This is a genomic window from Bradyrhizobium sp. CCH5-F6, from assembly GCF_001556045.1.
Taxonomy (GTDB): domain Bacteria; phylum Pseudomonadota; class Alphaproteobacteria; order Rhizobiales; family Xanthobacteraceae; genus Bradyrhizobium.
In genome coordinates this window covers 112,401-163,184 of sequence record NZ_LSIC01000047.1, presented here as the reverse complement: position 1 = coordinate 163,184, position 50,784 = coordinate 112,401, and the positions used below count along the sequence as shown (strand labels likewise).

Sequence of the window (50,784 nt, the reverse complement as noted above, 5' to 3'; positions counted from 1 at the left end):
TGAGCCTCATCCTGAGGAGACCGCTGAAAGCGGTCGTCTCGAAGGACGAGGCGCTTGCTCGAACCGATCCCAGCCGTGCCACTGCGTCGCCTCACGCGCCGCCTTCACCGTCCAGCAGCGCAAGCGCCCGCGGCGCCTGTTCGCGATCCGCAACGAGTTCATATAGGGACGGAACCGCGATCTCGCTGCCTGCGCGAGGCGATGCACGGCGGATCAGCGTTTGCGCGGCCCTACTCCCGCGCCCGGCTTAGCGCCCGCTCCAGCTTCATCCGCTGCTTGTCCCAGCGGTCCTGCTCGGCCTCGGCGCGCGCGTCCAGCGCAGCCCGCTCAGCCTCGATCTCCTCGCTGCGCGCTTCGTGCTCACGCCTCGCTTTGTCCAGCGCCGCCTGCGCGGTCGCGACCGCCTTGTCCCGGCGCGCGCGCTCTCTGGCGCGGGCGGCCTCCTCTTTCCTTCGCTCGGCTTCGCGCCGCCGCTCCTCCTTCTCGAACGCCGCCGCGGCCTTGCGCGCGGCCTGATCGTCGATCTTGCGGGACGGCTTCGTTGTGGATATGGCCGAACGCTTCGCGGATTTGGTCTTGGGCTTACGTTCCGACCTGCGTTGGGGCCTGGCCTCCTCTTCGCCGAGATCGGTCGGCAGCTCCGCGCTCTCGCTGAACGGACCGTCCGAGCCGACCGGACGCCTGAGCACGATGCCGGGCTTCGCCATGGTCGCCGCGACGATATCAGGGTCGTCGGTCTCCTTCGCGACGCCCTGATGGAAGAGATTGGAGCTGGCGCCCCAGGCCTCGAGCGCCGCCTTCATCGAAGGCGCGGCGATCGCCTGGTCGTAGAAGCCGAGCGAGGTCTGGTAGGTCTTCAGCTTCCTCGTCGATTTGCTCGTTTGCTTTTTTGCCATGTCGCCCCAATGTCCGCTCGCGATCCCAGCAAGCGTAGCCCGGATGAGCGAAGCGATATCCGGGATTGATCCTGCCGAGGTGTTTCCCGGATGTCGCTTCGCTCATCCGGGCTACGAACCCGGTCGCGAACTACGAACTCCCCAACAACGCGTCATACCCTTTCTCGCTGAACGCCAGCAGGCAGAACCCGTGCCCGAACGGATCGGCCAGCATCGCGATCCGGCCATAGGGCGCATCGCGCGCGGGCGCCTCCAGGATCGCACCGGCACGGAGCGCACGCGCGAGGGCGGCGTCGACGTCGTCAACGACGACGTCGATATGCACGGGCGTCCAGTGCCGCTCGTAACGGCGGCGGTCGCCGCCCGCGCCGACCGTGCCGGCCGGCTTGGTCAAGAGATACACCGGCGCCGGCCAGCCGTTGAGCTCGACGAAGTCGGCGCCGAAGCGGCGGCCGACCGTCAGGCCGAAGGCTTCGGTGTAGAAGGTCGTGGCCTTTGCGACATCGGGGACGTCGATGTTGAGGAGAAAGGTCATGGCGGGCTCGTCGTGCGTTACGTGCGGAGGCTACGCATCGAGCGCCTGGACGTCGAGAGGGCTCCACCGTGACATCATGCGCCTGTTTTGCCCGACGACGCAAAGGAAATTCGGTATCGCCGAAGTCAAATAAAATCCCCAGCGATTCCAGAGAGATGCCTACTGTGCATGGGGTTGTTTTCGCCAAATGTCGTTTGGCCGGGCCCTCATCTGCTCTTCAGGCTCAGGATATAGGCCGAAAGCGCATCCGCCTGCTCCGGCGAGATCACCAGGTTCGGCATGTTCCGGTGGCTGGTCCGCCAGAACACCTTGAGCGACAGCGCGGTGGTGCCGCTGCGATCGGCGATGGCCTGAAAGCTCGGGGCCTCGTCGAAGAAATCGGTGATGGTCCGCTCGACCGCGTGACACGACTGGCACCACGCCTGCGCCAAGCGCTGTCCTTCGGCGATGGTGCGCGAGGCGGGCCTCGGGGCCCCCGCGGCGGTGTGGACGACGCTGAAGAGGAACAGCACCGACAGGATGATCAGGATGACGATGCCGATGGAGACTCGAACACTGTGCGACATCGCCAAACCTCACCGCGATTGACTCATCGCGCCAGCCTAGATTTGCACCGCGAGGCCAGGTTGATCTGCGTCAAGGAAGGCGCGGATGATCGCCCTCGTCTTCGCAGCCCGCCGCCCGCGTCCTCAGCGTTGCAATGCCGTTGACGCAGCTCAACTCGCGCGGGACGACATGGCCTCATTGATCACGCCGCTCGCCAGGATCACGGCGACCGCATAGGCTCGCGCTCATTCGAGGTCAGGAGGCATCACCATGAACGAAAACCGCTATTACGGCGTCCGGGTCGAGGGCGCGAAATACGGCGTGGGATTCGGCTCGGCGCTCGCCATCGCGATCTCCTACACCAACAACCATTCGATCCTGTGGGCGATCATCCACGGCATCCTGGGCTGGCTCTACGTGATCTTCGTCGCGCTGTTTCGGTGACATCGCACCGGCAGGCCGGGCGCGGCCCAAGCCGTTCGCAGCTTTTCCTTGCTTTCCCGGTTCCCGCCCCTACGGTCGCGCCGCGAACGAACCGGTGAGACGAGACAGACAATGACCGACACGATGAAATGCCCGGCCTGCAATTCCGAGCACGCCTATCAGGACCGCGATCTCTGGGTCTGCCCGGAATGCGGCCATGAATGGAGCGGCGCGGCGGATGCGGCCGCGGACACGGCGCAGGATGCCGCCGTGCGCGATGCCAACGGCAATGTGCTCGCCGACGGCGACAGCGTCATCGTGATCAAGGATCTCAAGATCAAGGGCTCCTCCTCGGTCGTCAAGGGCGGCACAAAGGTGCGCAACATCCGCCTGCAGGACGCCAGCGACGGCCACGACATCGCCTGCAAGATCGACGGCATCGGCGCGATGAACCTGAAATCGGAGTTCGTGCGGAAGGCGTGAGGTCCGCTAGCTCTGCCGCTGCGCCAGATAGAACCCGCATAGCACCGTCACGAGCCCCGCCGTCTGCAACATCGTCGGCGGCTCGCCCAGCAGAAGCCAGCCTGTGAGCACCGTCAGCGCCGGCACGCAGGCCGGAAACACCGCGGCGCGGGCAACGCCGAGGCGCTGGACCGAGACGGCGTAGAGATAGAGCGCGGCGGGTCCGGCGAGCACGCCCTGCACCAGCGCCTGGATGGCGTTCTCGGTCACGCCGATCGCCGCGATATGGGCGAGGCCGACGGTCGCGATGTAGACCGGCACCAGCAGCAGCGACAGCACGTTGATCACCAGCGCCGCCGACACGGCCGAGACGCGCCAGCGGCGCAGGGCGGCACCGAAGCCGGCGAACATGAATCCGGCGAGCACGAAGATCAGATCGCCTTGCACGCCCTCGGCCCCGATATGGCCGATCGATTCGGCGCCGATCACGCCGAGGCCGCCGACGATGACGATCGCGCCGGCAAAGCGCGAGGCGGAAATCCGCTCCTTCAGCACGACCGCGGCGAGCAGCAGGCCGCCCAGTGTCGCGCAGGAGGGCTGGATCACGCTGCCATGGCCGAGCGGCACGAACAGGAAACCGGTGTAGGAGATCAGCGACATCACGGGACCGCCGAGCACCATCAGCACGAGGCCCCTGCTCCAGCCGATGCCGCAGAGATCGGAGATGCCCGCGCGCGCCACCAGCGGAAGGAACACGATCCCCGACCAGACATAGCGATGCACGAGGAGATCGACCGGCGTGAAGCCGACCTTGAGGCCATGCCGCGTGCCGGCGAAGCCGAGCGCCCAGAACAGCGCCGCGGCAAGGCCGCAGACCACGCCGAGCAATGCCGGCGCTGCATCGTTCTTCTGAGTGAGAGCGTCAGCGCCGCTCGCCCGCTGATCCATGGATCAAGCGATACGTCGGCGCATGTGGCGGCTCAACCCTCGCGGCTGCAGGGCTGGCACGCAGGCATCGCGACGAAGCGGATACCCCGCCGCGATGGCCGCGTGCGCAATGCACATGCGGCGTGATGTCGTTCAATGGCCAGGGGCGGTGAATGTCGCGCTTTAGGCGAGGCTCCACCTGCCCCCGGTCGAACTCAGCCTCAGCGGGCTGCGCCGGTGGTGACGTCCGCGGTCGTCACCTTGCGGGGGCCGAGCACCTTGGCTTGGTGGACCGAGGCGACCGTGGTGGGCGCCGAAACCTGCTGCTCGACATGCGCAGCGCCGAGCACGCGCACCTGCAGCGCAGAAACCGGGAAACCGTTGGCCGCATAGGTCGGCAGTTCGGCGGCGACGGCCGCAGTACCGCCCACAATGGTCAGGAAGGCGGCGGCGATCGACAAAGTCTTCTTGTTCACTGGTCATGCTCCAAAGATACGAGTCGGAGCATATATTTAGGCGCGCTTTGCTGCATTGCGACGTGCTTTGTTGCATTGCAACATCGCGCACGGTGCATGGCGATATGCCTAATACGTACAAGGCCTTGGGCGAATCACGCCGTCTGCGACGTGCCGCTTCCTAGGCGGTACGAGCTCGTTTCCCCAGCCATCGGTTCCGTCCCCGCCGGATCGGCTGGTACGCCGGTAGCGATGCACGCGTCCTATTTCAATGCGGTTGCCAGCGATTGCAGCTTTGCGACCAGATCGGTGCCGAGGGCGTAGATGATCTCGATGATGGCGAGCGCGATTCCGGCTGCGATCAGGCCGTATTCGATCGCGGTGGCGCCGGATTCATCGGAGGCGAATTCGGCCAAGATGCATTTCAATTTCACAGGCAACGCCCTTCAAAATCCATCGGAGATTGATTCTACCGAAGATTGCGTGAGCGGGAGAAATGCACGACGACAATCCAAGATTGCGTCAATGCGATCGCTGCAAATTGACAAAAAAATGCAGCTGTCGCCGTCATTTGCGCGCCGGGTGGCTCTGGCACCGCAGTGGAACCCGCGTTGCACCTCGGCAACACTCGCCTCGAAAAGGTTGTTCTCGCCCATTTGCGCCATTGCGCCGCCACACCCTGCCCCGAACAATCGACGCGCTGCGTGCCTTTCCCGTGCAAGACTGTTTTCGTCACGTCTGTTTGCATCATGATGTTCGGACAAGATGGTTCGAACAGAACCGTTTGGAGGCAGGGCCCATGAACGATCGGCGGTCTCTTCTGGTGGCGGTGTCGTGTCCCTCGGCTGTTCTGGCCGGCTGGCTGGCTTTGTCTCTCTCCGCCTATGCACCTGCCCTCATCGAGAACAGCGGTGCCAATGTGGCGGCTGCCTCGCGCGCCAAGGATCTCAGCCGCCTCGAGCTCGCCGACGTGCCACGCGCCGCGACCCTCGAGGATGGCCTCGCGCTGACCGCCGATATCGCCGCTACGGTCGCTGCTGCGACTGCCCCGGCAGCAACGGCGCAGGAAATGCCCGAAGAGGCGGCTCCCACAATCAAGCTCGCTTCGGCCGATCCGGTGCTGATCCTGCCGACGGAGCCTGCGCCCGCGCCGCAGATCTCACCTGAACCGGAGCCCATATTCAGCGAGGCTGCGCCCGCTCCCGCCCCAGAGCCTGTCATGCTTGCGTCCGCCGATCCCACCGAGATCGTGACGACGGACGCATTGTCCCCCGCGACGATCGCGAGCGGGCCCGTCACGCCCGCGAGCAAGCCATCTCCGCCGGCCGACACCGTCGCAGTGCTCGACGAATGCTTCGTCATCGAGGCCTGCATCGACCGCTACCTCTGGGCCCTCTATCAACGCACCGCGAAGGAGGACACGATCAAGGTCCAGGAGCGGCGCGCCGTCACCGTCAAGCGCAAGGGCAAGACCGTCACGGTGATGCGCAGCTTCACCAAGCTGGTCGATCAGGACTTCGGCTGGAAGGATCCGAAGGCGGCCGAGCGCGCGGGCATGTCGATGATGGACTACGTCATCGGCGGCATGGACAAGAGTTTCAAGCAGAAGCTGTTCCGCACGCTGCTCGCGGCCGAAGCCGCCGGCCTGTCGCCGGGCATCACCAGCGCGTTCCGTGACGACTACCGCCAGTCGATCGCGAGCGGCCTGAAAGCCGCCTCCGACCGTTCCTATCATGGCGGCAGCACGCGCGGCGGCTATGGCCACGGCATGGCGGCCGACATCGTCAGCACCCAGGGCATCAACCGCGCCCAGCGCTGGGTCTCGACCGAGATCCTGTGGAAGTGGGTCGACGCCAACGGCAAGGCGTTCGGCATCGGCCGCCCCTATCTCGGCCGCGATCCGCCGCATGTCGGCCCGATCGACGGGAAGGAATACATCTCGCGCCGCGGCGTCGCGACCGACCGCAAGGAAGCCGCCAACGTCAAGCCAAAGAAGACGCGGGCCGTCGCCAGCGCCAAGCCGCCCAAGGCGCAGGCCGCGCGCGAGCAGAAGAGCCAGACCAAGCCGCAGAAATCGGCGCAATCGGCCGTGAAGCCCGCGACCTGAACCGTCAGGCGTCGCGTCCGGGTGCCGGCAGTGGCACGAGCCGCATCTCGGCGGTGCCGGCTTGCTGCGTGCGCACCAGCACCGCAAAGATCGTGTCGACCGCGAGCCGTACTGCCGACTCCATCGCTTCGCCCTTGGCGAGATGCGCCGCGATCAGCCCGGCGAGGAGATCGCCGGTGCCATAGGGGCGGATGGGCAGGCGCAGTGTCGCAAAGCGCGACAATCGCCCGTCGGCACACAGGATCGTCTCCACCTGCCCCTCCGCTGTATCCGCAAGGGTGCAGCCAGTGGCGACGACGTCGGTGCGGCCTGCCCCTGTCAGCACGGCGCAAGCCGCGCTCAGACCCTGGGCATCGGCAACAGCGAGACCGGAGAGCAATTCGAGCTCGAACTGGTTCGGCGTCGTGAGATTCGCCGCCGGCAGCAGCCGGTGCCGGACCACGTCCAATATGCCGTCCGCGACATAGACGCGGCCGTCATCGCCGATCACGGGATCGCAGAGATACACGAGCTTCGCATTCCGCGTGCACGCCCGCTCCACGAAGTCGGCGATCACGGCGGCATTGCCGGGCGAGCCGACATAGCCGGTCACGAGCACCGCGGCTTCGTCAACCAGGCCGCGTTCCTCGACGCCCTTCAGGAGGTCGGCGACGAGTTCGGTCTCCAGCACCCGCCCCCGCAGGCTGGGATAGCGCGGATGGTTCGAGAGCAGCGTCGTCGGCACCGCCGCAACGTTCACGCCCTCCGCCTGCATGGCGTAGACGGCCGCGCTGTTGCCGACATGGCCGTGGACCACCTGGCTCTGAATGGAGATGACGAGCATGAGAGGTCCGTAAGGTCAAACGTCGGACGAGGCAAGCGTTACGGCATCTCGTATTCAAGCCCCGGCCGCAGCGCCTGCATCTTGCGGGCCAGCCGCCGGTGACCCGTCTCCTCCGACCGCGTCAATCGGTTCGCGACCGCGACGTGGTCCGCGTCGCTCTTGTGCTGGTTGAGCTTGGCTTGCCCCTCGATCTGATCGACCACGAGATCGACGACGCGGATCGCAGCCAGCATGCTCTCGCGCTTGCCCGGCTCCATCTGCACGAGATCCCAGGGCTGCTTGGGCAGTCGCGCCTCGGAGACTGCGAGCAACGCATCGCCATGTCGGCGGTTCTCGTCGAGCCCGCGCAGATGGGCTACGCCCGACAGGTGCACCGCTTCATAGAGCCAGGTCGAGACATTGTCGCGCGAGGCGTACCAGTCGTTGGAGACGTAGGCATCGTCGCCGGCAACGATCAGCAGGAATCGCCTGCTGCCGTCGGCCAGCGACACAAGCGGATTCTTCGCCGTGAAGTGAACCTGCACGATGGTGCGGTCGCCGCGCTCGGCCAGCACGAACGGCACGTGCGAGGCCCGCGGCCCGCGCTCGTCCGCTGCCACGATCACGCCGAAACCGCGAGATGCGGCAAATTCCAGCGCGCGCTGCTCCTCGATGTGGAACTGGGGGCGGAGGACGTGCATGGCATGGCTCGACGATTGGATGGTGAATGAGGCGAGGCTAACCCATCATGGAACGAAACCTGAAGGATATTCGGCCTGCAAACGCTGATGCCAGCAATGCCTCAGCGCCGCGCTAGCCTCGTCAGATAGGCGCAGAACATGTCGGCCATGGCATCGGCATAGCCCGCGATCTCTGTCCTGCCGCTGGCGTCCGCCTGCAGAAATCTCGGCGTCGAGTTCAGAGGCTGTCGCAGGGTCGTCACTGATACGTGATACCCGCGTTCCAGAGACTATGTCCCGCGTGCTAAACATACCTATCGCGCGACAACTTTTTTGCGCGGCGCCATGCCCGAGTTCGTCATGACACCCGCCTTCAATGCCTACGCGGCGCTCGCACTGGCCATCGTGCTCGAAGTCACGGCGTCCGCCTGCCTGCAGCAGTCCGCGCAGTTCACGCGGCCCTGGCCGCCGCTGGCGATGGTGCTGTTCTATGTCGCCTCGTTCTATGCGCTGTCGGTGGCGATCCGCGTCATTCCCCTCAGCATCGCCTATGCGATCTGGGGCGGCGTCGGCATCATCCTGACTGCCACGGTATCGTTCGTGCTGTTCCGCCAGATGCTGGACGCCGCGGCCTTCGTCGGCATCGCGCTGATCGTGTCAGGCGTCGTGGTGATCAACTTGTTCTCGGAGACGACAATGCATTGACGCCGGGCACTGCCAGCCCCGCGCGACCGGTTATGCACCGGCTTCGGCGGAGCCGGAGTTGCTGGCGTAGTGGTCCTTCAGGAACCAGGGACAGGATCGTCCCCTCGCCGCACCCTGCGCTCAGGCTGCCGACAGCTGATCGAATTCGGGCGGCGCGTAGGCATTGCCGTCCTGGTCGGTGACGACGACCCGCCACCCCTCGCTTGCCCATACCTTGGCCTTCGCAACGATGAGCAGCCGGCTCTCGCGGTCGAAGCTATACTTTTCGTTGTCGCGTTCTGCGACCATCTTATAAGCCAATGCACGTCCCCTTGCGTCGCCCTGCACCCGATCTCGTCGTGGCAGCGGGCTTTGGCGGCAATTCGCCGGGAGCGTGGCAATTTGGTGCCATCCGCAGGTATGGCCGGCCCCGTGCCATCCGGCTACGGAGCCGATCCTCACATGTCCGAGTTGCGATAGAACACGATCCGGGAAAGCGTGAAACGGTTTTCCGAAAAGATCATGCTCGCGCAGAGACCTGCGCGCGATGACGATTCATCCGGATCTCATCGCGCTTCAGTGCACGCGGATAATGTGGGGTCGGCCGAGATTGATCAGGCCCTGCACCGCAGAGAGGCGATCATCGAGCGCTGCAATGGTGAGCAGCAGGTTGTTGCGCCGCTCGTCGAGCAAGCCCATCTCGGCACCGGTGAGCTTTGAGTTCGCCCGTTCCTTGCTGATCGCTTCGAGGGACTTGCGCAGGCCGGCAATCAGGGCGGCCAGCTGTTTGGCCTCCTTGGTCATCGACCGCTTCGCGACATCGTGCTGACGGCGCGTCTCTGCTTGACTCTGTCTCATCGTCATCCTCCCGTGCCCCGCTGCCCCGAGTGGATGCTTACAGCTTTGAGTACACATATTACGATCGATGAAATCTGTCCGCGAAGAACTTTCTTAAATTGTACGCGCACGGAACCGGCCCACCGAAGAAAGCCCGGCGGATTCACCATTCACCGCTCGTGTATCGCAGCAAGTGCGGCCAGCGTCAGTTCACTTTCAGCATGAAGCCGTCGAAATACGACGCGAGCCCGGCATGATCGTCGAGCGGCAGCACATGCCCGACATACTGGTCTGGCCGCACCACCACCATGCAGCCGCTCCTTCGATCGATCCCTCGCATTCTAAAAACGTCGTGGCCACCCTTGAGGTCCGGACAAAACATCTTCTCGTAATCGATCAGACCATAGCGGCCCTTGCGCGGAAGCAGCAGCGGCGGCATCGCCGCGATGGCAAGCTCGCGGTGATCCTGCTGGAAGACGGCGCGCAGGTCGATCACGCTGTCGATGTCGGCGCCCGCTGGCGTATAGCGTCTGATCGGCGACTCCCCGGCTTCAGTGAGGAAGTTGCACAGCGCGCGAATGGCCGAGCCGGCTGCGGCCGGATTTTCAGCGGGCGAGAACGCGTAGATGCGGAAACGGCCGTCGGCCTGCGCGGCGTGACCGAGATGCACCGGCTTGGCGTCCGCCAGCCGGATCGCCGGCGCGGAATGGAAGCGCTTGCCGATGACGAGGCCCTGCGCCAGATGCTGATGCGAAGTCGCACCGGTGAGCACCGATGACCTGTAATGCGTTGCAGTGCCTGCGGTGTAGCGGCCGTGCCTGACGAAATAGTCCTGCGTTTTGGCGGCATCGGCGCCGCCGGCCTTGGCGGCGGAGGCGAGAATCCCCGCCCATTCGCGGTCGAAATCGATCAGCTCTTTCGCGACCGCCTGGCGCTCCGCCGAATAGGAATGCAGCAGGCCTGGGGCGCACTGCCTCCGCAAGGCGGCGGCGAGCTTCCAGCCGAGATTGAAGGCATCCTGCATTGATACGTTCATGCCCTGCCCGGCCTTCGGACTGTGGGTATGGCAGGCATCGCCGGCGATGAAGATGCGCGGCAGGCGCGTCGCGATCTCGGTCTCCGGCACGTCGTCGAACTTGTCAGTAAGGCGCTGGCCGATCTCGTAGACCGACCACCAGGCGATCTCCTTCACGTCCAGTGTGTGCGGCTTCAGGATGCGCTGCGCCTTGGCGATCACGTCGTCGGAGGTGATGTTGCGGTTCGCAACGCGCTCGCCGACATCGAGCTTTGCGAGCTCGACATAGATACGGACCATGTAGCCGCCTTCACGCGGAATGATCAGCAGGCTGCCGTCCTTGGCCGACTGGATCAGCGACTTGAATCGGATGTCCGGGAAATCCGTCACCGCCAGCACGTCCATCACGCCCCAGGCGTGGTTGGCGGAATCTCCATGCAACTCGCGCCCGATCGACTTGCGCACCGTGCTGCGTGCGCCGTCGCAGCCGACGACGTAGCGCGCCCTGATGGTCTCGACCTTGCCCTCGTTCGCGGCATCGACGCGCTCGAGGCGCACGGTCACGGCATGATCGGCGGCACCGCCGGCCGGATCGACATGGAGGTCAAGCATGCGTCGGCTGTAATACGGCTCGAGCTTCGCCGGCGATCTGCGCATGAGGTCGAGAAAACAGTCATGAATGCGGGCCTGGTTGAGGATCACATGCGGGAATTCCGACAGCCCGTCCTCCACGTCCTGCACCCGGCCGCTGCGGGTGATCGTTTCCGGCATCCCCTCATCCGGCTTCCAGAACGTCGTTTCGTTGACCCAATAGGCCTCCTTCAGCACACGCTCGCTGAAGCCGTAGGCGTGAAACATCTCCATGGTACGGCAGGCAATGCCATCGGCTTGCCCGACCAGCAGGCGGCCCGGCTTCTGCTCCACGATGCAGGTCTTGATGTCGGGGAATTGCGCAAGCTGGGCGGCGAGCGTCAGGCCGGCAGGCCCGCAGCCCACGATGAGAACATCGACCTCGCCAGGCACGGCGCCTGTCGCGCCCGGCGCCTGAACGCGCTCGGCGGGATCGGCAATTTCGGGATCGCCCGGCTGGAATCCATTCAGATGGAATTGCATGAGCACCTCTCCCGGCGATGTTCAATTTGGATATTGCTCAGTATGCTGACTATCAGTATACTTGTCAACGACCCGCATCTCGCTGCGAGCTCCGGAGGATTCGGTGAAAGACAACAACGACATGCCGGGACATCTGGCGCGCCGCTTCCAGCAGATCGCGGTCGCGGTGTTCCTGGCCGAAGTCGAAGGCGCCGGCTTCGATCTCACACCGGTGCAGTACGCCGCGCTCGCGACCATCAAGGCCAATCCGGGACTCGACCAGGTGACGCTCGCGGGATTGATCGCCTACGACCGCACCACCATCACCGGCGTGATCGATCGCCTCGTCCAGAAGGGGCTCGCGGAACGCCGCCCATCGAGCCGCGACCGCCGCGCGCGGGAGCTTGAGATCACCGACGAAGGCCGGCGCACGCTGCGCAAGATCACGCCGGCCGTCGAATCCGCGCAGCGCATCATGCTGCGTGGCCTGAGCGCCAAAGAGGGCGAGGAACTGATGCGGCTGTTGCGCAAGGCCATCGCCGCCGGCAACGAGCTCAGCCGCGCCCCGCAACGCGATGCGCAAGTCTAGTCCCAAGCCCATGTCCGAATTTGTCGCAGCGCACGAAACCAGGAACTAACCTTCGCCTGCTAACCTCGGCCACATTGGGCGCTTAACGCGCGATTAACTTTGCGGGACGGAGTTCGGAATGTTCAGGTTCCTCGTTATGGCAGCAGCCATGACACTCTCGACCAGTCATGCGGTCGCAGGCGGCCATGGCGGCGGCGACCCTCCTCCGCCGAAGGTCGAGGCGCCGACGGCTCCAGCGAAGGTGATCCTGACCAAACAGGGCCCCAAGCTCGTCGATCTCAACGGCATGACGCTCTATACTTACGAGCGCGATACCACCGGAAAGACCTCGAATTGCAACGGCAAGTGCACCGAGAGCTGGGTTCCGCTGACGGCGACGGCCGACGCCAGGGCCGTCGGCGACTTCACCGTGATCAGCCGCGACGACGGCAGCAAGATGTGGGCGTACCGCTACCGTCCGCTCTACACCTCTCCCGCCGACAAGGCGCCGGGCGAGGCCAACGGCATCGCCACGACGCTGCAATGGCGAATCGCGCGGCCTGAGAACTAAGCTGTATACGACTCAAGTACGGCTGGGCTGGCGGAAATCGAACCGGCGCAAGGCGCGGTCCTCACCCGCGCCAGCGCGTACCCCTCTCCGCCTGCGCGTTCTGCCCGGGGGGCAGCACCACCACCATCGAATTGAGCTTCACCCGGTCGTAGAGATCGATGATGTCCTCGTTGCGCATCCGGATGCAGCCCGACGAGATCGCCTGCCCGATATATTCCGGCTGGTTGGTGCCGTGGATGCGGTAGAGCGTGTCCTTGTTCCCCACATAGAGGTAGATGCCACGCGCTCCCAGCGGATTGGCGGGACCGCCGGCAACACGCGGTGGATACGGCCCGAGCCGTGCCTGGATGTCCGCCGTGGGAACCCAGTCCGGCCATTCCGCCAGCCGGCCGACACGCGCGACACCCGAGAACGCCATGGCTTCCTCGCCGACCGCGACGCCGTAGCGCATAGCCTTGCCGTCGGGCAGCACGAAGTAGAGGTAGCGCGCATCGGTATCGACCAGGATCGTGCCCGGCTGCTCCTTGCGGTGGTAATCGACGATATGACGCAGATACTGCTCAGGTACTTTCGCCTGCGCGTAAGGCGCATGCGCGAGCAATTGACGGTCGCGCGGCGTCATGCTCGCATCCGTCGATGGCGAAAGCGTCGTCTGCATGCAGCCGCCCAGCGGCAGCAAGGCTGCAACGAACAAAACGAGTAGAGATCTTGGCACCGCCGGCCCCCGCTGAAGAATAGGCATAACCCCCGATTCCCCCACTTGCTGCCAAAATCGTGCAGAAAACAAGGCGGGACGGAACACGTGCGCGTGTTCGATGGGCGGGTTCCATGACCACAAACGGCAGAAGACTGTCGCATCATCTCCATCCCCACGCCTTGCTTTGGTCAAACCCGGCTGGACTCGTGCGTCATGGGGCTCGGGGTGGGTTCACCTCGACAGATCGGCCTCCGCGCCGATGCGGACAATATTTCAAACACTGGGCTTCAAAGGAGCTGCAATGCTCGCGACGCTGAACGCCAAGCAAATCGTCGATGAGATCGTGAAGGACACGGTCAAGGACAACGATCCGCACGACGCGGTTCAGATCTCTCCCGAGATCGTGCTTGCCTCGCGGCCCACCAGCGTGTCGCCTGCGCTGGCGCCGGAGATCGCGCCGCGTCCGGAGCCGAAGTTCGCGCCCGAGCCGGCGCGCGCGCCCGAGCCCACCATCAACGTCGTCTTCGGAAAACCCGCCGCGGCACCGTCGGTCGACACGGCTGTCCGCGTCGCGGCCAGCGACGATCCGGTCAGGCAGAAGCGATCCTCGGTCGGCAAGTGGCTGCGCGGTGCGTTCGTCGCGTTCCTGTTTGCGGGCGCCAGCGCGGCCGCCACCATCGCCTGGGACCAGCACGGCGACACGGCAAAGCAGATGCTCGCCGAATGGACGCCGGTGCTGACGTCGTTGCTGCCTGCGACCTCGTTGCTACCTGCGACGTCGCAGAGCGCTCCGGTCGCTGCCGTGCAGGCCGCAACGCCCCCGGTGGACGCCACTGCGGATCAGGCGGCCGACCAATCCGCAACGCCGCCCGCGGCTCAGGTCGCCGCAGCCGCGCCTGCAGCGGCACAGCCCGTCGATGCCGCGCAGTCCGTGCAATCGATGACCCGCGATCTCGCCGCGATGGCGCAGCAGATCGAACAGCTCAAGGCCAATATCGCCGAGCTGAAGGCCGGACAGGAGCAGATGGCGCGCGAGATGGCAAAGCCGCCCGCACCGAAGCCGCTGGCCGAGGCGAAACCGCCGGTCGATCCCCGTGCCCGCGTGTCGGCGCTTCCACCACGGCCTCAGGCGCCGCCGGTTCGCAAACCGAAGCCGGCCGTGTCGCAGACCTACATGCCGGCTTATGCGCCGACGCCGCTCGCACCTCCGCCGTCGCAGTCTGCCGCGGCCTCGCCACCCGCTGCGCCGGTCACGACGACACAAGCCGTTGCCGATGACGATGGACCCGTCGTGCGCCCGCCGATGCCGCTGCGGTAGAGTCGTGAAGTCGCGCAGGCTGTCCGAGTCGATGTGATGCGTTGAGTCCGGGCGATTACGGGAGCGATGTCTCGCTCGTTTTCCGTTCAAGAGAAAAGGCCGTCGGGATCTATGCCGCCGGCCTTCTCTTGCAGCTGCCGGTTCCCGGAGCCCGGTTCTGCTGCAATTCCATGCCTTATGATCCGGCAAGCATGTTTAATAAATTCTTAACGAGCCTGCGCGCTGCACATCATTTCTCCGTCATACGCACAGAGATTGCGCGTCCTGTTCATTCGGCAGATATCGACTCAGTGGTATCATCGGACTCGTGTTGAGACTTGCTCTGAAGCTCAGATCGTCACACCGGGGAATTCGGATGCCCTACTACTACTTCGATCTTGTGGTTGGTGGTGAGTTCAAGAACCAGGGTGGAATCATCCTCGAAGACATCGAGGTTGCCTCCGATCGCGCCGATCAATTGGCATGCGAGCTGTCGCAGGTGAAGCCCGAGCTGCAACAGAAGGGTTGCGCGGTGCGCGTCACCGATCGCGATCACAACGAGCTCTATCGCACGCCGCTCGATCCGGTGCCGGCCTGGCAACGCTAGGCAGGACTTTTTCAAGCGAAGTGGATGCCGGTTCGCGTTGAGAAAGCGCGCCGAACCCAAAGATCGCTCCGACCACATCGGAACGATCTCTACTCTTCAAGCGCCGGCGTCTCGAACCAGTTGGTCAGCGACAGGCCGCCGTCGACGACGAAGGCTGCGCCGGTGACGTAAGCGGAGAGCTTGTTCGACAGCACCGTGAGCGCCATCGGCACGAGATCCCCGGCCTCGCCGAGACGCCCGAGCGGAATGTGCCGCGCCAGCGCGGGATCCGCAACGAAACCGCCAGCCGCGATCGCACCGGGGACCAGCGCGTTGACGCGAATATCGTGGCGGCCAAGCGTCTTGGCCAGCTCCTTCACCAGCATAGCCAGCCCCGCCTTCGCCGTCGAATAATGCGGCAGGTTGCGCGGCGTGCCAGCATGCAGCGAGGTGAGAAGCAGGAACGAGCCCGGCCGCTTCGCTGCGATCAGCCGCTTTGCGAGCTCGCGCGACAAGTGAAAGCCGGCGTCGAGATTGACGGCATGCATGTCCTGCCAGGTCCTGCGATCGACCGCGAGCACATGATCGGCCTCCCGCCGCGGCGGCGAAGCGCTGTGGACGAAATGCGTGATCTCGCCCAGCGCGGCATGCGCGGCCGCCAGCAGATCATCGCAGGCCTCGAGCCTGGCGAGATCGCCGACCCAGGGCACGGCGAGAGCGGGCTGCTCGCTGGCGCTGATCGCGGCATGCACCCGCGCCGCGCTCACATCCGCGAACACGGTCCGCACGCCCTCGCCGACCAGGGCCTGCGCGATCGCGCGGCCGATGCCATTGCCCGCGCCGGTGACGAGCGCGGTGTCGCGTGCAGGATCGAACGGCGTGCTGAACAGGCTCATGTCGCGCTCCGAGACCGGGGAGCGTCAGGTTAGCCTACTGCCCCGACGCAGGACAATTGCGCCGCGCACCATTGCGGAGCGACGCGCCGACCGCTAGCCTCTCAAAAAAACGGAGGAGGTTCCAGGGATGCGCACCGGCTTTCTGATGACAGGGCTGTTGCTGCTGGCTGCGCCGGCCCAGGCGGCTGACGCCCCGCCGCGATCAATCTATGTCACGATGGTCCTGCAGGCCTTCGCCGCCAAGGTCGAGTGCCCCAACACGGACCTCGTCTATCAGGACCTGGTGCAGAAGGCGCAGCAGATGCACCTGCCCGACGGCACGACCGAGAAGGTGCGCAAGGCGATCGCCTGGATGCACACCGGCGGCAAGCTGGGCGAGAAGCAGGACGACGATCTGATGACCGAGGTCGCGATCGCGACCCAGGCGACCGACATGGACCAGCGCCGCCTCGGCATGACCGGCTGGTGCGAGGCCCAGAAGACCAACCTCGCCGGCCTGATCCGCAGCAAGGGCGGTTAGCGAGCCGGCTTCGCCGCGCTAAGCACGCCGCGACGGAACCTCCGCTGCGGCCCAAAATCGTCACAATCCTCGAAAGTATGCGGCCTCTTCGAATTCGAACAGGAGGTCCTCATGCGGAGTATCCATTTCGTTTTCGCCGGCGCGATTGCGGCCGCCACGGTGCTGACTGCGCCCGTGCTGGCGAGGAATTCCGACACCCAGAAAGGCGAGGAAAAATCCACCTCGTCGTCCTGCAGCGCCTATCAGCAGGGGCCGGACGGTTCGTGGGAACCGCTCCCCTGCAAGGGCGCCGGCGAACGCGCGCAGCCGCAGACGCAGAACCGGACATCGTCCAACGGCGCCGATCGCGGGGAGCGCTGAAGCGGGCGCTTGCGAAATCTCAGCTCTGATGGGGGCCGCGCATGATCTTCATGGCATCGGCGATGTGACGCCACTCCCTGGCCTCGTCGGCCTCGCCGCGGCCCTCGCAGGCCTGGGCCTGCTCGGTGGCCTTCGCGATCGCAGCAAAACCGTGCTGTTCGAGCATCTGCCGCGCAACGGCGTGGACCTGAACTTCGGACATCATGGGCGCTCTCCCGGCTGGCGGAAACCGCGGTGCCCGGTCCGGCGCTCCGCGGGTCCCTGACAACGATCGCGCCGCGGGTACCGTTCCCGCCGGCCCCAAGACAAAGGCGGCCCGCCATGCCCGGCGGACCGCCTTCTCACCCACCCCAAAACGGGTAGTCTTCGGCCGCGTTCCCCTACGCGACCGCGACGCGCTTGCGCTCGAGATCGTTGGGCACCTCGATGTCGACCTCCAGGGTCGAAACCTCGTCGCCGCGTTCGAGCCGGACGATGACCTTGGTCGGGTCCAGCGTCACGTGCTTGGACACGACGACGAGAATTTCCTCACGCAGCACAGCGAGCAAATCGGGCTGGCCGCGCATTCCACGTTCGTGGGCAAGCAGGATCTGCAAACGTTCGCGCGCGACCGGTGCAGTGGCCTTGTTGCCGCGGAGAAGCCGTAGCAAGCCCATGCTCATGCAGCCCTCCGTCGCAGCAGGCGATCCATGAAGCCCTTGCGCTCGGCCGGCACCTGCATGGCGACGGTTTCGCCGCACAGCCGACGCGCCGCGTCGATATAGGCCCGCGCCGGCGCGCCGTCCGCGTTCGACAGCGTCACGGGCGTGCCGACGTTGGAAGCGCGCAGCACGTCCTGGCTCTCCGGGATGATGCCGAGCAACGGTGTCGCCAGGATCTCGAGGATGTCGTCGATCGTCAGCATCTCGCCACGCGCGGCGCGGGAGGGATCGTAGCGCGTGATCAGGATGTGCTTCTCGACGCGCTCGCCTTTCTCGGCCCGCACCGTCTTGGAATCGAGCATGCCGATGATGCGGTCGGAATCGCGCACCGAAGAGACTTCCGGATTGGTGACGATCACGGCCTCGTCCGCGAAGCGCATCGCCATGGAGGCGCCGCGCTCGATGCCGGCCGGGCTGTCGCAGATCACCCAGTCGAAGCGGCTGCGCAGATCGTCGATGACCTTGCCGACGCCCTCTTCCGAGAGCGCGTCCTTGTCGCGGGTCTGCGAGGCCGGCAGCAGCCAGAGATTCTCCAGCCGCTTGTCGCGGATCAGCGCCTGCGGAAGTTTCGCGACGCCCTGCACCACGTTGATGAGGTCGAACACGACACGGCGCTCGGCCCCCATCACGAGGTCGAGATTGCGCAGACCGACGTCGAAATCGACGACGACAACCTTGTCGCCGCGTTGCGCGAGCGCCGCTCCCAGCGCGGCGGTCGTGGTGGTCTTGCCGACCCCGCCCTTGCCTGATGTCACGACCAGTACCTTGGCCATCTCGATTGTCTCCTTCTGGTCAGTTCAGCGCGGTAATTCGCATGGTGTTGCCTTGCAGGAAGGCTTGGGCCGGCCGGCCCCGCAAGGCCTCGTCAATGTCGTCGGCGGTCTGATAAAACCCGTCGATTGCAAGCAGTTCGGCTTCGATCTTCTGACAATAGATGCGCGCGCTCGTGTGTCCGTTCACGCCCGCCATGGCGCGACCGCGCAACGCGCCGTAGATGTGGATGGAACCGCCGGCGACGACTTCCGCGCCGGAACCGACCGAGCCCAGAATGGTGACGTCGCCATCCGGGAAGATCACGGTCTGGCCGGAGCGCACGGGAGCCTCGAGCAACAGGGAGGTCGGCTTGATCTCCACCTTCACTTCGGCCTTCTTGGGCGCGCTCGGCTCGACCACGCAGCTGCGCCCGCCCGAGAGCAGCGGCGGCATCATGGCGGTCAGCTTCCCCTCCTCCACCCCCTCGATGCCGAGCACGCGGACGTTGCGGTCCTGGAGGCTGGTGAGCAGATGGCCGATTCCGGACTGGCTGAGATCGACCGAGGACAGGTCGATCACCACCGGCCGGCCGGCGAAGAAGCCCGGCGATCGCGCGATCGTCGCGTCGATCTCCTGCAGCCAGTCCTGGATCGGAACCGTCGGCGTGAACACGAAGGCCACATAGGAGCGCCCGCGCAGGCGCACCATTTGACGTTGGACTTTTGCTGCAGCCTCCATAGCGGCCGACTCGTTCCCTGTTATTGAATGGTTAACGATGCGGCGGATATGGTTAACGGCTGGTTAACTCTCCGTGCTTGCGTGGGAGGGGGCCGGGTGAGCGGCGGGTTTCGGCAGGCGCTATCACCAAACACACCGCTGTCGTCGCCCGCGAAGGCGCGCGATCCAGTACTCCGAGACGTTGCGGGTCAGCCGATAGGCTGCGGCGTACCGGATGCCCCGCCTTGCGCGGGGCATGGCGTCGGAATGCGAGGCGAGCGCTTAGCCCCCTACTTCTTCACCTTGCTCGCATCCATCTTGATGCTCGGATCCAGCATCTTCGTCGTGAACGCCGTCGTCACGTCGAACGGCTTCTCCATTCCGAGATAGGTATGGACGAGCTCGTAGTCCTTCTTCATCCGCTCGCCGTCGATCCAGCCGAGCGCCTTGGTGGTCGTGAACTCGTCCGTCATCAGGAATTTGATACGCTCCCACTGGCGCTCCTGGTTCTCCCTGTCGAGACCGGAGACCTGGTCGAGCAGCGCCTTCAGGCACGGCGCGGCGTCGGCGACGCAGGCGGCGAAGGCCTTCTGCGTGACGCGCACGAAGTCTTCGACGACCTTCGGATTCTTCTGCAAGTAAGCGCCGTTGACGATCAGCGAATTGCCGTAAGGATTGAGCCCGATGTCCTTCCAGTTGACGTAGCCGAGATCGCCACCGAACTCGATCACCTTGAGGTCGTGCTCGTTGTAGAAGTCGCTGATGATATCCACCGTATGGCTCTTCAGCGCCGCAATCTTCGCGGTCGGCCCGACATTGACGAAACCGACGGAGTCCGGCGCTAGCCCCGCCGCCTTGGCGAAGGCCGGCCACATCACGCGCGAGGCATCGCCGGGCGGATTGCCGATCTTGTGGCCCGCGAAATCCTTCACCCCGTTCACGCCGTAGCTTTTCAGCCAATAGAAGGTCTGGCCTGTATTGGCATAGACGCTCATCACCGCAACCGTGTCGGCGCCCTTGCTCTTGGCGACCAGCATGGTGGCGAGATCGGCAACGCCGAAGGGCGAGCCACCGGAGCCGACCTTGGCGGCGGAGACGCCGGAGCCCTTGCCGGTCTCGATGGTGAGGTCGATGCCCGCCTTCTCGTACCAGCCTTGCGCCTTGGCGTAGTAATACGGCGAGTGGTCGGCCGTCGGCGTCCAGTTCAGGATCAGATTGACCGCCTCGCCCGCGCGCGCGGGCACCGCCGGTACACCGAGCATCAGGGCCAACACCAGGGCAGAGCCCGCCGCATGCAAACGCTTCATCGCACCTCTCCTCATTGCCGCGACCCGGCTTGTCGCTCTCCCGATGTGAGGATACCAATGCAACAAGCCTGCTCTCAACTTGTCAACTGTTTGGTTGGAAATGCCCGCAAAACGATCTGGCGACACCGTGCCGCAGCGCCGCGACCCCGTCGCGACCCGCAAGAAGCTGCTGACCGCGGCGCGCCAGGAATTCGCCCGGCACGGCTTTGCGGGCGCCCGCGTCGACGAGATTGCGGATCGCGCCGGCGTCAACAAGCAGCTCGTCTATCATTACTTCGGCGACAAGGACGCCCTCTACCTCGCCGTGCTCGAATGGGTCTACGAGGACATCCGCGAGCAGGAGCGCAGGCTCAATCTCGAAGGCCTGCCGCCGGAAAAGGCGATCCGCAAGCTGATCGAAGCTTCGTTCGACCATCTCGCGGCGAACCCCGATTTCATCGTGCTTCTGAACGACGAGAACCGCGGCGGCGCCCGTCATGTCCGCGGTTCGACCCGGCTGGAGGCAATGCACTCCCCGCTGGTCACGAGCGTCTCCCACATCCTCAGCGAGGGGGTCCGTTCCGGCGTATTCCGCAAGGGGATCGATCCGGTCCAGCTCTACATCTCGATTGCCGGCCTCAGCTATTTCTTCTTCTCCAACACGCCGACGTTGTCGGCGATCTTCGGCAAGGACCTGTCGAGCCGGGCCCAGCGGCGCGCCCGCCGGCGCCACGTCGCAGATCTGGTGCTGCAGTCGCTCCGGCCCTAATCAACCAACTGGTTGAAAGTTTCCGCAAGGCCGGTTAGGCTTGCGGCCTGTGGCAGGGTAGCTGCCGGCAACAGGGAGCAATCGGTGGCAGGAGACGGGGCACGCAGCTGGCGCAGCTTTGCGATCATCCTGATCGTGCACCTCGTCGTGCTCGTGCTGTGGCAGGTCGCGGTCGACGCCTTCCAGGTGCCGAAATTCATCCTGCCCTCGCCGCTTGCGACAATTCAGACATTGGGAACCACAGGCTATGCCTGGGGCGCCAACACGCTGGTGACGGCGGTCGAGATCCTCGGCGGCTTTGCGCTCGGCGCCTTCGTCGGCGTGGCGCTTGCCGTGATCTTCAGCTGGGCACCGCTGCTCAGCCTCGTGCTGTTGCCGCTGTTCGTCACGCTGAACATGATCCCGAAGGTCGCGCTCGGCCCGCTCTTCATCGTCTGGTTCTCCTACGGCATCGTGCCGAACATCCTGATCGCCTTCAGCATCTGCTTCTTTCCGATCCTGCTCACGACCGCGCGGGGCCTCCGGGAAGTCGAACCGGACCTGCTCGACCTCGTGAAATCGCTGCGCGGATCGCGCTGGACGCTGTTCCGCAAGATCCAGCTACCGGGATCGCTGCCCTACATCTTCTCCGGGATGAAGGTCGGCGCCATCCTCGCGGTCGCCGGCGCCATCGTCGGCGAGTTCATCGCCTCCGAGCGCGGGCTCGGCTACCTCATGATCCAGGTGCAGTCCTCGCTCGACACGCCTGCGATGGTGATGGCCGTCGTGCTGCTGACATTGCTCGGGGTCGCTCTCTACGGCCTGGTGCTCGCGCTCGAACGCATGTTCGTGGTCGGCGACGCCAGGCAGACCTGAAGACCAAGGACAACGAATCCATGCTGCTCACCCGCCAGACGCTGCCGAAGACCATCCCTGACATCGCGGCACTCGACGATCTCCTGTGCCGGCCGACGCAGGCCCTGATCGATGACCTCAAGAAAATCGAGGGCGACATCATGATCCTCGGTGTCGCCGGCAAGATGGGGCCGACGCTGGCGGGACTCGCGAAAGCCGCCGCGCCGGATCGCCGCGTCATCGGCGTTGCGCGCTTCAGCGAACCCGGCGTGAAGGCATGGCTGCAGGCGCGTGGCGTCGAGACGATCAATTGCGACCTGATGGACGAGCGCGCGATCCAGGCCCTGCCGAAAGCGCCCAACATCGTCTTCATGGCCGGCCGCAAGTTCGGCGCCGAGGGCGATCTGTCGCTGACCTGGGCGATGAACGCGCATGTGCCGGCGCTTGTGGCACAGGCTTTCCCTTCGTCCCGCATCGTGGCGTTCTCCACCGGCTGCATCTATCCGTTCGTGCCGGTCGACGGCAAAGGTTCGACCGAGGACATGTCGCCGAATCCGCCCGGCGAATACGCCCAGTCCTGCGTCGGCCGCGAGCGCATGTTCGAATATTTCTCGCGCAAGTTCGGAACGCCGGGCCGCCTGTTCCGCCTCAATTACGCGATCGACATGCGCTACGGCGTGCTGCACGACATCGCGACGAAGGTGCTCACGGGCACACCGATCGACGTCAGCCTCGGCCATGTCAATTTCATCTGGCAGGGCGATGCGTCCGCGCAGGCGCTGCGCTGTCTCGCCCATTGCACGGCACCGACCTCGCCGATCAACGTCAGCGGCCACGAGATTTTGGCCGTGCGCGATCTCGCGGCGAAGTTCGGCGCAAGGTTCGGCCGCGCACCGGTTCTGACGGGCCAGGAAGAGCCGACAGCGTGGCTGACCGACACGTCGAAGGCGGTTGAACTGTTCGGCCTGCCCGTCGTTGATACCGACCAACTGATCGCCTGGACCGCGGATTGGGTATCTCGCGCCATGCCGAGCCTCGGCAAGCCCACCAAATACGAGGTGCGCGATGGCCGCTACTGACGGTCCGCGCATCGACCGGCTCGGCGTCGAGGACGCAGACGCGGGCCTTGTGCTCTCGACCGAAGCGCACTGGAACCAGACGATCGAGGACTGGCGCTTCTTCTTGCGTGAAGGGGTCGTGTTCGGCATCCGCGACGGCGCACGGCTCGTCGCAACTGCGGCCCTGCTGCCCTATTCCGGCAACAATGCGTGGATCAGCATGGTGCTGGTGACGGAAAGCCACCGCCGCCGCGGTCTTGCCACGCAGCTCGTCGATGCCTGCCTGGAAGCGGCGAGGGAGCGCGGCCTGACCAGCTGGCTCGACGCGACGCCCGATGGTGCCGCAGTCTATGGACCGCTCGGCTTCGTGGCGATCCTCCAATTGCGCCGGCTCAAGCTGGTGAAGTCCGAACAGGTCCCCGCACCGGCGCTGTCGGATGCAACACTCGATGCACTTCGCGCCCGCGATCTGCGCGCCACAGGTTTTGACCGGACTGCCCTGCTCTCCGCCTTCGCACAGCGCTCCGGCTCGCGCATCGTCGCGGCCAATGGCGCCATCGCGCTGGTCCGCGACGGCAGAACCGCGCGCCATATCGGCCCCTTGTTTGCCGATCATGCTGCCGAAGCATTGGCTCTGGTCCACGCGGTTGCGCGATCCGAGACCCGTCCTCTCCTGCTCGACGCCGTTGCGTCGCAAGGCCCGTTCCTGAACGGCTTGATCGAATCTGGCTGGACCATCGAGCGGCCATTCCAGCGCATGCGGTTCGGCCCAGCCACCACCACGGCCGAAGAAATGCCATTCGCCGTCGCCGGCCCCGAATTCGGATAGGACATCATGCATCACAGCCAGATCAACAGTGACGTCCGCAAGCTGATCGCCGACGGCACCGTGCTGCCGGCGCATCCCCTCGCCCTCACCGCCGAGCGCCAGCTCGACAAGACGCATCAGCGTGCGCTGACGCGCTATTACATCGATGCCGGCTCGGGCGGTCTTGCCGTCGGCGTTCACACGACGCAATTCGCGATCCGCGACGTCGGCCTGTATCGTCCCGTGCTCGAGCTCGCCGCCGAGACGGCCGCAAGCTGGACCAAGCGCCCGCTGGCGCTGGTCGCGGGCCTCGCCGGACCGACCTCGCAGGCAATCGCCGAGGCCCGTACCGCGCGCGACATCGGTTACCATGCAGGCCTGCTCAGCCTCGCCGCGATGAAGGGCGCCTCCGAGGACGAGATCATCGCGCATTGCACATCCATTGCCGCCGAAATTCCGCTGGTCGGGTTCTACCTTCAACCCGCCGTCGGCGGCGTCATCCTGTCCAGCCGGTTCTGGCAACGCTTCGCCTCGATCGACAATGTCATCGCGATCAAGATCGCGCCGTTCAACCGCTATCGCACGCTGGATGTGCTCCGCGGCGTGGCAGCCGCCGGCGCGCTCGACCGCGTCGCGCTCTACACCGGCAATGACGACCACATCCTGCTCGACCTGATGCTGCCGTTCGACCTGCGCGACAATGGGGTCACGACTCGGACTTACTTTAAGGGCGGCCTGCTGGGCCATTGGTCGGTGTGGACCGCGAGCGCCATCAAGCAGTTCGAGCGCTGCAAGGCCGCGCGGCACAAGGACAGCGTGCCCGCCGACCTGCTCGCGCTCGATGCCCGCGTCACCGACTGCAACAGCGCGTTCTTCGACGTCGCCAACAATTTTCACGGCTGCATCGCCGGCTGCCACGAGGTGCTGCGGCGCCAGGGTCTGATGAAAGGTCTGTGGTGTCTCGATCCGAACGAGGGCCTCAGCCCCGGCCAGAAGGACGAGATCGATCGTGTCTGCCGCGAGCACGCCGACCTCAGCGACGATGCCTTTGTCGCTGCGAACCTGGACAAATGGCTGGCATGAACTCGGATCCCTTCATCCGTCTGCAAGGCGTCCGAAAGGTCTACCGCTCCGGCGGCGCCGAGTTTCTCGCGGTGTCCGACGTCACCATGGACGTGCAGGAAGGTGAGCTCGTCTCGCTGGTCGGCCCGTCCGGCTGCGGCAAGACGACGGTGATGAAGATCCTGGCCGGCCTCCATGGCGCCGACGGCGGCACCGTAACGATCGGCAATGCCGAGAGCCCGTTCGATCCGAGCCGCGACATCGGCATGGTGTTCCAGCAGGCCCTGCTCCTGAAATGGCGGACCATCCTGGACAACGTGCTGCTGCCGGCCGAGATCGTCGGGCTGCCGATGAAGGCCGCACGCGAGCGGGCGCGCGATCTGCTCAAGCTCGTCGGGCTCACCGGTTACGAGCAGAAATATCCGCAGCAGCTGTCCGGCGGCATGCAGCAGCGCACCGCGATCGCGCGCGCCTTCATCCACGATCCCAAGCTGATCCTGATGGACGAGCCGTTCGGCGCGCTGGATGCGCTGACGCGCGAGCAGATGAATCTGGAGATGCTGCGGATCTGGCGTGAGAGCGGCAAGACCATCATCTTCGTCACGCATTCGATCCAGGAAGCCGTCTTCCTGTCCTCGCATTGCGCGGTGCTGACGGCGGGCCCAGCGAAGATGGCCGACTATTTCGCGATCGACCTGCCCTTCCCGCGCGACCTGCCGCTGAAGACGACGGACGCATTCGGCGCCTATGCGCGGCGCATCTACGCGAAGCTGGGGTTAGGGACGGCATAAACAGCCGGTCCGCTGTCATTCCGGGGCGCGACGAAGTCGCGAACTATGATGCGCAATTGCGCATCTGAGAATCCATCGGGCAGCAAAACACGCGGTGAAATGGATTCCGGGCTCGCGCCAAGAGGCGCGCCCCGGAATGACGGTGCGCGGCGTTGTCACCGCGCCCCTCACGTCAGGTCTTGTTGCGCATCTTGCTCAGCAGATAGTTGTCGTAGAAATTCTCCGCGATCTGCGTGTAGAACAAGAGCTCCTTCATATACGCGTCGTGGCTCTCCTTGGTGCGCTTGAACAGGTCGCTCTTGGCTGCCAGCTCGTTCAGGTGGTCCTGGGTCGCGTTGTAGCAGGCCTCCAGCACCGGCTGCGGGAACGCCTTCAGCTCGGTGCCGTTCGCGATCAGCCGCTTCAGCGCGGCCGGGTTCACGCTGTCGTATTTCTCGACCATCCACGCGCCGGCCGCCGAGCCCGCCTGGTTGACGATCGCCTGATATTGCTTGGGCAGCGAATTCCACTTCTCGTCGTTGACGATCATGTGCAGCATGGCGCCCCCTTCCCACCAGCCGGGGAAGTAATAATACTTGGCGACCTTGTAGAAGCCGAGCTTCTCGTCGTCATAGGGACCGACGAACTCGACGGCGTCGATCGTGCCCTTCTCCAGCGCCGGATAAATATCGCCACCCGCGATCTGCTGCGGGACGACCCCGAGCTTTGCAAGCACGTGGCCGCCCATGCCGGCGATGCGGAATTTGAGACCCTTGAGGTCGTCGACGGTCTTGATCTCCTTGCGGAACCAGCCGCCCATCTGGGTGCCGGAATTGCCGCAGAGGATGGCGTGCGCCTTGAAGGGCTTGAGCGCCTCATTGGTGAGATCGGCGCCGCCGCCGAAATGCCACCAGGATTCTTGATGGCGGTGGTTCATGCCGAACGGCGCGCCGGTCGCATAGGTCAGCGCCGGCTCCTTCCCGATGTAGAAATAGAGCGGCGTCTGCGCCATCTCCACCGATGCGGTGCTGACCGCATCGAGCGCCTGAAGGCCGGGCACGAGCTCGCCCGCCGCGAAGGTCTGAATCTGGAATTTGTTGTCGGTGGCTTCGGCGACGTATTTCGCGAAGGTCTGCGCCGTGCCGTAGATGGTGTCGAGCGATTTCGGAAAGCTCGAGGTCAGGCGCCATTTGATCTCGGGCGCGCTCTGCGCGATTGCAGGTGCGGCAACCAGCGAGGCAGCGCCGGCGACGGCGCCGCCCTTGAGGAATGTACGGCGTTTCATGATGGGGTCTCCCTAAAGCAAGACTTCAAATGGATGATTTGGGCCACGGTCTTCGCGGACCGTTTGCCCGTTCCTGAGGCAGAGTTCAAGCGGTGAGAGCGCATGGTGCCGCGGCCGTCGGCGGCCGAAACAGCGCACCGAACCAAGAGTTTGCCGTCAACTCCTCAGGCGTCACGGAGGAAGATCGACCGCGCCCGTTGCAATTGCTTACGCGGCCTCGGCCTGCTCGTACAGTCCGGCCATGAAATCAGCGAAAGTCGGCGCGAGCGGCAGCACATAGCCCCATTGGTCCGACATCGCTTCAGTGAGCGTCCAGGACTCGTCGTATCGGGCGACCTCGTGATCGATGAACCAGATCTTGCCGAAGTGCATCTCGTCGATCGTCATGCAGATCGGGTTGCCGCCGTGATCGCTCATGATCCACAGGAGCTCGTCGACGGTCGGCCATTGTGGTGTCTTGCGCGTCCGGACCAGCGAGCAGACGTCGCGCCGCAATCCCAGCACCTCCTGCACCGCACCGGCCCAATGCCCTTCAGGCCAGTTGAATTCGGCCGAACCCTGGTAGTAGCCGCCGGCGCAGGCCAGCAGGAAGCGGCGATAATCGTCCGGCAAGCGACAGCCGATCGATGTCTCGACGGCCTTGAGCGCAGCTTCAGTCGGTTGCTTCGTGCCGGTGCGATCAACGCCCGAGATGAATTCTGCAATGTCCAAAGGCCCTCTCCTCGCCGCGAAAGCGCGCAATGCCTTCGTCGTAGCGGCCTCGATACGGGTTCGAGCAGTAAGGATTGGGAACGGGATACGAAGAGCCGGCTGCTCAGAGCAGCTTGGCACTCACGAACAGCGCGCGCACGGCGTTGGTTGCCTGCACCGCGAGCATGGCGTTGTCGGCAGCGCCCTCCAGGGCCGCGACCGCGTCCTCATGCAGGGAGCGGAATTCCATCCATTCGACCGACTTGAAATTGGTCAGGAATTGATAGGCCTGGCCGACGGTCGCAATCGCCAGCGTGTCTCCGTTCAGCTTGATCTTGAACGTCGTGCGCAGCGGGGTCTCGGAGCTGGATGGATCACTCATGGGCTGCTTCTGGACGAGGACGACTTAACGAAGGGGAAACGGCAGCCCCGCCGAGGCAGGCCAATATCAGGAATCGGTGCTCGCGCGCTGCGATGCGGTCGCCGCCCCGCGCAGGCTCGGCACCACCACCAGGCGGTTGAACTCGCCATTGTCGTAGGCCTTGAGGAACCGATCATAATCCTTGATCGAGACGCAGCCGTTCGAATCGCCCCGCGGCCCGAGCAGGTAATTGTGCGTGAGCAGACCGACGCGGCCGAGCGCGCTTGTCCCTTCGACCGGCGTCATGCGCAAGGCGCGGACGCCGTGGAACGGCTTTTCGCGCGGCTTCAGATCGTAGATCGCCGGCGGCGTCGCGCCGACCATGCGGCGGTCGACGTGGTCGGGGTTGTCCATCAGCGGGCCCAGGCCGGAATGGGCTTCCAGCGTCACGCCGCTGGGCAGATAAACGGCCTTGGCCGAGATGTCATAGACCGCCGTCCGCGAATCGTAGCCGAGGGCGGCAAGATCCGGCGCCTTTGTGAACAGCCCGCTATCCGGCGTCAGCGAGGCCAGCTTGATCTTGTCCGTGAATTTTTCGAAGAAATTACGGTTGTCGGTCCTGGTGCCGGTATCGGCATAGGCTTGGCTGGATGCGATCTGGGAGGCCAGATCGGCCTGGACTGGACGCGAGCGCGGTATCGGAACGGCGTCGGCCCGCTGCGAGGGCCTTGCCTCCTCGGCCGCGGACCGGTCGTCATCGGTCAGCATCGAACGCCAATCGTCGCCCTGGAGCTTCTGGGCGAGCATCGCCTTGGCGTCCCGCAGCTTGAGCTGGACCGCATTCACGGTGGAGCGCTCCAGCGTCCGCAGGCCGAGCTCGCGGGCGGGCGGATTGCCGGAGACCGAAGCGAAGCGGTCTTCAAACGACGGGGAATTGGCCGGCGGCAACGCGGCGGAGACGAGCGGGGTCGAATCGCCCATTTCCGTGACCCATGCGGCAGCACCGACCGCGAGTGCGATCGCGGCCAAAGACAACAGAATCGCTTCGGCTCGCCCGACACGGCGGCGCGACAACAGCCTCTCGGCATGTGCTGCGTCGGAAACCATCAGATCCCCAAATCGACCCCCGGGGGAGCCCACCCCCACCCGAAGATTCTATACCAGCTACCACATTGGGAGCCAAAAGTTAGGCATAATCGCGGCCGAGGAGGGTCCGGCAAGGTAGCCTGAGGTATCCAATGACCGATCCTTTCGATCTGGAGCGCTTTGTTCAGGCCCAGGACCCGGTCTATCGCGACGTCCAGGACGAGCTGGCCCGGGGCCGGAAGCAGACTCACTGGATGTGGTTCATCTTCCCGCAGGTGGCAGGCCTCGGCTTCAGCGCCATGTCGCAGCGCTACGCCCTTCGCTCCCGCGCCGAGGCCGAGGCCTACCTCGCCCACCCCATCCTCGGGAAACGCCTGATCGACTGCACGAGGCGCGTGCTCGCGGTCGAGGGCCGGACCATCAACGCGATCCTCGGCGCACCGGACGACGCGAAATTCCGCTCGTCGATGACGCTGTTCGGCGCGGTGTCCGATCAGCCCGTCTTCGATCGGGCCATCGCCCGATATTTCGCGGGCGTACCAGACGCCGCCACGCTGCAGATTCTGGCGAAGCTCGACCGCGCATCCGGCTGAATCCGCCCGCCAGGGAGCGTAAACCCGAGATTAACACGGGGTATCTATTGTCCGTGCAAATTGAATTCTCGTCGCACGCTCATTGCCGGACAGATCATGAAAATCGGTACGCTCCTGACCAGCGCCATCGTCTCGCTCTCGACCGTCGGCGGCGGCCTCGCCGTCTACGTCGCCGTGACCAAGTACCAGACGATGGAGCGGATCAGCGAGGCGCAAGGCCGCCTGGCGATCGTTCGCGCCGTCAGCGACATCCCGCGCTATCTCAACCCCGAGCGAGGCTTCTCCACCAACATCCTCTACGGCCCCGCCACGATCGACCCGGCCCTGCTCGCCGAGCAGGAGAAATTGCGCAAGCAGACCGACGGCGCCCGCGACAGGATGAATGCGCTGCGCAAGGAGCTGCCCGGTTCGTTTGACGACGGCACCACCATCGGCAGCAACATCGACGGCATCAATACGAAATTCACTGCGCTGCGGGAGGCCATCGACAAGGCGCTCGCGGGCCCGGCGGAGGCGCGCAAGGACGCGGCCAAGAAGATCGTCGCCGAGAACGCCGTGCTCAACGGCGGCGTGACCGCACTGCTCAACGAGCAGGTCCGCCGCATGGCGATCCTGAACGGCGACGCCTATCGGCAGGCCAGCTACGCCAACATCGCCATGACGCTGCGCGACGTTGGCGGATTCAATTCCAGCCTGCACAAGAATCTCGTCGGCGGCAAGAAACCGGCGACCGACGCCGAGAAGGCGGATATTGCTCGCTCGCAAGGGCGCAACGACCAGATCGTGATGTCGCTGCAGGAACTACGCGGCAATCCGGCAACTCCGGCGAACGTCGCCGCGGCGCTGGAGAAGTTCAATTCGATCTATGTCGAGGAGTTCGGCCGCGAGCTCAAGCTGGTGAAGGACGGCGCGGTCAGCGGCAAGTACGAACACGACATGGACACCTACTACGCCGCGACCCAGCGCGGCCTTGGCACCATCATCGAAGTCCGCGACGCCTTCTACGACAACGCCGAGCAAATCCTCGCCGGAGCCTCCTCGGCCGCTCGCACCAGCTTCACCATCGCACTGCTCGGCCTCGTCGCCGTGCTGATCGCGAGCGTCGGCCTGGTCGTGACGGTCCGTCGCCGCGTCTGCGCCCCGATCGTCAGCCTGACGAGCCGGATGTCGCGCCTGGCCGACGGTGACCTTGCCGACGAGATCCCCGGCGCCGAGCGCTCCGACGAGATCGGGGCGATGGCCGCAGCGGTTCAGGTCTTCAAGGACAACATGATCCGGGCCGACCGGCTTGCCGCAGAGAAGCAGGCCGAGAATGACGGCAAGATGCGCCGCGCGCAGGCGCTCGACGATCTCACCCGCGCCTTCGAGGCCAAGGTCACCGAGCTGGTCGGTGGCCTCTCGCGGGCCTCCGCGACGATGGAGAGCACGGCGAAGTCGATGACGTCGACCGCGGCACAGACCAACAGCCAGGCCGCGGTGGTGGCCGCCGCCTCCGAACAGACCTCGACCAACGTGCAGACCGTCGCCAGCGCCACCGAAGAGCTGACCTCCTCGATCGCCGAGATCGGCCGTCAGGTCGCCCAATCCACCGAGATCGCGGCCCGCGCCGTCGACAATGCCCGCCGCACCGGCGACACCGCGCGTGCGCTCGCCGAGGGCGCGCAGAAGATCGGCGACGTCGTCACGCTGATCCAGAGCATCGCCGAGCAGACCAACCTGCTCGCCCTGAACGCAACGATCGAGGCTGCCCGTGCCGGCGATGCCGGCCGCGGCTTTGCCGTGGTCGCGTCCGAGGTGAAGTCGCTGGCCGGCCAGACCGCCAAGGCCACCACCGAGATCTCCGAGCAGATCACGGCGATCCAGACCGCGAGCGACGAGACCGTGGCCGCGATCCGCAACGTCGCCGACGTCATCGCCGAGATCGACCAGATCGGCGCCGCCATCGCCGCCGCGATCGAGGAACAGGGCTCCGCGACCAAGGAGATCGCGCGCAGCGTCCAGGAGGCCGCCCGCGGCACCCAGGAGGTCAACACCAACATCTCCGGCGTGCAGCGCGCCGCCGACGACACGGGCACCGCCGCAAGGGAGGTGCTGGGCGCCGCCGAACAGCTCTCGACGCAATCGCGCGATCTCGCCGGGCAGTTCGACCGCTTCCTCGGCGAAGTCAGGGCCGCTTAAAGCATGATCCGGAAAAGTGCGCAGCGGTTTTCCGAAAAGATCATGCTTGAACAAGCGCGATGACGATTCATCCTAGGCGCATCGCGCTTTAGTAGGGCGGCGCCTTGCGCGCCCGCTGCGCCTTGGCGGCTTCGATCCACCAGGCGAGATCGTCGGCAAAGCGCGGGAACGAGCGCTCCAGGGCCTTGCCGCCATCGCCGATCGGCTCGCCATCCTCCGACAGCGTCTGCGCGATCGGGCCGACGCCGATGGTGCTCGACACCACCACCATGCCCATCTCCGACAGCGTGCCGTGCCAGGCCGTAGCCGCGCGAGCGCCGGACAGCCGGCCGGCGGAATAGCTGACGATCGCGGCCGGGCGCCAGAACCACTCTTCGAGGAAATGGTCGGTGAGATTCTTCAGGCCGGGCTGGATGCCCCAATTGTACTCGCCGGTGACGAAAACGAAGCCGTCGGCGCCGCGGATCTGCCCGGCAAGCTTCTCCAGCGCCTCGGGCGCTGCGCCTTTGGGATGTTCCTTGTACATGCGGTCGAGCATCGGCAGGCCGATCGCCTTGGCGTCGATGAATTCGACGTCCTCGCCGCGGCCGCGCAGGCGATTGATGACGAAATTCGCAAGGCGGATGCCCATGCGGTCGGAACGGTAGGAACCGTAAAGGACGAGAATGCGGTTGCTCATGGCCGGACGGTAACACAAAACCGGCGGCCGGCCCTACTCGATTCGTCGGCCTATCGTCGGCGACCGCGGTCGAGCGTTTGCGACGGCGTCTCGCCGAACTGTTCGCGATAGCTCCTGGAGAAATCGCTGAGATGCCAGAAGCCGAACGCCAGCGCGACCGCCTTGACGCTATCGGCCCCGGCAAGAAGCCGTCGGCGCACCAGCCACAGCCGGCGCAGGCGCAAATAACGGTGCAGGCTCATGCCCCGATAGCGGCGGACCACGTCGTTCATGGTGCGGACGGACAGCCCGAGCTTGCGCGCGATCTCATCGCTGTAAATCGGCTGCGACAGGTCGTCAGAGAGCAGTGCGCGGACGTCCTGGAATGTCTTGAAACTCCGTCCGTCGTTGGGGCGCAGGGTCCAGCGGGACGAAACGACGCTTTCAAAGGCGTCGTCGACGGCTGCGAGCAGGGACTCCTTCATCGCCGCGCCGTCCAAGGAAAGCCCCGGTGACTCGACCGGCTCGGACGCCGCGGCCAGCACTTCACGAACCACGCTGCGCAGCCGGTGCAAGCTTGCCGCGGAGATCTCGAATATCTTGAAGTTCGAGAGTGTCGGCGGCCAGCCACGCCCCCACACCTCCGGCCTGAAAACCACCGAGGCGATTTGCCGCTGCACCTCCTCGATGATGGTGTAGGCCGCGCCGCCACTGCCAATGACCACGGCTGGTCGCGCACCTTGCGAGCCATTGAAGCGAATGGGGACGTCGAGAGCGTCCATCGTGAAGCCGATGGCCGTGCAATTTTCGACGAGTTGCGCATCGACAACCCGAGGAAACGCGCGTGTCAAATTCACATCGCAGCCCGGTAGCGACAGGATCGTCTGCTCAGCCGAAGTCTCAGCCGAAATCCTCCGTACGAAAGGCGTGAACTCGAAATTCAGCCCGCGTATGGCGCTTCGGAATTCGTCGGCATCTGAAAAGCGAAATGTCCTGAGTGCCAACCTGGACACATCATCAATGTTGTTCATGGAAATAAGAAACGCAGCGTCGCGCTTAACCTTGCGTCCGGCCGCGCTGCCGGCCTACGGGTTTTTCCGCAAACCCGAAAGATATCAATCTTAGCGTGTTTTGATCAATTGGCGAAGGGTCCAATTGAAGAATAGGCGGCGACGTCCGTCTCGCCGAATTTCGATAGCGTTTCCGGCCCAGGTGGCGGTGCCTCAATACCGAACCTTCCGCATTTAAAATGAGAATTAACTCCTTTGAGGCGCAATGACCGAGGTTTAATCGTGGAAATTATTTCATTTTCAGGCTCCGCCATGATGGCAAATTCGCCTGCTGATATTTTGATCGAGTTGGAAGACGCGGTCGCAACGTGTCCGCCCGACCGCTGTACTCGCATCCTCTCCGGCATTTCGCAGCTACTCACCAGCAGCCGCGACCGGCCTCAGCAATTGCTCGCCAATGTCACCGACGGCGTTCTGCTGCGATTGACGGAGCGGGTTGAAACCAGCGCGCTGATTGATCTCAGCACGGCGCTCGCGGAGCTCGAGGTGGCTCCGCCGCAGACCTTGCGACGCCTCGCCTCTCACCGCGATCCGGAGGTGGCGTGTCCTGTCCTGCTCAGGTCGCCGTCATTGTCGACTGCCGATCTCGAGTCGATTGCGGCCGCGAGCGGCGAACGGCAGCAATGTGCGATCGCCAATCGCGCGCCTGTCGATCCGACGGTGGTCGAGACGCTGATCAAGAGCGGCGCTCGCAACGTATGTGTTGCCTTGATCGGCAATGCGGAAGCACGCTTCTCCGATGCCGCTTACGTCGCGCTCGTTGAGAAGTGCGTGACGGATGACGAACTCATCAAGGCGCTGGCGCTCAGGCCGGACACGCCCGACAGGGTCATGCGGGAGTTGCTGTCGAACTCGGCGGCTCCGAGGTCCGACACGACGCCGAAGGCCACCGCCTCGCTTGAAGCCGCGACGGCCGCGCCAATCGTCCCCAAGCTGCCCTGCGCGGCCGCCTATGCAAGCGCGCGGCCTGAGATCGTCGCGCTCAACCGCATCGGCAAGCTCAACGATTCCACGGTGAACCGCTTCGCCATCCGCGGCGAGGCCGCCAACCTCTTTACCGCGCTATCGGTGCTTTCGGGGGCTCCCATCGGGATCGTCGAGCACGTCATGACCGACGACGATTGCGAGGGCCTCGTCATGGCTTGCCGCGCCTCGCGGCTGAACTGGCAGACCACGCTGGCCATCCTGAGCAACCGCGGCGGCAAGAGGCTTTCCTTCGCCGAACGCGAACGTGCGCAGCACATTTTCGAGACGCTGCTCCTGTCGACCAGCCAGTGGACGGTGCGTTGGGGGGAAATAGCCGCGAATGCCGAGGGGAACAGTCGGGGAAATCGCGGCGTTAAAATGGGGGTCAGCCGATGAAGTTCGACGGTCGCAAAGCCGCGCGCGTAAAAATGGACCACAGGCAGCCGGTCAATCTCATGGGTTCGGACGGGACATGGCGGCGCAGTTGCGTCCTGCTGGACGTATCGCAAAGCGGCGCCAAGATCGAGGTCGAGGGCACGCTCGACGTGCTCCAGGCCAAGGAGTTCTTCATGCTGCTGTCGTCGACCGGCCTCGCCTACCGGCGCTGCGAACTGGTCTGGATCGACGGCACGACGGCCGGCATCCATTTCGTTACCGCTGACGGCAAGAAGAAACCCGCAACCACACCAGGGCCTGCGCAGAACGCGGTTCAGAGCAAGTAGATCCGAACGTTCGTTCCTTCGTTTCGGCATCCCTACAGTCGCAAACACCAGGTCAGACCGTGCAGCACGCGCGAACCAGATCCGTCAATGGCGGCGGCATCCGAGACCAAGCACCGGCTCGTCCCTTCCTTCATGTGCTTGCCGACACGTCCGACAAGCTCTCAGGTGTCTGCTCGATTCTCGAAGAGAAGTTCACCATTTCAGGCGAGCGGCTCGATGCCGATTCCAGGCTGTCGCAGACGCCGGCTGCCATCGTCATCCGCGCGGAGCTGCGGGACGTCGATAATATCGCCGCCATCAAGAAGCGTGCGGGCAAGCTGGCCAAGGCCGCCAAGCGGATCTTCCTGCTCGAGCACACCTCGCACGTCTGCATCTCGCAGGCCTACGCGCTCGGGGCGACGCTGGTCCTTCCCAGCACCGTCGGCCGGAGCAGACTACTGGCGGCGCTGATCGACCCGGCCGACGCGGTTTCTGCTTCGTCAGGCGACGCACTGCAATCGGATAACGCCGTCGAGACCGCGGCGACGGCGATCGCTTCGATGTTCACGGCCGTGACGCTGGGCCAGCCGCTCGACGTCGACGGCACCAAGGAAGCCGGTCGCCAGATCGCCGATCGCATCACCCAGCATGGCCTGACGGAGTGGCTCATGACGGTGCGGCGCCATCACGAAGGAACCTATCAGCATTGCCTGCTCGTGACCGGCGTTGCCATCGACTTCGGACTGAGCCTCGGCGTCGGCAGGGCCGACCTCGAACGCCTCTACTCGGCTGCCATGTTCCACGACATCGGCAAGGCACAGATTCCGCTCGCCATCCTCGACAAGCCGGGCCGCCTCGATGACGCCGAACGCGCGCTGATCGAAACGCATCCGACCGCCGGCTACGAGTTTCTCAAGGGGCATGACGGGATCTCGCCGGAGATACTCGATGCCGTTCGCCATCATCACGAGTACCTCGACGGGAGCGGCTATCCCGATGCGCTCTGCGCCGAGAGCATTGGCGACATCGTACGGATTCTGACGATCTCGGACATCTTCGCGGCGCTGATCGAGCACCGGCACTACAAGCCGACCATGCCGCGCGCGGAGGCCTATAACGTTCTGTGCGCGATGAATGGCAAGCTGGAAAAGGCGCTGGTCCACTCGTTCAAGCAGGTCGCGCTCACGCGTTGAGCACGGCAGACCGTTCCCGAACGCGACCTAATGAGTAGCGCGATGGCTGGCGCGGCGCCGGATGGACCGGCAGGCCAGCCCATCGGCCAGCAGCTTCATGTCCTCGTGCCGGCCACTGCGAATGAGCCGGCCGAACTCGTCGGGTGTGAACGGAAGACTCGGATCATCATCGATCCTGTGCCGCATTCGCGGACCGAAGAACCGCCGAACCAGGCTAGCCAGCCGCCGCATGTCAAATCCCTCGCGCCAGCAACAAACCTCTTAGTCCGGATATTGTTCCTCCCGCACCTTGGAGATTGCAAGAGCTCGCTTAGGCTCCGCACCAAAAATTTCCGTCGGAGAATAATCTCCTCTTCGTCGCGCTAATCGGCAAAACCCACGTAGCGGACGAACTCGTCGTTGTGCTCGCGGTCCGAGCGAACGGCGTTCGCGGCAAAGTTGTCGTCGGGATAACCCATCGCGACACAGGTCATGATGACCTCGTCCTCCGGAATCCTGGCGACCTCGCGCACGATGTCGGAACGCATGATGCCCTGCCCGTTGATCACCGAGCCGAGACCGCGGTCCCAGGCCGCGAGCACGATGCCGTAGCAGAGCGCACCGAGATCGAAATGGCAGACCGCGCCGGGATCGAGCACGCGGTCGTAGGTCAGGACCAGCGAGACCGGAGCGTCGAACTGGCGGAAGCCGCGCAGCACCCAGTCCTGGCGCATCGGCTTGTCGTCGCGCGCAATGCCCATCGCGCCGAACAGCTTCTTGGCGATGTCGACCTGCCGCGTGCGATGCACGCCCTGATACTCGCCATGGCTGACGATGTCGCGCTTGACCTTGGCGCCGCCGATCATCTCCTCCATGTTGCGGCGGCGCACCTCCTCCAGCGGATGACCTGTGAGCACGTGGACATGCCAGGGCTGGGTGTTCATCGACGACGGCGCACGCTTGGCGCTCTCGATGATCGCCTCGATCACCGCGCGCGGCACCGGCTCCTTCCTGAAGCCGCGCACACTGCGGCGCGACTGGACCAGCGTTTCGAATTCCACCTCTTGAACCTCCCTGCCCGTTCGTCCGGCGTTGCGGCGCCGGTTGCCGACGTCGCGCGCAAAATCTATGTTAGCCCGCAAGCAAGACCAAGACTCCCGGAGGACCCGCCATGGCCGCGCCGCTCGATCCCGTCATCGCCCAGATCATTCCGCTGATGCCGATGCGAGATCCCACGGTCATGACGCCACAGAGCGCCCGCGATTCCTTGCGCGCACTGGCTGCCTCGCGCGCGGCCATACCGCCCCCGCCTGTCGATACCGTGCAGGACATCAAGGTGAATGGCGGCGCCGGCCCGCTCGATGCGCGCGTCTACCGGGTCGGTACCACGCCGGCACCGACCGTGGTTTTCTTCCACGGCGGCGGCTGGGTCGCCGGCGATCTCGAAACCCACGACCGGCAGGCGCGCAACCTCGCGATCGAGACCGGCGCTGTCGTGGTCTCCGTCGACTATCGCCGCCCGCCCGAGACGCGCTTTCCCGGCGCCTTCGAGGACGCCTTCTCAGCGGTCGGCGACGTCTTCAACCGCGTCGCGGAATTTGGCGGCGATGCGACGCGCCTCGGCGTTGCCGGCGACAGCGCCGGGGGCAATCTCGCGGCGACCACGGCGATCGCCTGCCGCGATGCCGGCATCAAGCTCGCCGGGCAAATGCTGGTCTATCCCGTGACCGACGTTCTCGGCAGCTACGCGGACGCGCGCGAGAACGCGCGCTATCCCTCGCGGGCGGAGAATGCCGACGGCTACTTCCTCACGCGCGCCACGATGGAATGGTTCTGCGGCCACTATCTCGCCGATCCCGCTGACGCGACCGACTGGCGCGTCTCGCCGTTGCGGGCCGCCTCACTGTCAGGCGTCGCGCCCGCGATCGTGACCACCGCCTGGTTCGATCCCTTGCGCGACGAGGGCGCAGCCTATGCGCGGGCGCTGGAGGCTGCCGGCGTCCGTGTCAAGCACCATGAGGGCCCCGGCCTGATCCACGGCTATTTCGGCATGGGCGATGCCTCGGACGTCGCCCGCGCCGAAGCACAGCGCGCGCGGGCCGACTTCAAGGCGTTGCTCATGCGGGGAGTCTGAGGCTGCTAGTTTCGGCGCGCCCGCTGCGCGCCGGTGTGTCCCCAGGTCTCGTCCCAATCCTGGCCGGCGGCGTCGACGACGCGGCCGTCGGCCTCGAAGAACTTGTTCGGCACCTGGAAGATCGCCAGGATCAAGGCCCCGTCCGGGCACCACGCCGCGTGACGGCTGCCTGCCTCGCGCCAGATGAATTCGCCGGCCTTGCAGGCGATTCCCTTGGCCGGCCCCTCCTTGTCGACGAGCGCGCCTTCGATGACCCAGCTCTGCTCGATGCCGACATGCTCGTGATCGGGCAGCACCGATCCCGGCGCAAAGCGCATCAAGGCGGTCATCAGGCCCGTGCCGCGATCGAACAACAGCGTCTTGGCCTCGCAGCCCGGAAAGCGAGTCTTTTGCCAGTCCATGTCCTGGGGCCGAACCAGGTGAGAATGCTGATCGGCGGTAGCCTGGTCTTTCGGGATCACGGCGTCCATCATGATGCTCTCTCCATCTCGGCCGTCTGACGCTAGCAGGATCGCGCGGCCGGGTCAGCGAGCAGTGCAACAAGGATGGACGGTCTCCGACCGCGCTGGAAAAATCTGCATGGCGACTGCGCGACGTCCGCTCATCCTGCTTGATTGCGCCATGATTCCCGGTTCCAATCTCCCGGCCATTTCTGGTTAGGAGATACCCATGATGAAGCGGATTTTTCTCGCGGCGATCGTTGCCGCCTTTGCAGCAGGCTCGGCCTTCGCACAAGAAACCTGCGAGAGCAAAGCCGTCGGCAAGGACGGCAAGCCGCTCGCCGGCGCCGCCAAGACCTCGTTCCTGAAGAAGTGCAAGGCGGACGCCTGCGCACCCAAGGCGGTCAGCGCCGATGGCAAGCCGCTCGCCGGCGCTGCCAAGAACAGCTTCATGAAGAAGTGCGAGACCGGCGCGTAAGGCGCGCCAGACTTCGAGCACTCTCCTGCCCCGGACGCAGCGCAGCGCTCTTCAGCGGTGCGCTGCAGAGCCGGGGCCTATGCTTCCCACTCCGACCGACAGATGAATCCCGGCTCTGCGACGCGTCATTCACCGCGTCCGGGACACGAGACTGGATGTCGGCGCGATACTAACCCGTCACGCCTCAACTCCGCCTGAACTGATAGTCGAACGCATCGCCGAGAGGCTTAATCAGCCCCACCGTCGGCGCCGGAAAATGCACCGGCAGGATCAGCGTGTCGGTGTCGGCAACCGACGCAAAGAATTTTCGCCGCGACACCGCCGACTGCTTCGGGTCCCAATCCGGCATCGCTGACCAGTCCGGCTCGCGACACTGGATCTGGTGGTGCATGAGGTCGCCCGCGACCACCGCACGCTGGCCCTTCGAGAAGATGTTCACGCAGCAATGGCAGGGCGAATGCCCCGGCGTCGGCGTCAGCGTGACGGTGTCGTCGAGCGCGTAGTCGTCATCGACCAGCAGCGCCTGCCCGGCCTCGACGATCGGCAGGCAATTGTCGCGAAACACAGTGCCGGGCGGGTTGCTGCCTTTGGCGTGCTCGGCCTCCCACGCCGCGTACTCCCCCCGGTGGAAGACGTATTTCGCGTTCGGGAACGTCGGCACCCAGCGCCCGTCGCGCAAGCTCGTATTCCAGCCGGTGTGGTCGATGTGCAAATGGGTGCAGAACACGTAGTCGATCTGCTCGAAGCCGATGCCGAGCGCGAACAGCTCGTTGCGCCAGCGCTCCTTGCCGGGGAAATCGAACGGCGGCGGATGTCCCTTGTCCTCGCCGGTGCAGGTATCGACCAGGATGGTGTAACGCGGCGTGCGCACCACGAAGGTCTGGTAGGTGATCACCATCATGCCGCGCGCGGCGTCGAACACCTCCGGCTCCATCGTCGGGAGATGGCGCTTGAACACGCCTTCGTCATAGGTCGGGAAAAAATCCTGCGGCCGCCGCCACGGCCCCTCCCGCTCGATCACCGCATCGATGGTGATGTCGCCGATACGCAGTTGCTTCATCGCCGTTTCGCTCCCTTTTTGAGGGAGCGTAGCTGGGGCGCCGAACATCTTCAAGCGAGCGACTTTCTTGCAATTGTCGCGATTTTTTCGTAGCCCGGATGAAGCGAAGCGCAATCCGGGAAAACTCTCGCATGGTTCGCTATCGTCGCAATCTTGTTCCTGGCGGAGCGTTCTTCTTCACTGCGACACTCGATGATCGACGGTCATCCGCGCTGATTGATCATGTCGACCATCTGCGTGCGGCATTTCGCGTCGCCCGCAACGAACGTCCCTTCACGATCGACGCGATCGTGATCCTGCCTGATCACCTGCACATCATCATGACGTTGCCGGACGGTGACGCCGATTTTCCGGCTCGCTGGAAACGGATCAAGAGCAGTTTTACCCATCGGCTGGTCGCCTCGGGCACACCTATACCACGCAATCGACGCGGTGATTTCTTGCTGTGGCAGAGGCGGTACTGGGAGCACACCATCCGCGATGACGCGGATTTCGAACGCTGCGCCGACTATATCCACTTCAATCCAGTCAAGCACGGCCTCGTCGCGGCACCGGTGGATTGGTCGTATTCCTCACTCCACCGCTACATTCGCGCCGGCTTGCTGCCTGCCGATTGGGGCGGCGCAGGAAAGACGACCGGCAATTTCGGTGAGCGCGGGGACTGATCCCCGGTTGCGCGATCAGGCCGTCCGCATCGCACGACTGCCCGAGTGGCATGAACCCCGGATTACGCTATCGCTCCATCCGGGCTACGCCACCGCTAGCTCCGCAACCCCGGCGCTTCCTGCCCGGTCTTCGCGACATACTCCGTGTAGCCGCCGCCATATTGATGGATGCCGTCCGGCGTCAGCTCCAGCACGCGGTTGGAGAGCACGCTGAGGAAATGCCGGTCGTGCGAGACGAACAGCATGGTGCCGTCGAAATCCGACAGCGCATTGATCAGCATCTCCTTGGTGGCGAGGTCGAGATGGTTGGTCGGCTCGTCCAGCACCAGGAAGTTCGGCGGATCGAACAGCATCTTGGCCATCACGAGGCGCGCCTTCTCGCCGCCCGATAGAACGCGGCAGCGCTTCTCGACGTCGTCGCCGGAGAAGCCGAAGCAGCCGGCGAGCGCGCGCAAGGAGCCCTGCCCCGCGGTCGGAAACTGATCTTCGAGCGATTGGAACACGGTGCGCTCGCCGTCGAGCAGGTCCATCGCGTGCTGGGCGAAATAGCCCATCTTGACACTACCCCCGAGCGCCACCGTGCCCTGGTCCGGCTCGCTCGCGCCGGCGATCAGCTTGAGCAGCGTCGACTTGCCGGCGCCGTTGACGCCCATCACGCACCAGCGCTCGCGGCGTCGGATCATGAAGTCGAGGCCATCATAGATGCGCTTGCTGCCGTAGCCCTTGTGCACGTTCTTGAGCGCGACGACGTCCTCGCCCGAGCGCGGCGCCGGCGGAAAGTCGAACGCCACGCTCTGGCGGCGGCGCGGCGGCTCGACCCGCTCGATCTTGTCGAGCTTTTTCACCCGGCTCTGCACCTGCGCGGCATGCGAGGCGCGCGCCTTGAAGCGCTCGATGAATTTGATTTCCTTGGCGAGCATGGCCTGCTGGCGCTCGAACTGCGCCTGTTGCTGCTTCTCGTTCTGCGCGCGCTGCTGCTCGTAGAATTCGTAATCGCCGGTGTAGGTGGTGAGCGATCCGGAATCGATCTCGATCACCTTGGAGATGACGCGGTTGATGAACTCGCGGTCGTGCGAGGTCATCAGCAGCGTGCCTTCGTAGTCGTGCAGGAATTTTTCCAGCCAGATCAGGCTTTCGAGATCGAGATGGTTGCTCGGCTCGTCGAGCAGCATCACGTCGGGACGCATCAGGAGGATGCGCGCCAGCGCCACGCGCATCTTCCAGCCGCCGGAGAGCTTGCCGACGTCGCCGTCCATCATCTCCTGGCTGAAACCGAGTCCGGACAGCGCCTCGCGCGCACGCCCATCGAGCGCATAGCCGTCGAGCTCCTCGAACCGGTGCTGCACCTCGCCGTAGCGGGCGATGATCTCGTCCATCTGGTCGGCCTTGTCGGGGTCCGCCATGGCGGCCTCGAGCTCGCGCAGTTCGGCCGCCACTTCGCTGACGGGACCCGCGCCATTCATCACTTCGGCCACCGCGCTGCGGCCGCTCATCTCGCCGACGTCCTGGTTGAAATAGCCGATGGTGATGCCGCGATCGGTGGACACCTGCCCCTCGTCGGGCAGCTCCTCGCCGGCAATCATCCGGAACAGGGTGGTCTTGCCGGCGCCGTTCGGGCCGACGAGCCCGATCTTCTCGCCCTTGTTGAGGGCGGCGGAGGCTTCGATGAACAGGATCTGGTGGCCGGCTTGCTTGCTGACGTTGTCGAGGCGGATCATGGGTCTTTGGGGAATTTTTGCGTTGCAGCGTCATAGGCCATGCGGGCTTCCAGGGGAAGCCCGGCCGCACCCGGATTCCGCCTCGGCAGAGGCCAAATTCCCGCAATTCGCCCAGCGGCTTAGGGCTTGTAGACCTCGACCGTCTGCATCATGCCCATCTCCTCATGGTTCATCATGTGGCAGTGGAGCATGAAGACGCCGGTGAAATCGAGGAAGCGGGAGCGGAACACGACCTCGCCGCCCTTGCGCTCCACGATCACCGAATCCCGCCATTCCGGGGTCGCCAGCGCCTTGCCGTTGACCGAGACCACCTGGAACGGATTGGTGTGGATGTGGAAGACGTGGTCGTCATGCTCGTGCGTGTTGACGATGGTCCATTCCTCGACCGCGCCGAGCTTGACCCGGTGATCGATCCGCGACGGATCGAACTTCTTGCCATCGATGAAGAAGCCGAACTCCTGCCAGTGCCCCGCGGCATCCGCTTCCGGCGCGGTGGCGGAGAGAACCAGCTTGCGGCGGCCCGTGATCTCCGCGTCGTTAATGGTTGCGAGCGGCGCCGGCGGGAGATTGCGCGGCAGCTTCATGTCCATCGGAGCGCCCGAGACCACGATCCGCGCCAGCGGCCCGGTGGGCGACGGATGGCCCTGATCGTAGGGCGCCGCGTTGAGGGCGTAGGTGCCGGCAGCGCCCGCCTTGACCAGGATGTCCGCCCGCTGGCCCGGCGCGATCAGGAGCTGCTTCATCGGCTGCACCGCGCCGAGCTGGATGCCGTCATAGGCGATCGCATGGAGATCGTGCTTCTCGAGATCGAGCAGCATGTCGTCCTGATAGGCCGCATTGAGAATGCGCCAGCGCTGCACCTCGCCCGGCCGCATCTCGATCACCGGCCGCCGCTGGCCGTTGATCGCGAGGAACCGCGTCGCGGTCTCCGGAAACAGCGTCTCGAAATTCTCCACCATGCCGTTGGCGTCGAACACCACCTGCGTCAGCACCAGCAGGCGCTCGCGCGCGGCCGTGATCTCGGGCACGTCGGCAAAATCGCCCTCGATGATGATGGCGCCAACCATTCCGCTCGACATCTGGATGTCGGCGCTGCCGTGGTGATGCGGATGGTACCAGTAGGTGCCGCGCGTGTGGTCGGCCGGTAGCGTGATCTCGATGTTGTAGCTGTGGCCGGGCGCCATCGAGCGCATCACGTTGTCGGCGATGCCGCTCGGGCTCGCATGGGCCCCGTGGAAATGGAAATTGGTGTTGTTGAACTGGTGTGGACGGCTGATGTCGGCCGGCAGCGCGTCGCGGTTCGGCGGCAAATCGTTGGTCATCTTGATCCGCAGCGTCTCGCCGGGCTTCATGCGCAGCGTCGGTCCGGGGCTGCCGCCTTCGTAGGACCGGACATAGAGCCTGACCCCACCGATCTGGCGATAGGCGTAACCGACGCGCAAGGTCGTGCTCAACACGCCGCCCACCGACCGCCGCACCTCGGGCTCGACCAGCGGCTGATCCATGGCGGGAATCGGCGTCTCCGGCACCATGCCCATGGTCGGCGACATGTCCGCATTGCGCGAGGCGCCCGCATGCTTGTGCATCGCATGCTGCGCCTTCGCGCCACCTGCGATCAGCGACAACGCGCTCGCTGCGCCAAGCAGCCGGCGCCGCGACAATGTCGTCGTGCCGGTCACGAAGCTGGCCGAAGCGCCGTCGTTCGGATCGTGCTGCATTGTCGGTCTCCCGCCCCCGTTGCCGCGATCCGTTCTTTCAATTTGATTCGACTGCAAGGCAAGCGGAAACGGTTTCTCAATCCGCGCACGCACGGCACGCGGCGTCTTCATCGGATGTAAACGGCCTGCCGATTCTATGCGTGCATGACGAATCGTGACAGCTTCGGACCAGCGTCGGCGCGTACCAACGGCAGCGACGCCGTCGGCATTGTGAGCCTCTGAAGCATGATCTGGAAAAGTGCGCAGCGGTTTTCCGAAAGATCATGCTCAAACAACGACCTAAAGCGCGATGACGTTTCATCCTGATCGCATCGCGCTTTAGAACCTTGCACAAGGATCAGATCATGCGGCCTTCGCGACGCGCGTTCGTGAAGTGGTTGTCGGCGGGAGGCATTTCGGTCAGCCTGTCGCACCTCGCTTCGGCGGCAAGCGTTCCCTTCGCGGCGCACGAGACGCTTCCCGGACGAGGGCAGTTCAACCCCGCGGCCAAAGGCGCCGGCCGTGTCGACGGTGTCGCAAAGGTCACCGGTGCAAAGCTCTACGCCTCCGACTTCCGCGCCAACGATCTCCCCGGCTGGCCGCAGACCACCTCGCATGCGATCCTGATCCGCGCCAATGACGCCACGCATGTCTATACCGGTCTCGACCTCACCCGGCTCGAGGGTGCGCTAAAACCTTCCGTCGTCGTCACCGCCGCCGATCTCGACCGCATCGGCACGCAGGTTCCGGCGTTCTACGCCGGCGACCTGTTCTGCCCGCTCGGCAAGACGCCGCTCTATCTGGGGCAGCCGGTGGCGCTGCTGATCTTCGAGACATTCGACGCCTTCGACCGGGCACGCCTCGCCCTGCGCGACGGCACCTTCGTGAAATTCGGCGAGGAGACTGGCCCGGTGATTGCGCCCGACTACGGCGCCTATCGCTTCACGCGCGTGGCCGGCTCATCGCCCGAGAAGCCCGATGTCTATTCGCCGATCCAGGCCGGCTGGGTCTCGCCCAAGAAGGTGCAGAGCGCCGCGCTGCCGGTGTGGTCGCCGCTTGCGAAGGAGATGCCGCCCGATTACGCCAAGGCCGCCAGATATGGCGAACAGATCCGCTCCGAGCTCGCGGCGGAGGATGCTTCGCTCCTGGTGCTGGACCGCGAGTTCGAGACGCAGTCGGTCGATCCGATGTTCCTGGAGCCGGAATGCGGGCTCGCCTGGTACAGCGGCAAAGGCGGCAATCTCGAGCTGGTGCTCGGCGTGCAATCGCCTTACGAGGCCGCGGAGTCGCTCGCACATCTGCTCGCCAAGGCGCGCGCCCCCTACAAGCCCTCGCACATCAACGCGCAATTCGCCCATGTCGGCGGCGGTTTTGGCGGGCGTGACCACACCCCCTTCATCCTCTATGTCGCGCTGGCCGCGATCTGTTTCCCCGGCAAGCCGGTGCGGCTGGCGCACGACCGCTACCAGCAGTTCCAGGGCGGCATCAAGCGTCACCCGATCAAGATGCGCTCGCGCATCGGCATCGATCGCAACACCGGCTTGATCAAGGCCTTCGCCGCCGATCACGTGCTCGACGGTGGCGGGCTCGCTAATTTCTCCGCCAATGTCGCCGTGGTGGCCGCGACCGGCGCGATCGGCATCTACGACATCCCCAAGGTCGACGTCACCACGGTGGCGATGCATTCGCGCGGCGTGACCGCAGGCTCGATGCGCGGCTACGGCACGCTGCAGGCGATGACCGCGCTCGAGGTGCTGATCGACGAGGCGGCCAGCGAGCTCAAGCTCGATCCGATCGAGTTCCGCCGCCGCAACGCACTCAAGCAGAACGGCCGGACCATGACCGGCAATCCCTACATCGTCTCGGTGCGCACGCCCGAGATCCTGGACAAGCTGGAACGGCATCCGATCTGGCAGCAGCGCGCGCAGTTCAAGCAGGCGTCTTCCGACCGGCTGATCGGCACGGGGGTTGCCTGCGTGACCAAGGATTACGGCTCCGGTGCGGACTGCTCGCTCGGCCGCGTCGAGCTCTCCCCTGACGGCAGGATCGCGATCTTCTGCGACCATGTCGAGATGGGCAACGGCATCGGCACGGCGCTGGCAAACCGCGTTGCCGGCCATCTCGGCGCCATCGCCGACGAGGTCTCGGTCGCCCGCGTCGACAGCTACGACGTCCTCGGCCTCGTCACCTCGGGCGATCCCTACACGATGGACCAGAAGACCCAGGACGCTGCCGAGCGCAATCCGCGCTGGGTGCCCACGATCAGCTCGGCGACTTCGGCCTCGATCGGCGCGCATGTCGGCACGCATTCCTCGGCGGAAGCGGCCCGCGTCATCTTCCGCTTCGGCCTGTGGCCCGCGGCGCTCGAGCTGTGGCGCATCCCGAAGAGCGATCCGCGCGCCAGACAATGGACGAGCGCGCGCTGGCAGAACGGCCAGCTCACCATGCCCGGCCTCGCCCCGCTGGCCCTGCCCGTGCTCGCGGCCACCGCCCATGCGCGCGGCTTCGTCACCGGCGCGGTGGCGCACAGCTTCTCCCGCTGGGCCTGGTCGCGCGCCCGCTTCCCCCTGTTCGGCGAGCAGTACCGCGCCGAGATCGACGCGCTGGCGATCCGCCGCGGCAACGGCAGGTTCGAGCGGATCGGCCGCACCAGCGTCAAGTTTCCGCCGACCGACAACAACCGCATCGGCACCGCCTATACCTCGATGTGCGGCACGCTCGTTCGCGTCGAGATCGAGCGGGCCAGCGGGAACTTGCGCATCGCCAAGGCCTACAGCGTGTTCGAATGCGGCACGGCGCTCGTGCCTGAGGTGGTGATGGGTCAGTCCCACGGCGGCTTTGCCATGGGCGTCGGCTACGCGCTGCTGGAAACCCTGCCGCCGTTCGAAGGCGGGCCCGGCAACGGCGAATGGAATCTCGGCCGCTACCTGGTCGCGCGCGGCTCGGACCTGCCGCTGCGCGATCTCGAGATCGAGATGCTGAAGCCGCAGACCGCGGATGAGGCTCCCAAGGGCATGGCGGAGGTCGTCATGATCCCGATCGTGCCGGCGCTGATCAACGCCATTCATGACGCCACCGGTCACCGCTTCCGCGCGCTGCCGGTCACCTCGAACCTCCTGAAGGGAGTGCTCGCGTGACGACCCTCAGCCTCACCATCAACGGTCAGAAGCACGGTCCGATGGAGGTCCGCGACGATCTCTCGATGAACGATTTCCTGCGCGAAGTGCTGGGCATGACCGGGACCAAGTTCGGCTGCGGCGCCGCGCAATGCCTGAGCTGCGCCATCATCGTCGATGCGCCCGACGGCACCAGCTACACCAGCCCGACCTGCATCGCGCCCGCCGTGAATTTCGACGGCAAGTCGATCCGCACCGTCGAAGGCCATGCCAAGGACGGCCAGCTCTCAGCCCTGCAAAGGGCCTTCATCGACCATTTCGCCTTCCAGTGCGGCTATTGCACTGCCGGCTTTCTTGGCGAAGGCCAGGTGCTGCTGGAGCGCCTGGCGCGCAAGCCGGTGCCGCGCGAGGCGCTGGAGCAGACGATCGCGGATGCGCTCGACGGTCATCTCTGCCGCTGCACCGGCTACATCAAATACCACGAGGCGGTGCGCGACGTGATCCTCGCCGATTCGAATCGCTACCTCGTCGCGACCAAATGAGCCGCCAATGATGTCAGATGCGCGGTTCAAGACGATGGTCGTGATCGCGGCGCTCGCGGGCAGCCTTGGTGCCGGCTATGCCGCATCGGACGCGGCGAGCCACGCGCTGGCCTCGCCCGAGAGCTTTGCCGGCATCGTCGACACCGAGAAACGCTCGGCGGCGATCTTCACCGAGCTCGGAAAAGTCCTGACCCATCCGCGCTGCACCAATTGCCATCCGGCGGGCGACAGCCCACGCCAGGGCGACAATCCCCGTCTGCATCAGCCGCCGGTGACGCGCGGCCCCGACGGCCACGGCCTCGAGGCGATGCGCTGCCACACCTGCCACCAGAACGCCAATTTCGAACCGGGCCGCATTCCCGGCCATCCCGAATGGCACCTCGCCCCGCGCGAAATGGCCTGGGAAGGCAAGAGCATCGCGGATATCTGTCAGCAGATCAGGGATCCCAAGCGCAACGGCGGGCGCAAGGTCGAAGAGCTGATCGACCACATCGGCAAGGACACCCTGGTCGGCTGGGCCTGGAAGCCGGGCTTCGGCCGCGCACCCGTGCCGGGCACGCAGGATCAGGCCGGCGCGCTGGTCGAGGCCTGGGTGAAGACCGGCGCGGCCTGTCCGGCGCCGTGAGCTGGCGAAGGCGAATACGCGCGACTTCGGCCTCCAAGGATCGTGCGCACCGCGGATGGCTGGTCGTCACTTCCTGAGAATGCCCGTGTTGGTATTTCCAAGCTGCTGGATCGCCGCATTTGCAGCTGGGGTGTTGTAAGTCGGTCGAGATCCACCGCCGTCCTGACCCGGAGCGGTTGCGCCCAGTCTCTCGCCGGTCGTTCCCCGGCTTTTCGCATTGGACGTATTGGGGCCTGGCGAACCGCCGGTCCCGCTAAGCGTGGTCCCGTTCGAGAGCGTCGAGCCACCCGCGCCGCCCGAACCGGCTGCGCCCGCGCCGCCCGCAGATGACGAGCCCCCAGACGCGCCGCCTGAGCTTTGCGCCACGGAGCACGAAATCGTGCCAAGGAGGATCACAGCTGCGATCGCCATACGCCTCATTTTACCCGTCCTCCATCTGCCAGCCAGCTTCGAAAGCGCTGGAGTTCCTCGTGATGAAACGCGCAAGCTCACGGCCTATCGGCGGCGAGCGATCCATGCTCCGGCTAGAAAAGCAATGAACAGCGACCGTAAAGGGGCTTTCACCGTCGCGTCGCGCAACTGGTCGGCCCATCGCCTCGCGGAACCCATCGATGGCGCGTGGGGCTGCGGATCGACAGCTCCTCGTTGCTCTCCGGAACCCGGCCGCAGGCTGGAGGTCTGCTCCAATCCGGCCTGATCGTTCGTCAGCCCGGAGGCTTCCGTCATTGCCGCGGCTTCCTTCATGTCCATGCGCGTGCTCCAATCCTGTTGCGGCCCGCCCCGCTGTGGTGACAAGGTCGTGCGGAACAATGAGAGCGGCTATGGCGGCGGCATTCATGCGAACTATATGGTTTGTCCAAGGTCCCCGCCGTACCGCTCCCTTGAAGAAGCCCTTGCTGATCTTTCTGTTCCTCGTCTTCGCACCGCTTACCGCGTCAGCGGTGAGATATTTCTGGCTGAGCGATGGCCGCGAGAACTGGCAAACGGCCGATCGGTCGAGCGCGGGTCTCCTGGCCGCCGCTGCGGATCGTCCCGATGCCGTCGTACGGGTGTTCGCAGCGAGAACGGTGAGATGGCGCAGCATCTTCGCAGTCCACACCTGGATCGTCGTAAAGGAGAAAAACGCGGCGACCTACACCCGGTATGACTACACGGCGTGGGGCGAGCCGATCCGCACCAACGGCTTTGCTCCCGACGGGCGATGGTTCGGCGCAGCGCCGGAAACCATTGTAGCTGTAGATGGAGAGCACGCGGAGACGCTGATCCCCAAGATCCGGAACGTGGTCGAAAATTACAAATTCCGGTCTTACGGAGATTACAGCGTCTGGCCGGGTCCCAATTCGAACACCTTCGTGCAGGCCGCACTCGACTCCGTCCCGGAGCTCCGAGCCGTCCTGCCGCCGACCGCGATCGGCAAGGACTTCCCCTACACCGGCAAATGGATGGGCGTGACGGCGTCCGGCACGGGCATCTATGCTTCGCTTGCCGGTTACCTCGGCGTTTCGGTCGGCTGGGTCGAAGGCCTCGAGCTCAATTTCTTCGGTGCCGTGCTCGGCTTCGACATCCGGCGCCCGGCGCTCAAGCTCCCGGGCCTCGGCCGCCTTGGGGTACCCCCGGGCCTGTGAGGACGCTCGGATCACCCTTCGGCACTTGCGACCTGCTCAATCCGGCGCCCCGGTCGCCACGAACCGCTCTGCAATGATGTTGTCGGGAGCAGCGCCCAGCTCGATCGCAACGCGGCGCGCACTGTCGGCCATTGCCGGCGGGCCGCACAGATAGACATCGTGGCCCACGAGAGATCGGTCTTTGATCAGATCGGTCACAAGTCCTTGGTT

The 50,784-nt window shown here is 65.1% G+C and carries 59 protein-coding genes (1 of these 59 cut by a window edge); 28 read left to right on the top strand and 31 right to left on the bottom strand.

Features of this window, described 5'->3' with window-relative positions; genetic code table 11:
* Nucleotides 1-230: 230 nt before the first annotated feature.
* From AX729_RS08205 to AX729_RS08195, 3 genes are all read right to left on the bottom strand, one after another.
* Nucleotides 231-896 carry a hypothetical protein gene (locus AX729_RS08205; RefSeq protein ID WP_061021848.1) on the bottom strand — a complete coding sequence of 222 codons (666 nt, stop codon included), beginning with the start codon at nucleotides 894-896 and terminating at the stop codon, nucleotides 231-233.
* 130 nt (nucleotides 897-1,026) lie between these two features.
* Nucleotides 1,027-1,431 (bottom strand): VOC family protein, encoded by a 405-nt coding sequence (locus AX729_RS08200; RefSeq protein ID WP_061021845.1) that lies wholly within the window; start codon nucleotides 1,429-1,431, stop codon nucleotides 1,027-1,029.
* Between the two features lie 206 nt (nucleotides 1,432-1,637).
* The gene (locus AX729_RS08195) at nucleotides 1,638-1,997 is read right to left on the bottom strand and encodes a c-type cytochrome (RefSeq protein WP_061021843.1); all 360 of its coding nucleotides are present in this window, start codon (nucleotides 1,995-1,997) and stop codon (nucleotides 1,638-1,640) included.
* A gap of 250 nt (nucleotides 1,998-2,247) precedes the next feature.
* Here AX729_RS08195 and AX729_RS40405 point away from each other — a divergent pair, with 250 nt between their 5' ends.
* Together AX729_RS40405 and AX729_RS08190 are read left to right on the top strand one after the other, a co-directional pair.
* Nucleotides 2,248-2,421: a hypothetical protein gene (locus tag AX729_RS40405; protein ID WP_015686504.1), complete on the top strand. Its 174-nt coding sequence runs from the start codon at nucleotides 2,248-2,250 to the stop codon at nucleotides 2,419-2,421.
* Between the two features lie 111 nt (nucleotides 2,422-2,532).
* Nucleotides 2,533-2,883: a zinc ribbon domain-containing protein YjdM gene (locus AX729_RS08190; protein WP_061021841.1), complete on the top strand. Its 351-nt coding sequence runs from the start codon at nucleotides 2,533-2,535 to the stop codon at nucleotides 2,881-2,883.
* A gap of 6 nt (nucleotides 2,884-2,889) precedes the next feature.
* Here the strand turns inward: AX729_RS08190 and AX729_RS08185 are convergent, their stop codons facing one another.
* The 3 genes from AX729_RS08185 to AX729_RS08175 form a co-directional block, all read right to left on the bottom strand.
* Entirely contained in the window at nucleotides 2,890-3,810 is a 921-nt protein-coding gene (locus tag AX729_RS08185; RefSeq protein ID WP_061021839.1) for a DMT family transporter, read from the bottom strand.
* Between the two features lie 200 nt (nucleotides 3,811-4,010).
* Nucleotides 4,011-4,265 carry a hypothetical protein gene (locus AX729_RS08180; protein WP_061021836.1) on the bottom strand — a complete coding sequence of 85 codons (255 nt, stop codon included), beginning with the start codon at nucleotides 4,263-4,265 and terminating at the stop codon, nucleotides 4,011-4,013.
* 242 nt (nucleotides 4,266-4,507) lie between these two features.
* A complete protein-coding gene (locus AX729_RS08175; RefSeq protein ID WP_061021893.1) occupies nucleotides 4,508-4,672 on the bottom strand; it encodes a Flp family type IVb pilin in 165 nt (54 codons plus the stop codon).
* A gap of 371 nt (nucleotides 4,673-5,043) precedes the next feature.
* Between AX729_RS08175 and AX729_RS08170 the strand changes: the two genes are divergently transcribed.
* Nucleotides 5,044-6,351 carry a M15 family metallopeptidase domain-containing protein gene (locus AX729_RS08170; protein WP_061021835.1) on the top strand — a complete coding sequence of 436 codons (1,308 nt, stop codon included), beginning with the start codon at nucleotides 5,044-5,046 and terminating at the stop codon, nucleotides 6,349-6,351.
* Nucleotides 6,352-6,355: 4 nt separating this feature from the next.
* Here the strand turns inward: AX729_RS08170 and pdxY are convergent, their stop codons facing one another.
* Entirely contained in the window at nucleotides 6,356-7,174 is an 819-nt protein-coding gene (pdxY, locus tag AX729_RS08165) for a pyridoxal kinase (RefSeq protein ID WP_061021833.1), read from the bottom strand.
* 38 nt (nucleotides 7,175-7,212) lie between these two features.
* On the bottom strand, nucleotides 7,213-7,854 hold the full coding sequence (locus tag AX729_RS08160; RefSeq protein ID WP_061021831.1) for an FMN-binding negative transcriptional regulator: 642 nt from the start codon (nucleotides 7,852-7,854) through the stop codon (nucleotides 7,213-7,215).
* A gap of 339 nt (nucleotides 7,855-8,193) precedes the next feature.
* On the opposite strand from AX729_RS08160, the gene AX729_RS08155 reads away from it, so the two are divergent.
* The gene (locus AX729_RS08155) at nucleotides 8,194-8,538 is read left to right on the top strand and encodes a DMT family transporter (RefSeq protein ID WP_061021890.1); all 345 of its coding nucleotides are present in this window, start codon (nucleotides 8,194-8,196) and stop codon (nucleotides 8,536-8,538) included.
* Nucleotides 8,539-8,658: 120 nt separating this feature from the next.
* Here AX729_RS08155 and AX729_RS08150 read toward each other — a convergent pair whose 3' ends face one another.
* The 3 genes from AX729_RS08150 to AX729_RS08140 all read right to left on the bottom strand — a co-directional run bounded on the left by AX729_RS08150 (nucleotide 8,659) and on the right by AX729_RS08140 (nucleotide 11,482).
* Nucleotides 8,659-8,865: a hypothetical protein gene (locus AX729_RS08150; RefSeq protein WP_061021829.1), complete on the bottom strand. Its 207-nt coding sequence runs from the start codon at nucleotides 8,863-8,865 to the stop codon at nucleotides 8,659-8,661.
* Between the two features lie 228 nt (nucleotides 8,866-9,093).
* Nucleotides 9,094-9,375, bottom strand: a complete 282-nt coding sequence (locus tag AX729_RS08145; RefSeq protein WP_061021888.1) for a hypothetical protein — start codon at nucleotides 9,373-9,375, stop codon at nucleotides 9,094-9,096.
* A gap of 184 nt (nucleotides 9,376-9,559) precedes the next feature.
* Nucleotides 9,560-11,482 carry an FAD-binding monooxygenase gene (locus AX729_RS08140; protein WP_061021826.1) on the bottom strand — a complete coding sequence of 641 codons (1,923 nt, stop codon included), beginning with the start codon at nucleotides 11,480-11,482 and terminating at the stop codon, nucleotides 9,560-9,562.
* A 103-nt stretch (nucleotides 11,483-11,585) separates the two neighbouring features.
* Here AX729_RS08140 and AX729_RS08135 point away from each other — a divergent pair, with 103 nt between their 5' ends.
* Both AX729_RS08135 and AX729_RS08130 read left to right on the top strand, forming a co-directional pair.
* Nucleotides 11,586-12,050 (top strand): MarR family winged helix-turn-helix transcriptional regulator, encoded by a 465-nt coding sequence (locus tag AX729_RS08135; RefSeq protein ID WP_061021886.1) that lies wholly within the window; start codon nucleotides 11,586-11,588, stop codon nucleotides 12,048-12,050.
* A gap of 118 nt (nucleotides 12,051-12,168) precedes the next feature.
* Entirely contained in the window at nucleotides 12,169-12,600 is a 432-nt protein-coding gene (locus AX729_RS08130) for a COG4315 family predicted lipoprotein (RefSeq protein WP_061021824.1), read from the top strand.
* 61 nt (nucleotides 12,601-12,661) lie between these two features.
* Here the strand turns inward: AX729_RS08130 and AX729_RS08125 are convergent, their stop codons facing one another.
* On the bottom strand, nucleotides 12,662-13,258 hold the full coding sequence (locus tag AX729_RS08125; protein ID WP_197433554.1) for a L,D-transpeptidase: 597 nt from the start codon (nucleotides 13,256-13,258) through the stop codon (nucleotides 12,662-12,664).
* A 340-nt stretch (nucleotides 13,259-13,598) separates the two neighbouring features.
* Between AX729_RS08125 and AX729_RS08120 the strand changes: the two genes are divergently transcribed.
* Together AX729_RS08120 and AX729_RS08115 are read left to right on the top strand one after the other, a co-directional pair.
* Entirely contained in the window at nucleotides 13,599-14,615 is a 1,017-nt protein-coding gene (locus AX729_RS08120; RefSeq protein ID WP_061021821.1) for a hypothetical protein, read from the top strand.
* 355 nt (nucleotides 14,616-14,970) lie between these two features.
* The gene (locus AX729_RS08115; RefSeq protein ID WP_061021818.1) at nucleotides 14,971-15,201 is read left to right on the top strand and encodes a DUF6894 family protein; all 231 of its coding nucleotides are present in this window, start codon (nucleotides 14,971-14,973) and stop codon (nucleotides 15,199-15,201) included.
* Between the two features lie 89 nt (nucleotides 15,202-15,290).
* Here the strand turns inward: AX729_RS08115 and AX729_RS08110 are convergent, their stop codons facing one another.
* Nucleotides 15,291-16,076, bottom strand: coding sequence for an SDR family NAD(P)-dependent oxidoreductase (locus AX729_RS08110; protein WP_061021816.1), 786 nt, complete (start codon nucleotides 16,074-16,076; stop codon nucleotides 15,291-15,293).
* A 127-nt stretch (nucleotides 16,077-16,203) separates the two neighbouring features.
* On the opposite strand from AX729_RS08110, the gene AX729_RS08105 reads away from it, so the two are divergent.
* Complete coding sequence (locus AX729_RS08105; protein ID WP_061021814.1) at nucleotides 16,204-16,596, top strand: hypothetical protein; 393 nt, start codon at nucleotides 16,204-16,206, stop codon at nucleotides 16,594-16,596.
* A gap of 111 nt (nucleotides 16,597-16,707) precedes the next feature.
* A complete protein-coding gene (locus AX729_RS08100; protein WP_061021813.1) occupies nucleotides 16,708-16,956 on the top strand; it encodes a hypothetical protein in 249 nt (82 codons plus the stop codon).
* Nucleotides 16,957-16,975: 19 nt separating this feature from the next.
* On the opposite strand, the gene AX729_RS08095 is transcribed toward AX729_RS08100, so the two are convergent.
* The 5 genes from AX729_RS08095 to AX729_RS08075 form a co-directional block, all read right to left on the bottom strand.
* Complete coding sequence (locus tag AX729_RS08095) at nucleotides 16,976-17,161, bottom strand: hypothetical protein (protein WP_061021811.1); 186 nt, start codon at nucleotides 17,159-17,161, stop codon at nucleotides 16,976-16,978.
* A gap of 175 nt (nucleotides 17,162-17,336) precedes the next feature.
* Nucleotides 17,337-17,618, bottom strand: coding sequence for a cell division topological specificity factor MinE (minE, locus tag AX729_RS08090; protein WP_061021809.1), 282 nt, complete (start codon nucleotides 17,616-17,618; stop codon nucleotides 17,337-17,339).
* Nucleotides 17,615-18,430: a septum site-determining protein MinD gene (minD, locus tag AX729_RS08085; protein ID WP_061021807.1), complete on the bottom strand. Its 816-nt coding sequence runs from the start codon at nucleotides 18,428-18,430 to the stop codon at nucleotides 17,615-17,617. Before minD ends, minE begins: the two co-directional genes overlap by 4 nt.
* Nucleotides 18,431-18,449: 19 nt before the next feature.
* Nucleotides 18,450-19,148, bottom strand: coding sequence for a septum site-determining protein MinC (gene minC / locus AX729_RS08080; RefSeq protein WP_061021805.1), 699 nt, complete (start codon nucleotides 19,146-19,148; stop codon nucleotides 18,450-18,452).
* A gap of 269 nt (nucleotides 19,149-19,417) precedes the next feature.
* Nucleotides 19,418-20,434, bottom strand: coding sequence for an ABC transporter substrate-binding protein (locus AX729_RS08075; protein ID WP_061021803.1), 1,017 nt, complete (start codon nucleotides 20,432-20,434; stop codon nucleotides 19,418-19,420).
* Nucleotides 20,435-20,534: 100 nt separating this feature from the next.
* Between AX729_RS08075 and AX729_RS08070 the strand changes: the two genes are divergently transcribed.
* The 6 genes from AX729_RS08070 to AX729_RS08045 all read left to right on the top strand — a co-directional run bounded on the left by AX729_RS08070 (nucleotide 20,535) and on the right by AX729_RS08045 (nucleotide 25,735).
* Nucleotides 20,535-21,182, top strand: coding sequence for a TetR/AcrR family transcriptional regulator (locus AX729_RS08070; RefSeq protein WP_061021801.1), 648 nt, complete (start codon nucleotides 20,535-20,537; stop codon nucleotides 21,180-21,182).
* An 84-nt stretch (nucleotides 21,183-21,266) separates the two neighbouring features.
* Nucleotides 21,267-22,037: an ABC transporter permease gene (locus tag AX729_RS08065; RefSeq protein WP_061021799.1), complete on the top strand. Its 771-nt coding sequence runs from the start codon at nucleotides 21,267-21,269 to the stop codon at nucleotides 22,035-22,037.
* 20 nt (nucleotides 22,038-22,057) lie between these two features.
* Entirely contained in the window at nucleotides 22,058-23,095 is a 1,038-nt protein-coding gene (locus AX729_RS08060) for an NAD-dependent epimerase/dehydratase family protein (protein WP_061021797.1), read from the top strand.
* The gene (locus AX729_RS08055) at nucleotides 23,082-23,903 is read left to right on the top strand and encodes a GNAT family N-acetyltransferase (protein WP_061021795.1); all 822 of its coding nucleotides are present in this window, start codon (nucleotides 23,082-23,084) and stop codon (nucleotides 23,901-23,903) included. The genes AX729_RS08060 and AX729_RS08055 overlap by 14 nt, the downstream gene beginning before the upstream one ends.
* 6 nt (nucleotides 23,904-23,909) lie before the next feature.
* Nucleotides 23,910-24,965, top strand: a complete 1,056-nt coding sequence (locus AX729_RS08050; protein WP_061021793.1) for a dihydrodipicolinate synthase family protein — start codon at nucleotides 23,910-23,912, stop codon at nucleotides 24,963-24,965.
* The gene (locus AX729_RS08045) at nucleotides 24,953-25,735 is read left to right on the top strand and encodes an ABC transporter ATP-binding protein (RefSeq protein ID WP_061021791.1); all 783 of its coding nucleotides are present in this window, start codon (nucleotides 24,953-24,955) and stop codon (nucleotides 25,733-25,735) included. Before AX729_RS08050 ends, AX729_RS08045 begins: the two co-directional genes overlap by 13 nt.
* A gap of 172 nt (nucleotides 25,736-25,907) precedes the next feature.
* On the opposite strand, the gene AX729_RS08040 is transcribed toward AX729_RS08045, so the two are convergent.
* The 4 genes from AX729_RS08040 to AX729_RS08025 form a co-directional block, all read right to left on the bottom strand.
* Nucleotides 25,908-26,999: a TRAP transporter substrate-binding protein gene (locus tag AX729_RS08040; RefSeq protein WP_061021789.1), complete on the bottom strand. Its 1,092-nt coding sequence runs from the start codon at nucleotides 26,997-26,999 to the stop codon at nucleotides 25,908-25,910.
* 207 nt (nucleotides 27,000-27,206) lie between these two features.
* Nucleotides 27,207-27,710, bottom strand: coding sequence for an SMI1/KNR4 family protein (locus tag AX729_RS08035; RefSeq protein ID WP_061021787.1), 504 nt, complete (start codon nucleotides 27,708-27,710; stop codon nucleotides 27,207-27,209).
* Between the two features lie 103 nt (nucleotides 27,711-27,813).
* Complete coding sequence (locus AX729_RS08030) at nucleotides 27,814-28,071, bottom strand: hypothetical protein (RefSeq protein WP_061021784.1); 258 nt, start codon at nucleotides 28,069-28,071, stop codon at nucleotides 27,814-27,816.
* Between the two features lie 66 nt (nucleotides 28,072-28,137).
* On the bottom strand, nucleotides 28,138-29,088 hold the full coding sequence (locus tag AX729_RS08025; RefSeq protein ID WP_061021884.1) for a DUF2778 domain-containing protein: 951 nt from the start codon (nucleotides 29,086-29,088) through the stop codon (nucleotides 28,138-28,140).
* Between the two features lie 200 nt (nucleotides 29,089-29,288).
* On the opposite strand from AX729_RS08025, the gene AX729_RS08020 reads away from it, so the two are divergent.
* Both AX729_RS08020 and AX729_RS08015 read left to right on the top strand, forming a co-directional pair.
* Nucleotides 29,289-29,729, top strand: coding sequence for a DUF1810 domain-containing protein (locus AX729_RS08020; RefSeq protein WP_061021783.1), 441 nt, complete (start codon nucleotides 29,289-29,291; stop codon nucleotides 29,727-29,729).
* Between the two features lie 96 nt (nucleotides 29,730-29,825).
* On the top strand, nucleotides 29,826-31,907 hold the full coding sequence (locus tag AX729_RS08015; protein ID WP_061021781.1) for a methyl-accepting chemotaxis protein: 2,082 nt from the start codon (nucleotides 29,826-29,828) through the stop codon (nucleotides 31,905-31,907).
* An 88-nt stretch (nucleotides 31,908-31,995) separates the two neighbouring features.
* Here AX729_RS08015 and AX729_RS08010 read toward each other — a convergent pair whose 3' ends face one another.
* Entirely contained in the window at nucleotides 31,996-32,586 is a 591-nt protein-coding gene (locus AX729_RS08010) for an NADPH-dependent FMN reductase (RefSeq protein ID WP_061021778.1), read from the bottom strand.
* 50 nt (nucleotides 32,587-32,636) lie between these two features.
* Nucleotides 32,637-33,596, bottom strand: coding sequence for an AraC family transcriptional regulator (locus AX729_RS08005; RefSeq protein WP_061021776.1), 960 nt, complete (start codon nucleotides 33,594-33,596; stop codon nucleotides 32,637-32,639).
* Nucleotides 33,597-33,887: 291 nt separating this feature from the next.
* On the opposite strand from AX729_RS08005, the gene AX729_RS08000 reads away from it, so the two are divergent.
* The 3 genes from AX729_RS08000 to AX729_RS07990 are packed head-to-tail and all read left to right on the top strand — an operon-like array spanning nucleotide 33,888 to nucleotide 36,495.
* A complete protein-coding gene (locus tag AX729_RS08000) occupies nucleotides 33,888-34,997 on the top strand; it encodes a DUF2336 domain-containing protein (protein WP_061021775.1) in 1,110 nt (369 codons plus the stop codon).
* Nucleotides 34,994-35,323: a PilZ domain-containing protein gene (locus tag AX729_RS07995; RefSeq protein WP_061021772.1), complete on the top strand. Its 330-nt coding sequence runs from the start codon at nucleotides 34,994-34,996 to the stop codon at nucleotides 35,321-35,323. The genes AX729_RS08000 and AX729_RS07995 overlap by 4 nt, the downstream gene beginning before the upstream one ends.
* 59 nt (nucleotides 35,324-35,382) lie before the next feature.
* Complete coding sequence (locus AX729_RS07990; RefSeq protein WP_061021770.1) at nucleotides 35,383-36,495, top strand: HD-GYP domain-containing protein; 1,113 nt, start codon at nucleotides 35,383-35,385, stop codon at nucleotides 36,493-36,495.
* A gap of 362 nt (nucleotides 36,496-36,857) precedes the next feature.
* On the opposite strand, the gene AX729_RS07980 is transcribed toward AX729_RS07990, so the two are convergent.
* The gene (locus AX729_RS07980) at nucleotides 36,858-37,535 is read right to left on the bottom strand and encodes a nitroreductase (RefSeq protein ID WP_061021767.1); all 678 of its coding nucleotides are present in this window, start codon (nucleotides 37,533-37,535) and stop codon (nucleotides 36,858-36,860) included.
* Between the two features lie 110 nt (nucleotides 37,536-37,645).
* Here AX729_RS07980 and AX729_RS07975 point away from each other — a divergent pair, with 110 nt between their 5' ends.
* The gene (locus AX729_RS07975) at nucleotides 37,646-38,608 is read left to right on the top strand and encodes an alpha/beta hydrolase (RefSeq protein ID WP_061021765.1); all 963 of its coding nucleotides are present in this window, start codon (nucleotides 37,646-37,648) and stop codon (nucleotides 38,606-38,608) included.
* 5 nt (nucleotides 38,609-38,613) lie between these two features.
* On the opposite strand, the gene AX729_RS07970 is transcribed toward AX729_RS07975, so the two are convergent.
* A complete protein-coding gene (locus tag AX729_RS07970; RefSeq protein ID WP_061021764.1) occupies nucleotides 38,614-39,078 on the bottom strand; it encodes a cupin domain-containing protein in 465 nt (154 codons plus the stop codon).
* 199 nt (nucleotides 39,079-39,277) lie between these two features.
* On the opposite strand from AX729_RS07970, the gene AX729_RS07965 reads away from it, so the two are divergent.
* The gene (locus AX729_RS07965; RefSeq protein ID WP_061021761.1) at nucleotides 39,278-39,526 is read left to right on the top strand and encodes a hypothetical protein; all 249 of its coding nucleotides are present in this window, start codon (nucleotides 39,278-39,280) and stop codon (nucleotides 39,524-39,526) included.
* A gap of 184 nt (nucleotides 39,527-39,710) precedes the next feature.
* Here AX729_RS07965 and AX729_RS07960 read toward each other — a convergent pair whose 3' ends face one another.
* Nucleotides 39,711-40,586 (bottom strand): MBL fold metallo-hydrolase, encoded by an 876-nt coding sequence (locus tag AX729_RS07960; RefSeq protein WP_061021759.1) that lies wholly within the window; start codon nucleotides 40,584-40,586, stop codon nucleotides 39,711-39,713.
* A gap of 131 nt (nucleotides 40,587-40,717) precedes the next feature.
* On the opposite strand from AX729_RS07960, the gene AX729_RS07955 reads away from it, so the two are divergent.
* On the top strand, nucleotides 40,718-41,251 hold the full coding sequence (locus AX729_RS07955; protein ID WP_061021756.1) for an REP-associated tyrosine transposase: 534 nt from the start codon (nucleotides 40,718-40,720) through the stop codon (nucleotides 41,249-41,251).
* A gap of 95 nt (nucleotides 41,252-41,346) precedes the next feature.
* On the opposite strand, the gene AX729_RS07950 is transcribed toward AX729_RS07955, so the two are convergent.
* Entirely contained in the window at nucleotides 41,347-42,969 is a 1,623-nt protein-coding gene (locus tag AX729_RS07950; RefSeq protein WP_061021755.1) for an ABC-F family ATP-binding cassette domain-containing protein, read from the bottom strand.
* A gap of 119 nt (nucleotides 42,970-43,088) precedes the next feature.
* The gene (locus AX729_RS07945) at nucleotides 43,089-44,687 is read right to left on the bottom strand and encodes a multicopper oxidase family protein (protein WP_061021882.1); all 1,599 of its coding nucleotides are present in this window, start codon (nucleotides 44,685-44,687) and stop codon (nucleotides 43,089-43,091) included.
* 344 nt (nucleotides 44,688-45,031) lie between these two features.
* On the opposite strand from AX729_RS07945, the gene AX729_RS07940 reads away from it, so the two are divergent.
* Genes AX729_RS07940 through AX729_RS07930 form a run of 3 tightly spaced genes read left to right on the top strand, consistent with a single transcriptional unit; the run spans nucleotide 45,032 to nucleotide 48,949 of the window.
* Nucleotides 45,032-47,803, top strand: a complete 2,772-nt coding sequence (locus AX729_RS07940) for a xanthine dehydrogenase family protein molybdopterin-binding subunit (RefSeq protein WP_061021880.1) — start codon at nucleotides 45,032-45,034, stop codon at nucleotides 47,801-47,803.
* Nucleotides 47,800-48,324, top strand: a complete 525-nt coding sequence (locus tag AX729_RS07935) for a (2Fe-2S)-binding protein (protein WP_061021753.1) — start codon at nucleotides 47,800-47,802, stop codon at nucleotides 48,322-48,324. Before AX729_RS07940 ends, AX729_RS07935 begins: the two co-directional genes overlap by 4 nt.
* Before the next feature lie 7 nt (nucleotides 48,325-48,331).
* Nucleotides 48,332-48,949 carry a hypothetical protein gene (locus tag AX729_RS07930; protein WP_061021751.1) on the top strand — a complete coding sequence of 206 codons (618 nt, stop codon included), beginning with the start codon at nucleotides 48,332-48,334 and terminating at the stop codon, nucleotides 48,947-48,949.
* Between the two features lie 495 nt (nucleotides 48,950-49,444).
* On the opposite strand, the gene AX729_RS07925 is transcribed toward AX729_RS07930, so the two are convergent.
* Complete coding sequence (locus AX729_RS07925; protein WP_061021750.1) at nucleotides 49,445-49,699, bottom strand: hypothetical protein; 255 nt, start codon at nucleotides 49,697-49,699, stop codon at nucleotides 49,445-49,447.
* 143 nt (nucleotides 49,700-49,842) lie between these two features.
* Here AX729_RS07925 and AX729_RS07920 point away from each other — a divergent pair, with 143 nt between their 5' ends.
* Complete coding sequence (locus AX729_RS07920; protein WP_061021877.1) at nucleotides 49,843-50,574, top strand: DUF3750 domain-containing protein; 732 nt, start codon at nucleotides 49,843-49,845, stop codon at nucleotides 50,572-50,574.
* A gap of 36 nt (nucleotides 50,575-50,610) precedes the next feature.
* Here the strand turns inward: AX729_RS07920 and AX729_RS07915 are convergent, their stop codons facing one another.
* Nucleotides 50,611-50,784 carry the 3' end of an FAD-binding oxidoreductase gene (locus tag AX729_RS07915; protein ID WP_063817228.1) on the bottom strand. Its footprint extends 837 nt past the window's final position, so 174 of the gene's 1,011 nt are visible here — the last part of the coding sequence; the start codon falls outside the window, past its right edge; it ends in the stop codon at nucleotides 50,611-50,613.

What these genes read in the sequence shown, in the direction of transcription:
- AX729_RS08075 (WP_061021803.1), bottom strand. Translation starts at nt 20,434, where the DNA reads ATGAAGCGTTTGCATGCGGCGGGCTCTGCCCTGGTGTTGGCCCTGATG.
- AX729_RS08010 (WP_061021778.1), bottom strand. Translation starts at nt 32,586, where the DNA reads ATGAGCAACCGCATTCTCGTCCTTTACGGTTCCTACCGTTCCGACCGC.
- AX729_RS08020 (WP_061021783.1), top strand. Translation starts at nt 29,289, where the DNA reads ATGACCGATCCTTTCGATCTGGAGCGCTTTGTTCAGGCCCAGGACCCG.
- AX729_RS08190 (WP_061021841.1), top strand. Translation starts at nt 2,533, where the DNA reads ATGACCGACACGATGAAATGCCCGGCCTGCAATTCCGAGCACGCCTAT.
- AX729_RS08050 (WP_061021793.1), top strand. Translation starts at nt 23,910, where the DNA reads ATGCATCACAGCCAGATCAACAGTGACGTCCGCAAGCTGATCGCCGAC.
- AX729_RS08000 (WP_061021775.1), top strand. Translation starts at nt 33,888, where the DNA reads ATGATGGCAAATTCGCCTGCTGATATTTTGATCGAGTTGGAAGACGCG.
- AX729_RS08055 (WP_061021795.1), top strand. Translation starts at nt 23,082, where the DNA reads ATGGCCGCTACTGACGGTCCGCGCATCGACCGGCTCGGCGTCGAGGAC.
- AX729_RS08105 (WP_061021814.1), top strand. Translation starts at nt 16,204, where the DNA reads ATGCGCACCGGCTTTCTGATGACAGGGCTGTTGCTGCTGGCTGCGCCG.
- AX729_RS07960 (WP_061021759.1), bottom strand. Translation starts at nt 40,586, where the DNA reads ATGAAGCAACTGCGTATCGGCGACATCACCATCGATGCGGTGATCGAG.
- AX729_RS08205 (WP_061021848.1), bottom strand. Translation starts at nt 896, where the DNA reads ATGGCAAAAAAGCAAACGAGCAAATCGACGAGGAAGCTGAAGACCTAC.
- AX729_RS08120 (WP_061021821.1), top strand. Translation starts at nt 13,599, where the DNA reads ATGCTCGCGACGCTGAACGCCAAGCAAATCGTCGATGAGATCGTGAAG.
- AX729_RS07995 (WP_061021772.1), top strand. Translation starts at nt 34,994, where the DNA reads ATGAAGTTCGACGGTCGCAAAGCCGCGCGCGTAAAAATGGACCACAGG.
- AX729_RS08125 (WP_197433554.1), bottom strand. Translation starts at nt 13,258, where the DNA reads ATGCAGACGACGCTTTCGCCATCGACGGATGCGAGCATGACGCCGCGC.
- AX729_RS08070 (WP_061021801.1), top strand. Translation starts at nt 20,535, where the DNA reads ATGCCCGCAAAACGATCTGGCGACACCGTGCCGCAGCGCCGCGACCCC.
- AX729_RS07950 (WP_061021755.1), bottom strand. Translation starts at nt 42,969, where the DNA reads ATGATCCGCCTCGACAACGTCAGCAAGCAAGCCGGCCACCAGATCCTG.
- minE (WP_061021809.1), bottom strand. Translation starts at nt 17,618, where the DNA reads ATGAGCATGGGCTTGCTACGGCTTCTCCGCGGCAACAAGGCCACTGCA.
- minC (WP_061021805.1), bottom strand. Translation starts at nt 19,148, where the DNA reads ATGGAGGCTGCAGCAAAAGTCCAACGTCAAATGGTGCGCCTGCGCGGG.
- AX729_RS08185 (WP_061021839.1), bottom strand. Translation starts at nt 3,810, where the DNA reads ATGGATCAGCGGGCGAGCGGCGCTGACGCTCTCACTCAGAAGAACGAT.
- AX729_RS08130 (WP_061021824.1), top strand. Translation starts at nt 12,169, where the DNA reads ATGTTCAGGTTCCTCGTTATGGCAGCAGCCATGACACTCTCGACCAGT.
- AX729_RS08115 (WP_061021818.1), top strand. Translation starts at nt 14,971, where the DNA reads ATGCCCTACTACTACTTCGATCTTGTGGTTGGTGGTGAGTTCAAGAAC.
- AX729_RS08110 (WP_061021816.1), bottom strand. Translation starts at nt 16,076, where the DNA reads ATGAGCCTGTTCAGCACGCCGTTCGATCCTGCACGCGACACCGCGCTC.
- AX729_RS40405 (WP_015686504.1), top strand. Translation starts at nt 2,248, where the DNA reads ATGAACGAAAACCGCTATTACGGCGTCCGGGTCGAGGGCGCGAAATAC.
- AX729_RS08195 (WP_061021843.1), bottom strand. Translation starts at nt 1,997, where the DNA reads ATGTCGCACAGTGTTCGAGTCTCCATCGGCATCGTCATCCTGATCATC.
- AX729_RS08015 (WP_061021781.1), top strand. Translation starts at nt 29,826, where the DNA reads ATGAAAATCGGTACGCTCCTGACCAGCGCCATCGTCTCGCTCTCGACC.
- AX729_RS08030 (WP_061021784.1), bottom strand. Translation starts at nt 28,071, where the DNA reads ATGAGTGATCCATCCAGCTCCGAGACCCCGCTGCGCACGACGTTCAAG.
- AX729_RS08140 (WP_061021826.1), bottom strand. Translation starts at nt 11,482, where the DNA reads ATGCAATTCCATCTGAATGGATTCCAGCCGGGCGATCCCGAAATTGCC.
- AX729_RS08160 (WP_061021831.1), bottom strand. Translation starts at nt 7,854, where the DNA reads ATGCACGTCCTCCGCCCCCAGTTCCACATCGAGGAGCAGCGCGCGCTG.
- AX729_RS07965 (WP_061021761.1), top strand. Translation starts at nt 39,278, where the DNA reads ATGATGAAGCGGATTTTTCTCGCGGCGATCGTTGCCGCCTTTGCAGCA.
- minD (WP_061021807.1), bottom strand. Translation starts at nt 18,430, where the DNA reads ATGGCCAAGGTACTGGTCGTGACATCAGGCAAGGGCGGGGTCGGCAAG.
- AX729_RS07930 (WP_061021751.1), top strand. Translation starts at nt 48,332, where the DNA reads ATGATGTCAGATGCGCGGTTCAAGACGATGGTCGTGATCGCGGCGCTC.
- AX729_RS07955 (WP_061021756.1), top strand. Translation starts at nt 40,718, where the DNA reads ATGGTTCGCTATCGTCGCAATCTTGTTCCTGGCGGAGCGTTCTTCTTC.
- AX729_RS08005 (WP_061021776.1), bottom strand. Translation starts at nt 33,596, where the DNA reads ATGAACAACATTGATGATGTGTCCAGGTTGGCACTCAGGACATTTCGC.
- AX729_RS07925 (WP_061021750.1), bottom strand. Translation starts at nt 49,699, where the DNA reads ATGGACATGAAGGAAGCCGCGGCAATGACGGAAGCCTCCGGGCTGACG.
- AX729_RS08155 (WP_061021890.1), top strand. Translation starts at nt 8,194, where the DNA reads ATGACACCCGCCTTCAATGCCTACGCGGCGCTCGCACTGGCCATCGTG.
- AX729_RS07975 (WP_061021765.1), top strand. Translation starts at nt 37,646, where the DNA reads ATGGCCGCGCCGCTCGATCCCGTCATCGCCCAGATCATTCCGCTGATG.
- AX729_RS08060 (WP_061021797.1), top strand. Translation starts at nt 22,058, where the DNA reads ATGCTGCTCACCCGCCAGACGCTGCCGAAGACCATCCCTGACATCGCG.
- AX729_RS08095 (WP_061021811.1), bottom strand. Translation starts at nt 17,161, where the DNA reads ATGATGTCCGAAGTTCAGGTCCACGCCGTTGCGCGGCAGATGCTCGAA.
- pdxY (WP_061021833.1), bottom strand. Translation starts at nt 7,174, where the DNA reads ATGCTCGTCATCTCCATTCAGAGCCAGGTGGTCCACGGCCATGTCGGC.
- AX729_RS08040 (WP_061021789.1), bottom strand. Translation starts at nt 26,999, where the DNA reads ATGAAACGCCGTACATTCCTCAAGGGCGGCGCCGTCGCCGGCGCTGCC.
- AX729_RS07940 (WP_061021880.1), top strand. Translation starts at nt 45,032, where the DNA reads ATGCGGCCTTCGCGACGCGCGTTCGTGAAGTGGTTGTCGGCGGGAGGC.
- AX729_RS08045 (WP_061021791.1), top strand. Translation starts at nt 24,953, where the DNA reads ATGGCTGGCATGAACTCGGATCCCTTCATCCGTCTGCAAGGCGTCCGA.
- AX729_RS08100 (WP_061021813.1), top strand. Translation starts at nt 16,708, where the DNA reads ATGCGGAGTATCCATTTCGTTTTCGCCGGCGCGATTGCGGCCGCCACG.
- AX729_RS07970 (WP_061021764.1), bottom strand. Translation starts at nt 39,078, where the DNA reads ATGGACGCCGTGATCCCGAAAGACCAGGCTACCGCCGATCAGCATTCT.
- AX729_RS08200 (WP_061021845.1), bottom strand. Translation starts at nt 1,431, where the DNA reads ATGACCTTTCTCCTCAACATCGACGTCCCCGATGTCGCAAAGGCCACG.
- AX729_RS07945 (WP_061021882.1), bottom strand. Translation starts at nt 44,687, where the DNA reads ATGCAGCACGATCCGAACGACGGCGCTTCGGCCAGCTTCGTGACCGGC.
- AX729_RS08170 (WP_061021835.1), top strand. Translation starts at nt 5,044, where the DNA reads ATGAACGATCGGCGGTCTCTTCTGGTGGCGGTGTCGTGTCCCTCGGCT.
- AX729_RS08145 (WP_061021888.1), bottom strand. Translation starts at nt 9,375, where the DNA reads ATGAGACAGAGTCAAGCAGAGACGCGCCGTCAGCACGATGTCGCGAAG.